Annotated in this window: 50 protein-coding genes and 5 pseudogenes (1 of these 55 running past the window's edge); 29 read left to right on the plus strand and 26 right to left on the minus strand. The window is 70.6% G+C overall.

Features of this window, described 5'->3' with window-relative positions:
• The 6 genes from ACFWW8_RS26820 to ACFWW8_RS26845 all read right to left on the minus strand — a co-directional run.
• The coding region (locus ACFWW8_RS26820; RefSeq protein WP_386532059.1) for a glycoside hydrolase family 3 protein at positions 1–2,505 on the minus strand (2,505 nt) is incomplete at its 3' end.
• A 134-nt stretch (positions 2,506–2,639) separates the two neighbouring features.
• Positions 2,640–5,288, minus strand: coding sequence for a family 78 glycoside hydrolase catalytic domain (locus ACFWW8_RS26825; RefSeq protein WP_386532060.1), 2,649 nt, complete (start codon positions 5,286–5,288; stop codon positions 2,640–2,642).
• Complete coding sequence (locus tag ACFWW8_RS26830; RefSeq protein ID WP_386532061.1) at positions 5,285–5,896, minus strand: carbohydrate ABC transporter permease; 612 nt, start codon at positions 5,894–5,896, stop codon at positions 5,285–5,287. The genes ACFWW8_RS26825 and ACFWW8_RS26830 overlap by 4 nt, the downstream gene beginning before the upstream one ends.
• Positions 5,897–5,911: 15 nt before the next feature.
• Entirely contained in the window at positions 5,912–6,088 is a 177-nt protein-coding gene (locus ACFWW8_RS26835) for a hypothetical protein (RefSeq protein ID WP_386532063.1), read from the minus strand.
• A gap of 108 nt (positions 6,089–6,196) precedes the next feature.
• Positions 6,197–7,081 (minus strand): carbohydrate ABC transporter permease, encoded by an 885-nt coding sequence (locus ACFWW8_RS26840; RefSeq protein WP_386532065.1) that lies wholly within the window; start codon positions 7,079–7,081, stop codon positions 6,197–6,199.
• 108 nt (positions 7,082–7,189) lie between these two features.
• Positions 7,190–8,506, minus strand: a complete 1,317-nt coding sequence (locus ACFWW8_RS26845; protein ID WP_386532067.1) for an ABC transporter substrate-binding protein — start codon at positions 8,504–8,506, stop codon at positions 7,190–7,192.
• 252 nt (positions 8,507–8,758) lie between these two features.
• Here ACFWW8_RS26845 and ACFWW8_RS26850 point away from each other — a divergent pair, with 252 nt between their 5' ends.
• Positions 8,759–9,802, plus strand: a complete 1,044-nt coding sequence (locus tag ACFWW8_RS26850) for a LacI family DNA-binding transcriptional regulator (RefSeq protein WP_386532069.1) — start codon at positions 8,759–8,761, stop codon at positions 9,800–9,802.
• A gap of 322 nt (positions 9,803–10,124) precedes the next feature.
• On the opposite strand, the gene ACFWW8_RS26855 is transcribed toward ACFWW8_RS26850, so the two are convergent.
• Positions 10,125–11,042 carry a LysR family transcriptional regulator gene (locus ACFWW8_RS26855; protein ID WP_386532071.1) on the minus strand — a complete coding sequence of 306 codons (918 nt, stop codon included), beginning with the start codon at positions 11,040–11,042 and terminating at the stop codon, positions 10,125–10,127.
• A gap of 127 nt (positions 11,043–11,169) precedes the next feature.
• Between ACFWW8_RS26855 and ACFWW8_RS26860 the strand changes: the two genes are divergently transcribed.
• From ACFWW8_RS26860 to ACFWW8_RS26920, 13 genes are all read left to right on the plus strand, one after another.
• Entirely contained in the window at positions 11,170–12,165 is a 996-nt protein-coding gene (locus ACFWW8_RS26860; protein WP_386532073.1) for a fumarylacetoacetate hydrolase family protein, read from the plus strand.
• On the plus strand, positions 12,165–13,127 hold the full coding sequence (locus tag ACFWW8_RS26865; RefSeq protein ID WP_386532075.1) for a cyclase family protein: 963 nt from the start codon (positions 12,165–12,167) through the stop codon (positions 13,125–13,127). Before ACFWW8_RS26860 ends, ACFWW8_RS26865 begins: the two co-directional genes overlap by 1 nt.
• A 34-nt stretch (positions 13,128–13,161) precedes the next feature.
• A complete protein-coding gene (locus tag ACFWW8_RS26870; RefSeq protein WP_386532077.1) occupies positions 13,162–14,292 on the plus strand; it encodes an FAD-dependent oxidoreductase in 1,131 nt (376 codons plus the stop codon).
• A gap of 23 nt (positions 14,293–14,315) precedes the next feature.
• Entirely contained in the window at positions 14,316–15,320 is a 1,005-nt protein-coding gene (locus tag ACFWW8_RS26875) for an amidohydrolase family protein (protein ID WP_386532205.1), read from the plus strand.
• 13 nt (positions 15,321–15,333) lie between these two features.
• The gene (locus tag ACFWW8_RS26880) at positions 15,334–16,272 is read left to right on the plus strand and encodes a VOC family protein (RefSeq protein WP_386532079.1); all 939 of its coding nucleotides are present in this window, start codon (positions 15,334–15,336) and stop codon (positions 16,270–16,272) included.
• A 158-nt stretch (positions 16,273–16,430) separates the two neighbouring features.
• Positions 16,431–17,402 carry a fumarylacetoacetate hydrolase family protein gene (locus ACFWW8_RS26885; RefSeq protein WP_386532081.1) on the plus strand — a complete coding sequence of 324 codons (972 nt, stop codon included), beginning with the start codon at positions 16,431–16,433 and terminating at the stop codon, positions 17,400–17,402.
• Positions 17,399–18,154, plus strand: coding sequence for an SDR family NAD(P)-dependent oxidoreductase (locus tag ACFWW8_RS26890; protein WP_386532083.1), 756 nt, complete (start codon positions 17,399–17,401; stop codon positions 18,152–18,154). The genes ACFWW8_RS26885 and ACFWW8_RS26890 overlap by 4 nt, the downstream gene beginning before the upstream one ends.
• Positions 18,154–18,837, plus strand: coding sequence for an SDR family NAD(P)-dependent oxidoreductase (locus ACFWW8_RS26895; RefSeq protein ID WP_386532207.1), 684 nt, complete (start codon positions 18,154–18,156; stop codon positions 18,835–18,837). The genes ACFWW8_RS26890 and ACFWW8_RS26895 overlap by 1 nt, the downstream gene beginning before the upstream one ends.
• Before the next feature lie 14 nt (positions 18,838–18,851).
• Positions 18,852–19,607, plus strand: coding sequence for a CoA transferase subunit A (locus tag ACFWW8_RS26900; RefSeq protein ID WP_386532085.1), 756 nt, complete (start codon positions 18,852–18,854; stop codon positions 19,605–19,607).
• The gene (locus ACFWW8_RS26905) at positions 19,607–20,248 is read left to right on the plus strand and encodes a 3-oxoacid CoA-transferase subunit B (protein ID WP_386532087.1); all 642 of its coding nucleotides are present in this window, start codon (positions 19,607–19,609) and stop codon (positions 20,246–20,248) included. The genes ACFWW8_RS26900 and ACFWW8_RS26905 overlap by 1 nt, the downstream gene beginning before the upstream one ends.
• Positions 20,249–20,368: 120 nt before the next feature.
• Positions 20,369–21,583, plus strand: a complete 1,215-nt coding sequence (locus ACFWW8_RS26910; RefSeq protein ID WP_386532089.1) for an FAD-dependent monooxygenase — start codon at positions 20,369–20,371, stop codon at positions 21,581–21,583.
• Between the two features lie 23 nt (positions 21,584–21,606).
• Positions 21,607–22,644: a cupin domain-containing protein gene (locus tag ACFWW8_RS26915; RefSeq protein ID WP_386532091.1), complete on the plus strand. Its 1,038-nt coding sequence runs from the start codon at positions 21,607–21,609 to the stop codon at positions 22,642–22,644.
• Between the two features lie 31 nt (positions 22,645–22,675).
• Positions 22,676–23,545, plus strand: coding sequence for a fumarylacetoacetate hydrolase family protein (locus ACFWW8_RS26920; protein WP_386532093.1), 870 nt, complete (start codon positions 22,676–22,678; stop codon positions 23,543–23,545).
• An 8-nt stretch (positions 23,546–23,553) separates the two neighbouring features.
• Here the strand turns inward: ACFWW8_RS26920 and ACFWW8_RS26925 are convergent.
• From ACFWW8_RS26925 to ACFWW8_RS26945, 5 genes and pseudogenes are all read right to left on the minus strand, one after another.
• Positions 23,554–23,723, minus strand: a pseudogene (locus ACFWW8_RS26925) (IS5/IS1182 family transposase); the annotation flags it as partial.
• A gap of 178 nt (positions 23,724–23,901) precedes the next feature.
• Entirely contained in the window at positions 23,902–24,060 is a 159-nt protein-coding gene (locus tag ACFWW8_RS26930) for a hypothetical protein (protein WP_386532095.1), read from the minus strand.
• Entirely contained in the window at positions 24,050–24,430 is a 381-nt protein-coding gene (locus tag ACFWW8_RS26935) for a recombinase family protein (RefSeq protein ID WP_386532210.1), read from the minus strand. Before ACFWW8_RS26935 ends, ACFWW8_RS26930 begins: the two co-directional genes overlap by 11 nt.
• A gap of 156 nt (positions 24,431–24,586) precedes the next feature.
• Positions 24,587–27,301: a M4 family metallopeptidase gene (locus tag ACFWW8_RS26940; protein ID WP_386532096.1), complete on the minus strand. Its 2,715-nt coding sequence runs from the start codon at positions 27,299–27,301 to the stop codon at positions 24,587–24,589.
• Between the two features lie 847 nt (positions 27,302–28,148).
• Positions 28,149–28,747 (minus strand): annotated as a pseudogene (locus tag ACFWW8_RS26945) (ISAzo13 family transposase); the annotation flags it as partial.
• Between the two features lie 70 nt (positions 28,748–28,817).
• On the opposite strand from ACFWW8_RS26945, the gene ACFWW8_RS26950 reads away from it, so the two are divergent.
• From ACFWW8_RS26950 to ACFWW8_RS26960, 3 genes are all read left to right on the plus strand, one after another.
• Positions 28,818–29,309 carry a hypothetical protein gene (locus ACFWW8_RS26950; protein ID WP_386532098.1) on the plus strand — a complete coding sequence of 164 codons (492 nt, stop codon included), beginning with the start codon at positions 28,818–28,820 and terminating at the stop codon, positions 29,307–29,309.
• Between the two features lie 446 nt (positions 29,310–29,755).
• On the plus strand, positions 29,756–30,106 hold the full coding sequence (locus tag ACFWW8_RS26955) for an SDR family NAD(P)-dependent oxidoreductase (RefSeq protein WP_386532213.1): 351 nt from the start codon (positions 29,756–29,758) through the stop codon (positions 30,104–30,106).
• Between the two features lie 77 nt (positions 30,107–30,183).
• A complete protein-coding gene (locus ACFWW8_RS26960; protein ID WP_386532099.1) occupies positions 30,184–30,648 on the plus strand; it encodes a hypothetical protein in 465 nt (154 codons plus the stop codon).
• A 56-nt stretch (positions 30,649–30,704) separates the two neighbouring features.
• Here ACFWW8_RS26960 and ACFWW8_RS26965 read toward each other — a convergent pair whose 3' ends face one another.
• From ACFWW8_RS26965 to ACFWW8_RS26985, 5 genes are all read right to left on the minus strand, one after another.
• Positions 30,705–31,220, minus strand: coding sequence for a GNAT family N-acetyltransferase (locus tag ACFWW8_RS26965; protein ID WP_386532101.1), 516 nt, complete (start codon positions 31,218–31,220; stop codon positions 30,705–30,707).
• Positions 31,221–31,736: 516 nt separating this feature from the next.
• The gene (locus ACFWW8_RS26970; protein ID WP_386532103.1) at positions 31,737–32,171 is read right to left on the minus strand and encodes a DUF6892 domain-containing protein; all 435 of its coding nucleotides are present in this window, start codon (positions 32,169–32,171) and stop codon (positions 31,737–31,739) included.
• Between the two features lie 316 nt (positions 32,172–32,487).
• Complete coding sequence (locus tag ACFWW8_RS26975; protein ID WP_386532105.1) at positions 32,488–32,784, minus strand: hypothetical protein; 297 nt, start codon at positions 32,782–32,784, stop codon at positions 32,488–32,490.
• Between the two features lie 237 nt (positions 32,785–33,021).
• The gene (locus ACFWW8_RS26980; protein WP_386532107.1) at positions 33,022–33,678 is read right to left on the minus strand and encodes a hypothetical protein; all 657 of its coding nucleotides are present in this window, start codon (positions 33,676–33,678) and stop codon (positions 33,022–33,024) included.
• Positions 33,679–34,184: 506 nt separating this feature from the next.
• On the minus strand, positions 34,185–34,793 hold the full coding sequence (locus tag ACFWW8_RS26985) for a TetR family transcriptional regulator (protein WP_386532109.1): 609 nt from the start codon (positions 34,791–34,793) through the stop codon (positions 34,185–34,187).
• Between the two features lie 115 nt (positions 34,794–34,908).
• Here ACFWW8_RS26985 and ACFWW8_RS26990 point away from each other — a divergent pair, with 115 nt between their 5' ends.
• Positions 34,909–35,766 (plus strand): class I SAM-dependent methyltransferase, encoded by an 858-nt coding sequence (locus ACFWW8_RS26990; protein WP_386532110.1) that lies wholly within the window; start codon positions 34,909–34,911, stop codon positions 35,764–35,766.
• 535 nt (positions 35,767–36,301) lie between these two features.
• Here the strand turns inward: ACFWW8_RS26990 and ACFWW8_RS26995 are convergent.
• Complete coding sequence (locus ACFWW8_RS26995) at positions 36,302–36,715, minus strand: Fic family protein (RefSeq protein ID WP_386532111.1); 414 nt, start codon at positions 36,713–36,715, stop codon at positions 36,302–36,304.
• Positions 36,716–37,450: 735 nt separating this feature from the next.
• Between ACFWW8_RS26995 and ACFWW8_RS27000 the strand changes: the two genes are divergently transcribed.
• Entirely contained in the window at positions 37,451–37,804 is a 354-nt protein-coding gene (locus tag ACFWW8_RS27000) for a PRC-barrel domain-containing protein (protein ID WP_386532113.1), read from the plus strand.
• A gap of 253 nt (positions 37,805–38,057) precedes the next feature.
• On the opposite strand, the gene ACFWW8_RS27005 is transcribed toward ACFWW8_RS27000, so the two are convergent.
• Together ACFWW8_RS27005 and ACFWW8_RS27010 are read right to left on the minus strand one after the other, a co-directional pair.
• A complete protein-coding gene (locus ACFWW8_RS27005; protein WP_386532115.1) occupies positions 38,058–38,228 on the minus strand; it encodes a hypothetical protein in 171 nt (56 codons plus the stop codon).
• Between the two features lie 683 nt (positions 38,229–38,911).
• Positions 38,912–39,280 carry a hypothetical protein gene (locus ACFWW8_RS27010; protein WP_386532117.1) on the minus strand — a complete coding sequence of 123 codons (369 nt, stop codon included), beginning with the start codon at positions 39,278–39,280 and terminating at the stop codon, positions 38,912–38,914.
• Between the two features lie 387 nt (positions 39,281–39,667).
• Between ACFWW8_RS27010 and ACFWW8_RS27015 the strand changes: the two genes are divergently transcribed.
• From ACFWW8_RS27015 to ACFWW8_RS27025, 3 genes are all read left to right on the plus strand, one after another.
• On the plus strand, positions 39,668–41,227 hold the full coding sequence (locus tag ACFWW8_RS27015) for a sigma-70 family RNA polymerase sigma factor (RefSeq protein WP_386532119.1): 1,560 nt from the start codon (positions 39,668–39,670) through the stop codon (positions 41,225–41,227).
• Positions 41,228–41,843: 616 nt separating this feature from the next.
• Positions 41,844–44,213: a non-reducing end alpha-L-arabinofuranosidase family hydrolase gene (locus ACFWW8_RS27020; protein WP_386532121.1), complete on the plus strand. Its 2,370-nt coding sequence runs from the start codon at positions 41,844–41,846 to the stop codon at positions 44,211–44,213.
• 42 nt (positions 44,214–44,255) lie between these two features.
• Complete coding sequence (locus tag ACFWW8_RS27025) at positions 44,256–46,883, plus strand: RICIN domain-containing protein (RefSeq protein ID WP_386532122.1); 2,628 nt, start codon at positions 44,256–44,258, stop codon at positions 46,881–46,883.
• Positions 46,884–47,028: 145 nt separating this feature from the next.
• Here ACFWW8_RS27025 and ACFWW8_RS27030 read toward each other — a convergent pair whose 3' ends face one another.
• Positions 47,029–47,331, minus strand: a complete 303-nt coding sequence (locus ACFWW8_RS27030; RefSeq protein WP_386532216.1) for a hypothetical protein — start codon at positions 47,329–47,331, stop codon at positions 47,029–47,031.
• 248 nt (positions 47,332–47,579) lie between these two features.
• Between ACFWW8_RS27030 and ACFWW8_RS27035 the strand changes: the two genes are divergently transcribed.
• A complete protein-coding gene (locus ACFWW8_RS27035) occupies positions 47,580–48,116 on the plus strand; it encodes a hypothetical protein (protein ID WP_386532123.1) in 537 nt (178 codons plus the stop codon).
• 5 nt (positions 48,117–48,121) lie between these two features.
• A pseudogene (locus ACFWW8_RS27040) lies at positions 48,122–48,310 on the plus strand (DEAD/DEAH box helicase family protein); the annotation flags it as partial.
• 185 nt (positions 48,311–48,495) lie between these two features.
• On the opposite strand, the gene ACFWW8_RS27045 reads toward ACFWW8_RS27040, so the two are convergent.
• Positions 48,496–49,098 carry a GNAT family N-acetyltransferase gene (locus tag ACFWW8_RS27045; RefSeq protein ID WP_386532125.1) on the minus strand — a complete coding sequence of 201 codons (603 nt, stop codon included), beginning with the start codon at positions 49,096–49,098 and terminating at the stop codon, positions 48,496–48,498.
• Between the two features lie 890 nt (positions 49,099–49,988).
• Positions 49,989–50,414 (minus strand): nuclear transport factor 2 family protein, encoded by a 426-nt coding sequence (locus ACFWW8_RS27050; RefSeq protein WP_386532127.1) that lies wholly within the window; start codon positions 50,412–50,414, stop codon positions 49,989–49,991.
• A gap of 109 nt (positions 50,415–50,523) precedes the next feature.
• Between ACFWW8_RS27050 and ACFWW8_RS27055 the strand changes: the two genes are divergently transcribed.
• Complete coding sequence (locus tag ACFWW8_RS27055; RefSeq protein ID WP_386532129.1) at positions 50,524–51,132, plus strand: TetR/AcrR family transcriptional regulator; 609 nt, start codon at positions 50,524–50,526, stop codon at positions 51,130–51,132.
• Positions 51,133–51,428: 296 nt separating this feature from the next.
• On the opposite strand, the gene ACFWW8_RS27060 is transcribed toward ACFWW8_RS27055, so the two are convergent.
• Positions 51,429–51,815 carry an STAS domain-containing protein gene (locus ACFWW8_RS27060; RefSeq protein WP_386532131.1) on the minus strand — a complete coding sequence of 129 codons (387 nt, stop codon included), beginning with the start codon at positions 51,813–51,815 and terminating at the stop codon, positions 51,429–51,431.
• A gap of 435 nt (positions 51,816–52,250) precedes the next feature.
• On the opposite strand from ACFWW8_RS27060, the gene ACFWW8_RS27065 reads away from it, so the two are divergent.
• The 4 genes and pseudogenes from ACFWW8_RS27065 (at position 52,251) to ACFWW8_RS27080 (ending at position 54,555) form a co-directional block, all read left to right on the plus strand.
• Positions 52,251–52,397, plus strand: a complete 147-nt coding sequence (locus ACFWW8_RS27065; RefSeq protein ID WP_386532132.1) for a hypothetical protein — start codon at positions 52,251–52,253, stop codon at positions 52,395–52,397.
• A 46-nt stretch (positions 52,398–52,443) separates the two neighbouring features.
• Positions 52,444–53,088, plus strand: coding sequence for a GNAT family N-acetyltransferase (locus ACFWW8_RS27070; protein WP_386532134.1), 645 nt, complete (start codon positions 52,444–52,446; stop codon positions 53,086–53,088).
• Positions 53,089–53,205: 117 nt separating this feature from the next.
• A pseudogene (locus ACFWW8_RS27075) lies at positions 53,206–53,298 on the plus strand (IS5/IS1182 family transposase); the annotation flags it as partial.
• An 897-nt stretch (positions 53,299–54,195) separates the two neighbouring features.
• Complete coding sequence (locus ACFWW8_RS27080; protein ID WP_386532136.1) at positions 54,196–54,555, plus strand: transglycosylase family protein; 360 nt, start codon at positions 54,196–54,198, stop codon at positions 54,553–54,555.
• A gap of 1,616 nt (positions 54,556–56,171) precedes the next feature.
• Here the strand turns inward: ACFWW8_RS27080 and ACFWW8_RS27085 are convergent.
• Together ACFWW8_RS27085 and ACFWW8_RS27090 are read right to left on the minus strand one after the other, a co-directional pair.
• Positions 56,172–56,375, minus strand: a complete 204-nt coding sequence (locus ACFWW8_RS27085; protein WP_386532138.1) for a cold-shock protein — start codon at positions 56,373–56,375, stop codon at positions 56,172–56,174.
• A gap of 256 nt (positions 56,376–56,631) precedes the next feature.
• Positions 56,632–56,786 (minus strand): annotated as a pseudogene (locus ACFWW8_RS27090) (MerR family transcriptional regulator); its annotated part runs 142 nt beyond the window's last position; the annotation flags it as partial.

Genomic DNA, 56,786 nt, shown 5'->3' on the forward strand with positions numbered 1-56,786 from the left:
TTCATCCTCGGTGGCCTGCAGGCCGTCGGCGCGCTGATCACCATGGTCGCGTCCGGTGAGGTTCCTCGACGAGCTGCCCACCGCGAAGCCGTAGGTGCCGGGTGTGAGGGCCCAGGTCCCCGAGTCCCACACGGTCAGGTCCTGATCCGGGACGGTGAAGGTGAGGCACGTGGACTCCCCCGCCTTCAAGGTGATCTTGCGGAATGCCACGAGGCGGCGCGGCTCGGCTTGTGCGGCCTCGGGGAGGGTGGCGTACGTCTGGACGACCTCGGTGCCCTTCCGCGAGCCGGTGTTCGTGAGGGTGACCGAGACGGTGGTGCTCGTCCCGCGCTCGTCGCGAGCGATGGCCGGGGAGCCGTACGCGAAGGACGTGTACGAGAGGCCGTGGCCGAAGGGGAACAGCGGCTGCTGTCCCTCGGCGTCGTAGTAGCGGTAGCCGACCGCGATTCCCTCGTCGTAGGAGACGGCGCCGCCGGTACCGGGATACGAGGCGGGCGCGGTACCCGGCCCTTGTGAGGGAGCCGCGGGGAACGTGATGGGCAGCCGGCCGGCGGGGTCGGTGTCGCCGAAGAGGATCTGGGCCAGCGCCGTGCCCGTGCCCCGGCCGCCGTACCAGGTGTGCAGGACGGCCGCTACGTCGTCGAGCCAGGGCATGGCCACGGGGCCGTCGGTGTTGAGGACCACGATGGTGCGCGGGTTCGCGGCGGCGACAGCGCTGATCAGCTGGTTCTGGTCACCGGGCAGGTCGAGCTGGTGGTGGTCCATGTCCTCACCGGCGATCCGGTTGACGACGACGACGGCCGCGTCGGCGGCGCGCGCGGTCTCCACGGCGGCCGGAATCAGGGAGTCGGGCTGCCAGCCGAAGGTCAGACCGCATGTGCCGCTCTCCGCGGTGGCGTTGGTGTACTCCAGCTCCACGGTGACCGGGTGGCCGGCGGTCAGCTCGATGGCGCCCTGGAGGGGGTAGTCGTAGGTGCCGAGGAAGAAGCGGCGGCAGTGCCGGGTGCCCGAGACGACGGTGACGCCGTCGATCGTCAGCGTCGCGGTGCCGGCGGGGAGCAGCGAGAAGCGGTGCAGGCCGTCGGCGGTGGGCATCAGCGTGCCGGTCCACGTCGCGGACCAGATCTGGGGAAGGCTCTCGTCCGGCGTGACGGCGAAGTCGATCGTCGCGTCGGTCCTGCTCAGCACGGGGGTGCCGGAGGCGTCGGGACCGGCGTAGTAGGTGCCGTCCAGTCCTGCGGCGCCGTCAGCGGTGCGCAGGAAGGTCCGCGGAACGACGGAGAGCGGAAGGTCTCCGAGGGTGCCCTGGGCGTGCGTGACGAGAACGTCCTCCTGGCCGGCGCGGGCGCGGATGGCCTGGAGGGGGGTGGTCCAGGCGCCGGGGTCGACGTAGGTGGACCCGCTGACGCCGGTGAAGGCGTCGGTGTCGGCCGGGCCGATGACGGCGAGGGAGGTCAGTGCGGTTGGCAGGGGCAGGGCCGAGCGGCGGTTGGTCAGCAGAACGGTGCTTGAGACCGCGGCCTCGACGGCGAGAGCTCGGTGCGATGCGGTGCTGACGTCGGCGGCCGGTTCCGGCACGGGGTGGTCGAAGAGGCCGGTGGCGAAGAGGGTGAGGAGGATACGGCGAGCGGCGTCGTCGAGCCGGGTTGCGGGGATCGAGCCGTCCGTCAGGCCGCCGGCGGGGATCTTCACGCCGACCGGTCCGAGGCCCGCGAGGTCGATGCCCGCCCGGACCGCGGCGATCTGGTCGTCGCCCGCCCAGAAGTCGGGCACGGTGTAACCGCGCAGCCCGATGTCGTCCTTGAGGTCCGAGAGCAGTGCGGAACTCTGCGTCGCGAACGTGCCGTTGATCTTCGGGTAGGCCAGCATGACCGACGTGTACGGGACCGCCGCCACGACGTGGCGGAACGGGGTCTGGTAGATCTCGTACAGGGCCCGCTCGGGGACGTGGGTGTCGGTGGAGAGCCGCGCGGCCTCCTGGGTGTACGCCGCGAAGTGCTTGACGGTCGCGGCCACGTGGCAGCTCTGCATCCCGGCCGTGAGGGCCGCTCCCAAACGCCCCGCGAGCAGCGGGTCTTCTCCGAGGGTCTCGGCCTGGCGTCCGAAGTGCCAGGTCCGGGCGAGGTCGACCGTGGGTCCCAGCAGGTTGTTGTAGCCCTTGGCGTGGCCTTCCTCGCCGATGGCCTCCCCGATCCGGCCGACCAGTTCTTCGTCGAAGGTGGCGGCTTGGGCGACCGGCACGGGGAAGGCGGTCACGTTCTGTTCGCCCCGCAGGCCCGCGGATGCGTCGACCATGGTCAGGACCGGGATGCCCAGCTCCTTCAGGGAGGCGAAGTCGGCGCGTACGAGCGACTCCTTCTGGTCGGTGGTCATACGCGCGAGCAGGGCATCCGCACGGTCCTCGGCGGAAGGACGCGAGGTGGTGGGGACCTCGGGAACGGGCTCGGCCGTGTGGGCGGTATCTGTCGTGACCGCTGAGGCGGAGTCGGGCGTGCGGCTGTTCATGGCGGGTCTCCGAACCGGATGTGCGGGCCGTCGTGGGCGGTGAAGGGGGGCCGGCCGTGTGTCAGGGCACGGCCGGCCCCGGCTGGGGTGGGGCCTCTGGCCCCGGGGCGGGGGCGATCAGGAACGCGATGTCCTCATGCCGCCTTCGGACCGGCGACCGCAGTGCTGAGCGTGTGCTCGCCAGGGCCCAGAGCATGCGGCGAGCGGCCGGGAAGTTCCACGGTTCCGGTACAGCCCGCGGGCACGGTGACCTGCACGGTCATCGTGTCGTCGTCGGCCTGCTCCCAGAACAGGGCGGCGGTGCCGTAGGGGGTCTGATGGCGAGTCCGGGCCCAGGTGATGTCGCCCCCGGGACGCGGGCGGAAGACGAGTGCGCGGGAGCCGGGTGCGACGGGGACGATGCCGCCGACCACGCGGTGCAGCCAGTCGGCGACGGCTCCCAGGGCATAGTGGTTGAAGGAGGTCATGCCGCCCGGGTTGAGGCTGCCGTCGGCCCGCAGGCTGTCCCAGCGTTCCCATATCGTCGTGGCGCCTTGGGTCACCGGGTACAGCCACGAAGGACACTCGGTCTGCCGCAGCAGCCGATAGGCGACGTCGAGATGGCCGGTATCGGTGAGGGCGTCGCAGATCAGCGGCGTTCCCACGAAACCGGTCGCGATGCGGGCACCGGCGTCGATGACGAGCCGAGCCAGCCGGTCGCCGGCGGCCGAGCGCTGTGCGGGTGCGAGCAGGTCGAAGACCAGCCCCAGTGCGTAGGCGGTGGGAGTGTCGCTGGTCATGCTCCCGGAGGGCAGCACGTACGCGCGCCGGAAGGCGCACACCACGTCGTCGGCCAGCTCGGTGTATCTCTCGGCGTCGGTTGCGTTGCCGAGTTCCGCCGCGGCCCGGGCCAAGTGGCGGGCGGAATGGGCGAAGTACGCCGTGGCGACCAAGTACCGGTCGGTGAGCCCGGCGGCGGGGTCTTCCGGTGGCGCCGCGGGATCGAGCCAGTCGCCGAGCTGGAAGCCGGTGTCCCACAGGCGACTCGGGCCGGCCAGCCGCTCCTGCAGGTCGACCCACGCCTTGCCCATGGGGTAGTGACGGCCGAGGAGTTGAAGGTCTCCGAAGCGCTGGTAGAGCACCCAGGGCGTGAGGGTGGCGACGTCGCCCCAGGCGGCTCCCGGCTGGATCGGCGTCCACATGGGTTCGCCTGGGATGACGGGTACGTACCAGGGAACCGTTCCGTCGGGCAGCTGTTCCAGGCGGACGTCGGTGAGCCAGGAGTCGAGCATGCCGGCGCAGTCGTAGAGGAAGCTCGCGGTGGGGGCGAAGACCTGGATGTCACCGGTCCAGCCGAGGCGTTCGTCGCGCTGTGGGCAGTCGGTGGGGATGTCGACGAAGTTGCCGCGCATGCTCCACACGACGTTCTCGTGCAGCCGGTTGACCAGTGGGTCGCTGCACTCGAACCAGCCGGTGCGCCGCATGTCGGTGTGGTAGACCCGGGCGGTCACGGCCTCCGCACTCAGTTGGCCAGGCCAGCCCGCGACTTCTGCGTAGCGGAATCCGTGCAGGGTGAAGCGTGGCTCCCAGGTGTAGGGCCCGTCGCCGGACAGGACGAGGGTGTCGATGGAGACCGCCTCACGCAGTGGGCGCGTGGCCGGCTCCCCGTCCTGCAGCACTTCGGCGTGGCGCAGGGTGATGGTGGTGCCGGCCGGTCCGTCGGCGGTGATCCGGAGGCGGCCGACGAGGTTCTGGCCGAAATCGAGAAGGTAACGGCCTTCTTCGGTACGGGTGATGGTGACCGGCGCGATTGCCTGGGTTCGGCGTACCGGCGGGCCTTCGGGTGCGACCAGGGTGCGGGGGTCTCGCAGCCCGACGCGGACCGGCTCCCAGGAGCCGGTGTCGGCCGCGGACGGCGTCGACCAGGTGGGGTCGTCGAGTCGGGCGTCGAAGGCCTCCCCCTCGTACAGACCGCTGGTCAGGATCGGTCCGGGGGCGGCGCTCCAGGAGGCGTCCGTGGCGATGACGGTGGTGGTGCCGTCGTCGTGGGTGATTTCCAGCTGGGCGATGAGGGACTGGTCGGTGCCGTAGATGTTGCGGGTGCCTCCGTCGAAGCCGTAGCGGCCCCGGTACCAGCCGTCGGCGAGCCAGGCGCCGATGGTGTTGCTGCCCTCGGCGAGGTGGTCGGTGACGTCGTAGGTGCGGTAGCGCAGTCGTTTCGGGTAGACGGTCCAGCCCGGGGCTAGTGCGTCGTCGCCGACGCGGCGGCCGTTGATCTCGGCCTCGTACAGTCCGTGCGCGGTGACGTAGAGACGGGCCCGGCCGACGGCCCGCTCGACGCGGAAGTCCTTGCGGACGCGTGCCGGGCGCCGCTCGCCGTCGTGGTCCTCCGGCCAGGCGGCACCGACGGGGACGGCCCGCCAGTCGGCGGGATCGAGCAGACCCGCCTCGACGGTGGCGGGTTCGCTCCACGGTGACGGCCGGTCCGCGTCACCGGTCCAGACCCGGACGCGGACGGCCACACGCTCACGTGAAGCGAGGTGGTCGCCGGGCCACGAGACGAGGACCGTCTCGCCGCTGTCGATGCGGGCGGTGCGGTGGAGGTCGCCGCCGCGGTCGAGTTCGAGTTCGTACGCGTCCTGCGGTCCGGTGCCCGCCGGCAGCTCCCAGGTCAGGCGCGGTGCGGCGACGCCGATGCCGAGGCCGTCCGGCAGGTGCTCGAACGACACCGGGCCGGGCTGAGTCGAGGGCGCGGGAAGGCTTTCCGCGGGCGGGCGGGCGAGGTGGGCGGTGTCTGCCCTCATCCCTTCACCGCTCCGCCGGTCAGGCCCTTCATCACCTTCTGGTTGAGGAAGAGGTAGATCGCCAGGGTGCCGAAGACGTTGATGCAGATCGCCGCGAAGAGGGGACCGTACTGGGTCGCGCCGAAGTCGGCGGTGAAGTTGAGCAGGCCTACCTGGACGGTCCGGAGGTCCTGGCTGTTGGTGAAGGTCAGTGCGATCAGCAGGTCGTTCCAGATGAAGAAGAACTGGACGAGGGCGACGGTGAGGACCGCGTTGCGGACCACGGGCAGGCTGATGGTCCAGAAGGCGCGCAGGATGCCGGCTCCGTCGATGGTGGCGGCCTCGAACAGCTCCCGGGGCACGGCCTTGTAGTAGGTGGCCATCATGAACACCGTGAGCGGCAGTCCGGTGCCCGTGTAGGTGAGGATCAGCGGCCACAGGGTGCCCGAGAGACCGGTCTGGAAGTAGATGGTGAACAGGGGCAGGAGGATCATCTGCGGGGGCACCATCATGCCCACCAGGAAGACCACCAGGGTGAGGCTCCGCCCCTTCCACACCATGATCTGCAAGGCGAAGCCGGCAGCGGTGCCCAGGAGCAGGATGAGGGCCAGGGAAGGGACGACCGCCATCAGACTGTTCTGGACCTAGAGGCCGATGTTGCCGGTCGTCCACGCCTCCGTGTAGTTCCCCCACTCCCAGGTGGTCGGCAGGCTCCAGCTCGGGTTGTTCAGGTAGTCGGCGTTGGACTTGACCGATGTGAGGAACATCCACACGAGGGGATACGTCTCGACGACCAGGAGCAGGGCGACGACGACGCGCATCAGCCAGGGTCGGGCTCTCCCGCGGCGGCGCGGCGGTCGGCCGGCTGCCAGGATGCTGCGGCGGTGCCCACGCGGAGTGGACTTCCGGGGTGTGTCAACGGCCATGGGTCAGCCCTTCGTGAGGTCGCGCCGCGTGAGGCGGAAGACGACCAGCGACACCAGCAGGCTCACCACGGTCAGCAGGAGCGCGATGGTGCTGCCGTAGCCGTATTCGCCGTAGGTGAAGGACGTCTGGAACATGTACAGGGTCAGTGGGGTCGTGGCGCTGCCCGGGCCACCGTTGGTGAGGGCGACGACGGCGTCGAAGATCTTCAGGGTGCCGTTGACGCTGAAGATCAGGGACGACATCAGGACCGGGAAGGACAGCGGCAGCACGATGTGGCGTACGAGTCGCAGGCCCGAAGCCCCGTCCAGGCGTGCGGACTCCAGTACCTCGTCGGGTATGTCCACGAGGCCGGCGAACAGCAGCACCGCATAGAAGCCCATGGAACGCCAGATCTCCATCACGATCAGCACCCAGAAGGCGCTCCCGCCGCTCGCGAACCAGTCGACCGATTCCAGGCCGAGCGCGCCCAGGAGGGAGTTGACCGGTCCGGGCTGCGGGGCGACCTGGAACAGGTTCTGGAAGAGCAGGCCCACGGCGACGGTGGGCAGCACGACGGGGAAGAAGACCAGGGTGCGCACGAGCGCCGACGCCCGCTTGAGGTAGAAGACGTACAGCAGGGCGAGCAGGTAACCAGCGAGCACCTGACCGATCGTGACGACGAAGGCGAACTTGAGGGTGAACCACAAGGCCTCGTGGACAGCCGGGTCGGTCAGCAGGCGCTCGAAGTTGGCCAGTCCGTTGCCGGTGAAGCCGTCAATGGAGTTGCCCTTGGTGAAGGAGTATCCCAGTGACCACACCATCGGGACCAGCATGATGAGGGAGTAGACGAGCAGGGCGGGGCCCAAGAGGATCAGGATGGCCCTGCGGTCACCGAGTACACGGTGCATGGGTGGTGTCCAGTTCGTCGAGGTGGTGGGCGCGGGCGGCGGGGCTCGGAAGCCCGGGCGATGGCGCCGCGGGGCTTCCGAGCCGGTCGGGGCCGCTCGCCGCCCGGCTTACTGGCCGTTCAGGGAGTCCTGGACGGTCTGCATGAACTGCTGCGGGCTCATGCTTCCGTTGACCAGCGACGCCGCGTTGGAGGTGCTCACAGTGGTGGCCTTGGTCCCGAACAGCGCCTCGAACCAGAGGACGTTCTGCTTCGAGTCGCCGATGGTCTTGCGGATCTGCGCGGTGACCGCATTGGCGTCCTGGACGGGCGTGTTCGTCTTGAAGCCCGAGATCGTTCCCGCGTCCTTGAGCGCCGTGCTGCCGTAGTTCTTGGCGATGCAGGCCACCCAGTCCCCCGTCTTGTCGTCGAAGGACTTCGCGCCCAGGGTGATGCCGAGGCCCACGTTGGACGGGTACTGGTCCGCGGATCCCGCGCCGCCCGCGACCGTGGGGAACGGCATGAAGCCGATGTTCTCGACGCCGACCGTGTTGACCTTCGGGTCGGCGATGTTCGCCAGCGCCCAACTGCCCATGTAGAACATGGCGGCCTTGCCGGAGAGGAACTGGTTCATGGCCACGTCGTAGCTGATGGAGCCGACGCCCTCGCCGAAGTACCCCTTCCTGCCGAGGTCGGCGACCTCTTGGGCCGCCTTGACGTACGCGGGGTCGGTGAGCTTGGCCTTTCCGCTCCGGACGTCCTGGAGTGCGTCCGGGCCCAGGCTGCGGTAGAGGTAGCCGCTCAGCACCCGGGTCAGCGGCCACCCTTCCTTGCCCGCCGCGGAGAACGGCTGCACGCCGGCGGTCTTCATCTTCTCCGCGCTCGCGGTCAGCTCGTCCCAGGTGGTGGGCACCGCGACGCCGCGCTCCTGGAAGATCTTCTTGTTGTAGAAGATCCCCTCGATGTTGTACTCGTACGGCAGCACGTTGACCTTGCCGTCGTAGAGCGCCTTGATCGTGGAGACGGCGGCCGGCTGGAGCTGGTCGTACACGCCGAGAAGGGACAGTTCTCCCTCCAGGTCCGCGACCTTGCCGGAGGTGTCCAGCTGGTTGGTGAGCGCGGGAGAGTTGCCCGCGGCGAACTGGACCGGAAGCGCGTCCTGTCCCGCGAGCAGCTGCAGCTTCTGGTCGAGACCGCTCTGCGGCACGTTCTCCACCTTGAGCGGCCGCGCCTTGTTCTCCGCGGCGCACGCCTCCTTGGAGAGGGCGGTCAGCACGTTCTTGACGGTGGTGTTCTCCGTGGCGCTCAGGTAGCTGAACTCCTCGGGCGCGGACGCGGCGCTGCCGCCGGATCCTCCGCAGGCGGTGACGAGCAGGGCGACCGAGGCGGTGCCGGCCGTGAAGGCGGTCCGGCGCGCTCGGCGTGCACGGCGCGGGTTGTTGGACACAGAGGTCTCCCTGTCATCGGTACGGAGAGGTGGGTGGTGAGGAGAAGGACCGTCGGCAGTGGCAACGGGCGGCCCTCGGCGAGGAAGTGTGTAGAACGTTCTCCACTCGGGTGGCTCAAACATTGCGCCCCTCCCTCACGATGAGTCAAGACACGGATCTGTAACTCCTGCGAAATCAGCGCTTGGCGTTGACGTACTGTGCCGTTAGCGATGTAGACCGTTACATCACATGGCAAGATCGGAGTGATGGTCATGGACGCGACACCGAAGCCCACGAGGCGGGTGACGATCACCGATGTCGCACGGCACGCCGGCGTGTCCACTGCCGCGGTCTCGAAAGTGCTGCGCAACGCGTACGGCTCGAGTCCGGCGATGCGGGAGAAGGTCCACGCGGCCATGGCCGAGCTGGAGTACCGGCCCCACACCGCGGCACGCGGCATGAGGGGCCGCACCTACACCGTCGGAGTGCTGCTGGACAACATCCGCAACGCGTTCTTCGCCGACATCCTCGACGGAATCCACGACGAGCTGCAGGACGGCGCGTACACCGTGATGATCGGCGCGGCGGGCTTCGGTGCCGAGGCCCAGACCCGGACCGTTCGCGCCATGGTGGACCGCCAGATGGACGGCCTCGTCCTCATCGCCCCGGGCTGCCCGCGGCCGGAGGTCCTGGCCACGGCCGCGACGACGCCGACCGTCGTCATCGGCCACCACGACACCGCGGACGCGCACGACTCGGTGGTGGACGCCGACGGCATCGGAGCGGGCCTGGTCGTGGACCATCTCGCCGAGCTGGGCCACCGGGACATCGCGCTGGTCTCTGCGTCCGGAACCAAGGCCGGCGCCTGGCGGCGGACCCCGGAGGCCGTACTGACCAGCGGATACCTGACGGCCATGGATCACCACGGTTTGGGGGTACACGCCCGTGTTCAGCATGCCGCCTACTCCGACGAGGGCGGCTTCGAGGCGGGCATGGCCCTGCTGACAGCGGAACGCCCGCCGACCGCCATCATGGCGGGCGCCGACGTCGCGGCGCTCGGCATCTACCGGGCCGCGCACGAACTCGGCCTGCGCATCCCGCAGGACCTTTCGCTGGTCGGCTACAACAACACCGCTCTCGCCGCCCTGGCTCCCGTACAACTCACCAGCGTCGACCAGGCGGGACACACCATGGGGTCCACCGCGGCACGCATGCTCATCGACCGCGTGGAGGGCCGCCGGGACCGGGCCATGCAGACCACCATGACACCGCGCCTGGTCGTACGCGGCAGCACTACGGCACCGCGAGCCCGTTAGGCCGAGGTCCGGGCCGAGGCCGAGCCCGACACCTCCCGGCCGTTCCGTCGGCGGGGAAGGCGGCATGACGCGCCAGGCAGTGCGAGGGGGCATGGTGCTGAAGTCCGGAACGCAGGGCCGAGGAAGCGGGAGGGCGAGGTTGGCCCTGGCGCCCGGGCGGCGGAGGTGACATCGGCGCGTGCGCTCGATGTACACGACTATGGGCGGCCTGAAAGGCTTTGCCCACCCTCTGCGCGATTCATTCTCCCGATGGGGATCATCCGTCGCATGGATAGCCGCTCCCGGGCGGGCGCCGACAGGCCGGCCGTGCGGCACCCGCGCTTCACGCCCCGGGCGCGTCTCCCATCCGCCGTCCGACCCGCGCGGCCGTCTCGCGCAGCCAGATGTGGGCGGCGTCGTGGGTGTGCACGGGATGCCACCACAGCGCCTGGCGCAGCGGCACCGCCTCGTAGGGCGGCTCCATGACGCGCACGGCCGTGAACGACGCGAGGAGCTCGGCCAGACGGGCTTGGACCAGGGCGATCCTGCGGGTGCCCGCCACCAGGAGCGGGAGGAGCTGGAAGCTGTCGACGGAGACCTCGACCCGCGGCTCGATGCCGAGCATGCCCAGTTGCCGCACCGCGGGAGCGTCGTACGTCCGCCGGTAGGCGACCCACGGCAGGCGGGCCAGGTCCTGGCGGGTGAGGTGCTCTTCGACGCTCGGATGGTCCTCCGACACGATGAAGACCCAGCGGTCGTCGTAGAGATCGGTGGCCGGGAATTCGCTGATGACCCCGTGTGGCATCAGTACGCCGTCGGTGGCGCTGAGCAGGCTGGCCGTGTCGTCCACGACGGTGATCGGCGTCTGGGTGAAGCGCAGCCGGACGCCGGGGGCCTCCTCGTGTACGACGCGGGCGAACTCGGCCCCGAAGACGGCGACGGCGTAGTCGGACGCCACGAGGCTGAACTCCCGGCTCTCCCTGGCGGGATCGAAGCTCGCCTGACTGGAGAAGAGCCGTTCCAGCACGTCGTACGCGGTGGAGGTGCGGTCCAGGAGCACCTGCCCGAGGGCGGTGAGCTCGTAGTGGCCGCCGACACGGGCGAGCAGGTCATCGTCGAAGTGGCGGCGCAACCGCCCCAGGGCGGCGCTCATGGCCGGCTGACTGAGCCCGACGCGCTGCCCGGCCCGCGTGACGTTGCGCTCCTCCAGCAGAGCGCGCAGAGCCACCACGAGGTTGAGGTCCAGACGGGCCAGATTCACGGCATTTCCCCTTGCTGTTCGGGCGCCGACCAGGAGGTATCCATGAGCCGGATGACAGTCATCCGAACAATCGATTTCCCTGATCAAGTCGGCAGGTCCAGATTAGTCCCATCGCCATCAGGAGGACATGTCCGTGAAACCTGGATCCCCGTCCGCGCTCTTCGCCGGACCTTTCGCCCTCGCGACGCTTTCGGTCCCGGAGGGGCCCGCCTTCCCCGCCCTGGTCACCCCGGACGCTCAGGTGCTCGACCTGCGCCTCGCCCTGGGCGATGCGCAGGTGACCGCCGTGAGTCTGCTGGAGGACTGGCGGGCAACGCTGCCGAGGCTCCGTGCCCTCGCCGAGGAGGACCGCACCGATCGCAGGCCTCTTTCGGAGCACCGGGTGCACGCGCCCGTCGAGCCTCGACAGGTGTTCCAGTCGGGCGCCAACTACCGGCAGCACGTGATCGACCTGCACGTGGCACACCGGGCCGCGGATGACGACCGCTCCGAGGAGGAACGGCGCGCGGAGGCGGCAGAGATCATGGACCGCAGGGCATCGGAGGATCTTCCCTACGTCTTCATCGGTCTGCCGAGCTCCATCACCGGCCCGTACGACGACGTCACCCTCCCCGCCTGGGCCGAGAAGCCCGACTGGGAGCTGGAACTGGCGGCCGTCATCGGTCGTCCCGCCTACCGGGTCTCCGTGGAGGAGGCGATGGCATGCGTCGCCGGCTACACGATCGCCAACGACCTGACCGACCGGGCGACCGTATTCCGCCGGGACATGCCGCAGATCGGCACCGACTGGCTGCGCAGCAAGAACGCGCCGGGCTTCACCCCTCTGGGGCCCTGGATCGTGCCCGCCGCGTCGATCGCGGACCCCGATGACCTGCGGCTGACGTTGAAGCTCAACGGTGACACCATGCAGGACGAGTCCACGAAGGACATGATCTTCAGCGTGGCCCGTGTGGTCTCCTACGTATCGCAGACCGCCCGCCTCCTCCCCGGCGACCTGGTACTCACCGGCTCCCCTGCGGGCAACGGCATGCACTGGGGCCGGCTGCTGCGCGACGGCGACGTCATGGACGGCGCCATCACGGGCCTCGGTGCACAGCGCACCCGCTGCGTCGCGGAGGCGTGATGGGCCTGGACCGCCGCGACCCCGAAGGTTCGATCGCCCGCACCGCCGAGGTTTGCTCCAACTGGGGCCGCTGGGGCGCGGACGACGTACTCGGCACGCTGAACTTCCTCGACGAGGCCAAGCGCCGCGAGGGCGCCGCGCTCGTCCGGCGCGGTGTGAGCTTCTCCCTCTCCCAGCGCTTCGACATCAACGGCCCGCAGAAGGGCTGGCGTCGGCGCACCAATCCGGTGCACACCATGCTGGACACCGGGACGGACGCGGCCTTGGGCAACCAGGGCCTCCCGCACGGCATCGGCGGCGCCGACGACGTGATCGCCATGCCGCTGCAGTGCTCGACCCAGTGGGACGGCCTCGGACATATCTTCGACCACGGCAAGGCGTGGAACGGACGCCCCGCCGAGAAGGTCGTCACCTCCGAGGGCGATCTGGTCACCGGGATCGAGCACATGGCTCACCAGATCGCCGGCCGGGGGGTGCTCCTGGACGTGGGCCGCGCCGTCGGCCGCGACGGCGAACTGCCCGACGGGTTCGCGATCACGGAGGACCATCTGACGGCCACCGCGGAAGCCCAGGGCGTAGCCGTGGGGCGTGGGGACCTGGTTCTGGTGCGCACCGGGCAGCTCGCCCGGGTACGCCGCGAGGGCTGGGGCGAGTACGCGGGCGGCCCGGCCCCCGGCCTGTCCTTCACCAGTGCCGGCTGGCTCCATGGCAGCGAGATCGCCGCGATCGCCACGGACACCTGGGGATTCGAGGTGCGCCCCAACGAGTTCGAGCACGCCTTCCAGCCCCTGCACCAGGTGGCCATCCCGCACATCGGTCTGCTGATCGGCGAGATGTGGGACCTCGACTCCCTGGCCGAGGACTGCGCGGCCGACGGCGTGTACGCGTTCTGGCTCACCGCCGCTCCCCTGCCCATCACCGGTGCGGTCGGGTCCCCGATCAATCCGATAGCCGTCAAGTAGTCCGACAACTCATCCGAGGAACAAGGGAGTTCCCATGACCGAAACCCGCACGGTCCTCGTCGTGGGCGGCGGCGCGGCCGGCAACGCCGTGACGATCCTGCTGCGCCGCGCCGGCTTCTCGGTGGACCTGGTCGAGGCCAAGGACGACTGGAACGCCACCGCCGGATCCGGCATCACCCTCCAGGGCAACGCCCTGCGCGTACTGCGCGAACTGGGTGTCTGGGACCAGGTGAGGACGTCCGGCTTCGGCTTCGGTTCCGTCGGCATCACCGCGCCCGACGGAAGCGTCCTGCACGTCCACCGTGATCTGCGCACGGGTGGCGACGATCTGCCCGCCACGCTCGGCATGCAGCGACCCGAGCTCCAGCGGATCCTGATCGATGCCGTCCGAGCGAGCGGAGCCCGGGTCCGCCTGGGCACCCGGGCCGAGATCCTCGACCAGGACGCGGAGGGCGTCTCCGTCCGTCTCACCGACGGCACGGAGGGGCGCTACGACCTGGTGATCGCGGCCGACGGTCTCGGTTCCGCCACCCGCGCGGCGATCGGCGTCACCGCGAAGCCCGAACCCACCGGCATGGCCATCTGGCGCGTCACCGCGCCGCGCCCCGCTGACGTGACCCGCACCGATCTCGCCTACGGCGGACCGGCCTACATCTCCGGCTACTGCCCCACCGGCGACACGACCCTGTACGCGTACGTCGTCGAGGCGAACCGGGACCGGGCATTGATTCCGCCGGAGTCGTACGCGGACGAGATGCGCCGGCTGGCCTCCGCCTACGGCGGCTCCTGGCCGCAGATCGCCGAGAGCATCACGGACCCCGGACAAGTCAACTACACCTGGTTCGACCAGATGCTGGTCGAGGGTGCGTGGCACCGCGGCCGGGTCGTCCTCATCGGCGACGCCGCCCACTGCTGCCCGCCCACACTCGCACAGGGTGCCGCGCTGTCCCTCGAAGACGCGTGGGTGCTCGCGGAGATGCTGGCCGGGGCCGATGACTGGGACGACGCTCTGCTGCAGGCGTTCCACGAGCGGCGGATCGCCCGTGTCCGTCCCGTCGTGGAGGCGTCCGTGCAGATCGGGCAGTGGCAGCTCGACGGGGTGCGCGACGCGGACGTTCCCGGCCTGATGGGCCGCACCATGACGATGCTGCGGGAGCTGCCGTGAGCCGCGTGCCCAGGCCGGAGCCGCTGACCGCGCCCACCGTCGACGTACACGCCCATGTGCTGCTGCCGGAGGTCGAGGCCCTCGTGGGCGGCCTGCCGGGACTGGCGGAGGCAAGGGCCCTCGATGCCCGGCGCAACGGCGCCGCGGCGCTCGCGGTCAGCGGGCCCATGGTCCGTGAGCGCATCCCCCGGCTGACCGACCCCGCCGTACGCCTCGCCGCCATGGACGCGCAAGGCGTGGACGTACAGCTGGTCAGCCCGTCCCCCTCCCACTACCACTACTGGGCGGACGAGGCCACGGCCGAGAAGGTGTACCGGCTCGCCAACGAGGCGACCGCCACCCACTGCGCGGCCGCACCCGACCGGCTGCGCGGACTCGGGCTCGTCCCCCTCCAGCACCCGGAACAGGCAGTACGGGCCCTCGACCACGCCGCGGAACACGGACTGGCCGGGGTGGAGATCTCCAGCCACGCGCCGGGCCGCGACCTGTCCGACCCCGCCTACGAGCCCTTCTGGGCGCGGGCCGCGGAGACGGGCGCGATCGTCTTCCTGCACCCCTTCGGCTGCACCCTCGACGAGCGCCTGAACCGGTGGTACCTGTCCAACACCGTCGGCCAGCCCACCGAGAACGCCGTCGCGCTCTCCCACCTCATCTTCTCCGGCGTGCTGGACCGCCACCCCGGCCTGAAGCTGATCGCGGCCCACGGCGGCGGATACCTGCCCACCCACATCGGACGCTCCGACCACGCCTGGTCGGCCCGCTCCGACGCGAGCGCGGGCTGCCTGCACCCTCCCAGCAGCTACCTCAAGCGGCTCTACTTCGATTCGTTGGTCCATGACCCCGACGTCCTGCGGGCGTTGGTGCGGGTCGTCGGGTCCGGGCGGGTCCTGCTCGGATCCGACTTCCCCTTCGACATGGGCACCGAGCACCCGGTCGCCGCCCTCAGGGCCGCGCGCCTGCCCGAGACCGAATTCGACGCCGTCCGCGGCGGCAACGCGGCCGCCCTGCTGAACCTCGCCCTCGTCTGAGGAGGTACCCACCATGAACGCACGTCTGCTCACCCACCTGCGGCACGTCGACCTGGCCGTGCCGGACTACGAAAAGCAGCTCGACTTCTACGCCGGCGTCTGGGGCCTGACCAAGGTCGCCGAGGATTCCGGCATCTCCTTCCTGGCCGCCGAGGGCTCCCCGGAGCAGTACGTGGTACGGCTGCGCAAGGCCGAGGAGAAGCGGCTCGACCTCGTCTCCTACGGCGCCGCCGCCCCCGCCGACGTGGACACCCTCGCCGAGCGGCTCCTGGCCGGAGGCGTCCAGCCGATCTCACGGCCCGGGACCGTGGACACGCCCGGCGGCGGCTACGGCTTCCGCTTCTTCGACGTCGACGGGCGCACCATCGAGGTCTCCGCCGACGTCGAGGTGCGCCAGCACCGCAAGATCGAGGAGAAGGAGGCCATCCCGGTCAAGCTCTCCCACGTCGTCCTGAACTCCCCCGACCTCGATCGCACCCGCGCGTGGTACGAGCGCCACCTCGGCTTCCGTCTCTCCGACACCCTCAGCTCGCCCCACATGGGCGAGGTCATGCACTTCATGCGGATCAGCAACCAGCACCATTCCATGGCGCTGGCCAAGGGCCCGCACACCTCCCTGCACCACATCTCGTTCGAGATGCGGGGCATCGACGAGTACATGCGCGGCTCCGGCCGCGTGATCAGGGCGGGCCACCGAAAGATCTGGGGCCCCGGCCGCCACATGGCCGGCGACAACACCTTCACGTACTTCCTCGACCCGCACGGCAACACCGTCGAGTACACGACGGAGCTGGAGCTGCTCGACGAGGACAGCTGGCATCCGCACGTCTACGACTTCTCCGATCCGGACGTCACCGACCAGTGGGGCACCGCCAACGCCATGAACGAGATCGTCGCCAAGGAGTCGTTCAACGACCCCGACCGCGGTGTCTTCGTCGCCCCGCCGGTCTGATCCACCCGACTCCGGGGACGCGGTGGCCCTGTCACCTGCCCTGACACACAGTTCCGCGTCCCCGGCCCCACGGCCGACGAGCCCTCACCGCGGCTCCCGCGCCGACATCGGCCGGAGCAGCCGTACCCCTGGCCGACCACTCCTACCGGGAGCCGCACATGCGCTTCGCCTCCTACGAGCACCACCATTCCCGGCACGTCGGCGTCGTGGAAGCGGACGGCACGCTCTTCCCCCTGCCCGGCGTCTCCTCGCTCACGACCCTGCTGGAACAGACCGGCGGTCTCCCCGGGCTCCTCGACGCAGGGGCAGCCGCACTCGACGTACCGCCCGGCCCGCACGTCTCGCAGGTGCGGCTGCTGCCTCCCGTGCAGCCCACGGCCGTACGGGACTTCGTCACCTTCGAGGAGCACGTCGAGGGGGTCCGGCGTGCCGTGGAGGGGAGGGCCGGCGTGCCTGAGCAGTGGTACGCCGCACCGACCTTCTACTTCACCAACCCGCACGCGATCTACGGGCCGCTCGACGGCATACCCGTGCCGCCCGGCGCGGCCGTGCTCGACTTCGAACTCGAAGTGGCCGCCGTCATCGGCCGTGAGGGCCGCGACCTCACCCCGGCACAGGCCCGCGACCACATCGTCGGCTACAGCGTCTTCAACGACTGGTCCGCCCGCGACCTCCAGTCCGCCGAGATGAAGATCGGCCTCGGCCCCTGCAAGGGCAAGGACACCGCCACCACCCTGGGCCCCTACCTGGTCACCGCCGACGAGCTGGACCAGCACCGGGACACCGAGGGCTTCCTGCGCCTGGCCCTGAGAGCCGAGATCAACGGCGTGACCGTCGGCGAGGACCTGCTGTCCAACATGAGCTGGACCTTCGAGGAGATGACCGCCTACGCCTCGCGCGGCACGGTCGTGCGCCCCGGCGACGTCCTCGGCTCGGGCACCTGCGGCAACGGCGGCTGCCTCGCCGAACTCTGGGGCCTGCGCGGCGAGCAGGACCCGCCGCCACTGGTGCCCGGCGACACCGTCACCCTCACGGTCGAGGGCATCGGTTCGCTCACCAACTCCATCGTTCCCGGGACCGAGCCCGTACCCCTGCCCGCGGGCCGCCGGCGCAACCGGGAGCGGCCGTGAGCACCCCGGCACCCCAGAGGCTGCGGGGCAAGGTCGTGGTGGTCACGGGCGCCGCTCGCGGCCAAGGCGCGGCCGAGGCAGAAGCACTCACCCGCGAGGGCGCCCACGTCATCGCCACCGACGTGGTCACCGGCAGCGGTTGCCGACACCTCGACGTCAGCAGCGAGGAGGACTGGGCGGGCCTGGCCGCCGAACTGCGCGAGACCTACGGCCAGGTAGACGGCCTGGTCAACAACGCCGGCCTCACCTGGCGCGCCCGCCTCGGCGACGTACGCGCCGAGGACATGGCCCGCGTCCACGCCGTCAACGTCACCGGGCCGCTCCTCGGCATCCAACACCTCGCTCCGCTCATGCCTCCCGGTTCCTCCATCGTCAACGTCGGCTCGTCGGCGGCCGTCACCGCGCACTACCCGGTGGCCTACACGACCGGCAAATGGGCGCTGCGCGGCCTGTCGAAGATCGCCGCCCTCGAACTCGGCCCGCGTGGCATTCGCGTCAACACGATCCACCCCGGTTACATCGAGACCGAGATGACCGCGTCCGCCGCCCCGGCCTTCCGCGAGGCCACCATCCGTGAAACCCCGTTGGGACGCACGGGCACCGTCGGTGAGATGGCGCCACTGGTCGTCTTCCTGCTCTCCGACGACTCGTCGTTCATCAGCGGAGCCGAGATCCCGGTCGACGGGGGTCTCACCGCTCACGGTGGCGTGAAGTCCGTCTCGGACGCCCTGCGCTCGGAGGGTGGGACGTGATGCGCCTGGAAGGCAAGGTCGCCCTGGTCTCCGGTACGGCTCAGGGCCATGGCAGGGCGGCCGCCCTCAGATTCGCAGCCGAGGGCGCACTCGTCGTCGCGGGCGACCCGATCCACCAGGACGCCCTCGATACCCAGCGCCTGATCGCCCGAGCAGGAGGCACGGCGCTCGCCCCCGCCCCCCTGGACGTCACCGACGAGGGATCCGTCCGTTCCTGGGTCGACGAAGCCGTGGGGGCGTTCGGCGGCATCGACATCGTCTACGTGACCACGGGCAGCGTCCGCTTCGGCGACCTCGGCAGCCGGCCGTACGACAACGTCGCTCGCACCATGGGCGTGCAGCTGAACTCGGTGTGGCCTACGGTCCGAGCCACGTGGCCGCACTTGGTACGCAGCCGCGGCTGCGTACTGACGGTCTGCCCGACCACCGGTCCCACGGCGTCCCCACTTCCTCCACGCGCCGCTCGCTCGGCGTCCAGGGGTTCGCTGGTGGCGCTGACGCAGCAGCTTGCGACGGAAGGCGCTCCGTACGGGGTTCGTGCCAACTGTGTCAGCTCCGGCCGGCCCGAGGACGCCGTCAGCGCCGCGTTGTTCCTCGTGTCCGACGAGGCCGCCGACATCACCGGGGCCAACGTCGTCGTGGACGGCGCCTGGTCCTGCTTCCTGCCCGGTGTCACCCCCTGAAAGGAGCACACACCGTGGACAAAGTCATGGAAGGCGCCGCCGAGGCGGTGGCCGACATCCAGCCGGGCGCCTCACTGGCCGTGGGCGGTTTCGGTCTCAGTGGTGTACCCGAGTTCCTGATCCGCGCCCTTCTCGCCCAGGGCGCGGACGACCTGCGGGTCGTCTCCAACAACTGCGGGGTCGACGGACGCGGGCTCGGAGTCCTGCTCTCCGCCGGACGCATCGCCCGCGTCACCGGCTCGTACGTCGGCGAGAACAAGGAGTTCGCCCGTCAATACCTCGCCGGTGAGCTGGAAGTGGAGCTCGTCCCGCAAGGAACGCTCGCCGAACGCCTGCGTGCCGGGGGCGCCGGCATCCCCGCCTTCTACACCCCGGCCGGCGTGGGCACCCAGGTCGCCTCCGGCGGACTGCCCTGGCGCCACGCTCCCGACGGCTCGGTCGCCGTCGCGTCACCTGCCAAGGAGACCCGGGAGTTCGCCGGCCGCCGGCACGTGCTGGAGCACGGCATCACCACCGACTACGCCCTCGTACGGGCCTGGCGGGGGGACCGGCACGGAAACCTCGTCTTCCGCAAATCCGCGGCCAACTTCAACCCACTTGCCGCCATGGCCGGCCGCGTCACGATCGCCGAGGTCGAAGAACTCGCGGAACCGGGCGATCTCAGCCCCGAGGAAGTGCACCTCCCTGGCATCTACGTCCGCAGGGTCGTGGAACTCTCCCCGCCGCAGGCGACGGACAAGCCCATCGAGAAGAGGACGGTGCGTCCCTGATGCCCTGGACCCGCAACCACATGGCGGCCCGGGCCGCCGCCGAACTCGCCGACGGCTCCTACGTCAACCTCGGCATCGGGCTGCCCACCCTCATCCCCGGCCTGCTCCCGCCCGGCGTCCACGTGGTCCTCCACTCCGAAAACGGCATCCTCGGCACGGGCCCCTACCCCGTCGCGGACGAGGTCGACCCCGACCTGATCAACGCCGGAAAGGAGACCGTCACCGTACTGCCCGGCGCCTCGTTCTTCGACTCCGCCCTGTCCTTCGGCATGATCCGCGGCGGCCACATCGACACGGCGGTCCTGGGCGCGATGCAGGTGTCGCAGCACGGCGACCTCGCGAACTGGATGGTCCCCGGCAAGATGGTCAAGGGCATGGGTGGAGCCATGGACCTCGTACACGGCGCCGGCCGCGTCATCGTCCTCATGGAACACACCGCCAAGGACGGCAGCCCCAAGATCGTCGAAGACTGCTCCCTGCCCCTCACGGGCGAGCAGTGCGTTCACCGCATCATCACCGACCTCGGCGTCCTCGACGTCACCGAGGACGGCTTGGCTCTCGTGGAGACGGCTCCGGGCGTCACCGTCGCCGACATCGCCGCCCGGACCGACGCACCGGTCCGCACGAACCGTTGGCCGTGACGCCCAGGTGAACTCACGCCGCACTAGTGCGTACACCAATGATCGGCGTTCGACCTACCTGGCGTGACGGTTTCCGCCCTCCCCTCTCCTACGTTCCGCTCCGATCCCCAAGGAGGCCTCATGTGTGCACTCCCCACTCCACTCCGCATCGCCGTCGTCGGCGGCGGCATCGGCGGGCTGGCCGCCGCGCTGGCGGCTGCCCGCGCCGGCCACCACGTCACGGTGCTCGAACGATCCGCCCGGTTCGGCGAGATCGGAGCCGGCTTGCAGCTCGCGCCCAACGCGTCCGCCGCACTGGAACAGCTCGGAGTCCTCCCGGCGGTCCAGCGCAACGCCGTCGCCCCGCCGCGACTGGTGATGATGGACGCTCTGAGCGGTGACGAGGTGACCTCCGTCGACCTGCGCAGCGCGGCGTACACCGAACGCTTCACGCACCCGTACCTGGTCACCCATCGCACCGACCTGCACTCCGCGCTCCTGGACGCCTGCCGGGACCACCCCGCCGTCACGCTCCGCACCGGTCACACCGTCACCCATGCCGAGCAGGACGGCGCGGGAGTACACCTGCACTTCGCCGACACCACGGCGCAGCACACCGCCGACGCGGTCGTGGCCGCCGACGGCCTGCACTCGCGCCTGCGCCAGGCCCTGGTCGACGACGGCGAACCGGTCTGCTCGCGCTACGTGGCCTACCGCGGGGCCCTGTCCGCCCACAGCATGACGGGCAGGATGTCGCAGTACGCCGCGTCGGAAGCGGTGATGGTCTGGGCAGGGCCCCGTATGCACCTGGTGCAGTACCCCGTCCGGCGTGGCGAGCTGTACAACCAGGTCGCCGTGTTCGAGAGCGACCACTACACGCCCGACTCGGACGCCTGGGGCACCGAGGCCGAGCTCGAAGAACGCTTCGCCGGGGCCTGCCAGGCGGTCCGCGACGCGCTCCCGCTGGTGGCACGCGACCGCCGCTGGCCCCTGTACGACCGCCTGCCCATCGACACATGGGTGCACGGCCGCATCGTGCTGCTCGGCGACGCCGCCCACCCCATGCTCCAGTACCTGGCCCAAGGTGCCTGCCAGGCACTGGAGGATGCCGTTGCCCTCGGGGAAGCGCTCGGCCGGTTCGCCGACCCGGCCGACGCGTTCGCCGCGTACGCCGGGCAGCGCCGCCAACGGGCGGCGCTCGTCCAGACGAACGCCCGGCGCTTCGGCGAGATCTGCCACCTGGAGGGAATGGGAGCCACCCTCCGCAACGCCCTCTTCTCGACCCGTTCCTCCGAGGACTTCGACGACATGTCCTGGGTGTGGACGCCGACCCCTGCCTCCGTTCCCGCCCCGTAACCCCGCCACCGCGAGAGGACACCATGAACGACGAACTCGCCTACAAGGCGCTGGAGGGTTCGGGAGCCGCACCGCTGTGGCGCTTCCACGGCAATCTGTTCCCCGCCGAACCGAAGAGCCGTGCCGTTCCCCACCGTTGGAGCTGGCAGGAACTGCGGCCCCAGCTGCTGCACTTCTCCCGGACCCTCTCCCTGGAGGACGCCGAACGACGCGTGCTCATGCTGGTGAACCCCGGTCTGAGCGATCCCCCGGCCACCGTCAACACCCTCTATGCCGGCCTGCAGATCATCCTTCCCGGAGAGACCGCGCAGGCGCACCGGCACACGTCGAACGCGTTTCGCTTCATCCTGGAGGGCAGCGGCGCGTGGACCACCGTCAACGGCGAGCGCGTCTTCATGTCCCCGGGCGACCTGCTGCTCACCCCCGGGTGGCACTGGCACGACCACACCCATGAGGGCGACGCGCCGATGATCTGGCTCGACGCGCTCGACTACCCGCTCGTCAACGCCCTGGAAGCCGGCTTCTACGAGAAGTACCCCCGGCGGCTCCAGCCCGTCACCCGGCCCGACGACGCGGGCAGCAAGCAATTCCTGCACGGCCGGCTGACCCCCACCTGGCTCACCCCTGACGGACCCCACTCCCCCGTCACCCGCTACACCTGGACAGAGACCCAGCGGGCCCTGGAGGCCGTCGCCGACACCGCAGAGGGCAGCGAGGCCGACGGCATCGTCCTCGAATACACCAACCCGTGGACCGGCGGTCCGGTCATGCCCACGATCGGCTGCCGCGTCCAGCGGCTGCGCCCGGGCTTCCGGGGCACCGGGCGCCGGCATACCGCCTCCACCATCTTCAGCGTCGTACGCGGTGAAGGCGCCACGATCGTGGACGGGAAGCGGCTGGAGTGGTCCGAGAACGACACCTTCGCCGTGCCCGGTTGGACGTCCTACCGGCACCTCAACAGCTCGTCCTCGAACGACGCCGTGCTGTTCTCCTACAGCGATGAGCCCGTCATGCGCTCCCTGGGTCTCTACCGCACGGAAGACGCCGACCCCGGCGCCTGATCCGCACATCCGACACTTCATCAAGGAGACCATGGTGCGCCTGGCCCTGTTCAACAAAGGACGTATCGGGCTCCTCGACGGGGACGACCTCGTCGACGTGACCGAACTGCTCGCCGGCTCCGGAACCTTCGGGCCGGCCGGAGCACTCCACCACCACATCGAGACCGCAGACTTGCACGGCCCAGCAGAACTGGACCTCGCCGGCCGTACGCGGTTCCCGCTCGCCGAGACCGTCCTGGAAGCTCCGCTGCCCCGCCCTGGAAAGATCATCGGCGCACCGGTCAACTACCTCGACCACAAGGCCGAGATGGAATACACCACCTCGGTCGCCGACCTCGGTGTCTTCCTGAAGGCCAATTCATCGGTCATCGGACCCGGCCAGGACATCCTCCTGCCCTACTCCGACAAGCGCACGGACCAGGAGGGCGAACTCGGCGTCGTCATCGGCCGCACTGCCGCGCACGTCAGCCCGGACGAGGCCTTGGACTACGTCTTCGGCTACACGTGCCTACTGGACATCACCGTCCGCTCCGGCGAAGACCGCTCCACCCGCAAGTCGTTCGACACGTTCACCCCCATCGGCCCCTGGATCGTGACCGCGGACGAGATCCCGGACCCGGACTCCCTCGACCTCCGCTGCGACGTGGGCGGTGCCCGCCGGCAGCGGACCAACACGGCCCACCTGATCTACGGCATCCGGGACCTGATCGCCTACACCTCCTCCGTCATGACCCTCCACCCCGGCGACGTGATCGCCACGGGCACCCCCGCCGGAGTCGGCCCGCTGAGCCACGGAGACCGCGTGGTCGTGGAGATCGAGCGGATCGGCCGCCTGGAGGTGGGCGTCGACGGCTCCCGTGCCACCCCGTACGAGGAACGTCCCGGACGCAGGGACCACTGACCGAGCGGTCACACGTGCAGGTCGGCTCGTATCTCGTAGCGGATCCGGAGCCGTTTGAACGGGTGGAGCCAGGCGAAGGTCCGCTCGACGACCCAACTGTTCTGCCGAGGCCGGAGCCGTGGACGGTGCCGCGGCGGCCGATCTCGGGTGTGATCCCGCAAGCCCCGATCATGCGCCGGCCCCTCCGTGCAGGTGCTCACCCACACCTCTCAGCCGGCGGTCGCGCTCGGTCGTGGGCCCGCGCCGAACAACGGCCCGTCCCTCACGGCCACGTCCATGCGCAGCCGTTTGCAGCGCAGAGGGTGGCGCCAGACGCCTCTGCCGGTCGACGACCGAATCGGCGTTGATCTCGGCGATCAGCCTGTGGGCCGATGACGGGGCCCGCGGGCCTTCAGCTCGGGCACGCACGTGGAGAGGGTCGTCCGGGAGACGTCCAACTGCTTGGCGAGCGAGGTGACCGTGGCCTCCGGGTCGGCGGGCATCGCGCGGGCGTGCCGGATCTGCTCAGCGTTCACCGCCGGCGGGCGGCCGATCTGCTGGCCGCGGGCGCGCGGCGGCCGGGCCCTCGTGGGTGCCCTGGATGATCAGCTCGCGGATGAACTCCGCGAGGGTGGCAAAGACGTGGAATACGAGCCTGCCGCCGGGGGTGGTGGTGCCAGTGACGCGTGCAGGGAGTGGAAAGCCCACCCCGCGCTTGTCCAGACCGGCCACGATGGAGATGAGGTCCTGGATGGAGCGGCCGAGCCGGTGGGGGGAGAGCACCACGAGGGTGTCGCCCGGCCGGGCGTAGTCGAGCGCCTTCCGCAGCTCGGGCCGCTCGGCATTCTTCCCGGACCGCTTGTCCGCGAAGATCCGCGCGCACCCGGCGCCCTCCGAGCCGAGGATCTGCCGGTCGAGGAGCGGCCCTTGGTGGAGACGCGGCCGTAGCCGACGAGGACGCCGGTCAGGTCCGCCGCGGGTGCCGGGTGCCGGGCTCGTCTACGAGCCCGGCACCGGCCCCGTGACCGGCGGTCGCTCAGCCGGATAGGGGTGGGCGGAGGGTCAGCAGGTGCCGGCGGGGCGGTTGCGGGCCACCAGGTCGGTACGTCCTGCGGTGGAGTCGAGCCAGACCACCCGGGTGCCCTGGTCGGCTGCCGCCATGACCTGGCTTCCGCGGTTGCAGGAGAGGCGCTTGGGGGTTCCGCCGGTAAGGGGGAGCTGCCAGAGCTTGGGCAGTACCGCGTTGGACCAGCCCCCGGCGGGATTGGCGTCCCAGACGTTGAAGGTGACCGACCGGTCGGAGGCGGTGAGTTCCATGTTCGCCGGGGCGTGCGGCGTGTCCCTCCGCAGCACGTCGGTCGTTCCGGAGCCGTTCAGCGCCCCCGAACGGATCGCGCTGCGCTTCGTCCGGTCCCCGGGGTTCTCGACCCAGAGCAGTCTGCCCCCCGCGAGCAGCGTGGAGGAAGTCCAGATCCCGCTGCCGCCGTTCGGGTCGCCCGTCACGTACTGCGCGGTGACCTTGCCGTCTGCGAGCGAGTAGACGGTGGGCGCGGAAACCTCGCCCGCGCCGGCCGTCCAGGTTTCGGTCCCGCCGAGCAGCCCGTCCTTCAGGGTGAGGCCGGTCATGTCGTGACCGTCGGGCAGCGGGAGCTTCCCGGCCGGTGCGCCGTCGCGGAAGAGGAGCACCTGGCCCTGGCCGGTGGTGGGGTCGCTGACCCGGAAGGCCACGTCGGAGCCCGAGATCTGGACGTCGGCGGGCCACTGGGCCGGGGAGCGGAAGAGGCTGCGGATCGGGCCCCCGGACAGGGAGCGGGTCAGCACCTCGAACCCCCATACGCCCTGGGTGTCGGTGCCCTGTGCCACCCAGGCGGCGGACTTGCCGTCGGTGGCCGACCAGCCGTGTGCCCGCTGGTCCTGCGGGCTGAGCCTGGTGGGGGCGGCGGCGCTGGTGGTGGAGCCGGTGTACAGGGGGGTGCCCTGGCCCTTCTTGGCCGGGTCGGTGTTGCCCATCACCCAGCGGCCGTCGGCGACGGCCGGCCTGCCGGGGCTGGCGGCGCCCCGGAGCAGCAGGTGACTGTCCACGCCGAGCTTCTGCTGCCAGCCGGCCCGGATCCCGTGCGCGTCGAACGCCGCTGTCACCGAACGGAGTTGGGCGCGGGTGAGCTTCATCGCCTTGCCCGCGGCGAGCACCGCGTTGCGCCCGTCGACGAAGTCGTCCAGCGGGGTGAGGTAGTCGGCGAGCGCCCGGTAGATCAGCCGGTCGGCGACGAGGGGGTCCAGTGTGCGCCGGATGTCCCACAGTGCGCCGCCGAAGATGGTGGAGTTCGGGTGCACCCCGCCGCTGTCGACGTCGTTCCCGGCGCCGAGGTAGTCGTTCAGGGTGGTCCGGCGGTCGTCCAGGCGGCGCTGCGCGCAGGCCTCCGGTGTACCGGTGAGGCACAGGGTCTCGCCCAGCAGCGCGGCCTTCGGGTCGTCCATCGCGATGCCCCGGGCGGTCACCTCGATGGCGTTGCCGAAGTAGTCGGCCAGTGCCTCGTTCATCGAGCCGGGCTGACCGGCGCCCACCAGGCCGGCGGTGTGGTGGATGACGCCGTGGGTCATCTCGTGGCCCGCTATGTCGAGGGGGACGGAGAACGGCCGGTAGGTGCCGCCGCCGACTCCGTAGATCATCTTCCGGCCGTCCCAGAGCGCGTTGTTCATGGGCGTGCCGTCGTCGCTCGCGTTGGCCACCGAGATGATCGCGGAACCCTTGCCGTCCAGCCCGTTCCGGCCGAGCCGGTCGCGGTAGAAGTCGTACACGGCGCCGGCGTTGAGGTGCGCGTCGGTGGCGCCGCTGCTGCCCGTGGCGGCCGGGAAGTCCGGGCCCGGGGAGCGGGCCGGGAGGACGTCGGCGGGGACGCCGCCTCCGAAGTCGTAGTAGCTGCGGCCCGCCGCGTCGTAGGTGGTGATGGTGGCCGGCCGGGTGAGGTCGGTGAGCTGGTAACTCCCGTCCGGCAGTCGGCCGATGTTCACGTTGACGGTGCGGCCGAGGGCATCCGGGGCGGTGCCTGCGGCAGGCTCGGCGCCCGGCGCGGTGCGGGCTGTGGCGGTGTCCGGGATGCGGGCGTCGTAGGAGAGGGCGATCGTGCCGTCGGTGGCGTCCACGTAGACCTCACGGGCCTGTGGTCCACCGGTGGCCGGGGCGGCGCCGCGCAGGGTGAAGTGCCGGGCCAGCCAGCCGGCGCCGCCGGGCAGGATCAGCTGGCCGTGGTCCTCGGCCCTGGCCCCGGCGCGGGCGCGCGGGTCACCGAGCGAACCGAGTGCCAGCTCGCGGAGCACGGCATCGGGGACGGTGGCGATGGTCGGTGCGGTGAGACCGGTGAAGTACTTGCCGCCGACCGACTCGACCCGCTGCTCGGCGCCGTCACCGGTGAGGTGGACGAGGTACTGCGCGCCGAATACGGGCATACCGTGGTGGCGCTGCTGGAACCTGACGGTGTGCCGGCCGCCCGTGCCGCGCTCGGACGCGATCTCGGTCAGCTGCGCGGTATCGATGCGGTACCGGTCCGGGTGGGCCGCGAGATGAGCCTTGGCGGCATCGGCCGGACTCCCCTGGGCCGGCTCGACGAGGCCGGTGACCAGCTGCGGGGCGGCGGTGTCCGTGCCTGCCACCAGAGCCGGGACGGGATCGGGTGCCGGGGCGGCGGCCTGGGCGAGGGGCGTCCCGGCCAGGGCCAGGGTCATGGCGGCTGTGATGCCGAGTCCGAGCGCTGTGGGTGTGCGGGAATGACGGTGCAATGGTCCTCCTGCGGTGTGCGGATCGGTGGAAGCGGCACGCGGGAAGCGTGACGAACAACCAGATGCGGGCTCGACCGCAGCCGTTCCGGCCGTCCGGAAAGTTGGGTGCAAGAGGCACGGAACGGAGACTGTTCGCGCACGGGCGAACTGTCCGCAAGGGCAGCGAAGGTGCGGGCGGGGTGGATTGAGCCCGTGCTGATCGCCGCAGGACCGCCGTGTAGCCGGCCCGCCACCACTGCCTGCCCGGGGGTCGCGGAGCGGGTCGGTTGGTTGCGGTGAAGACGGCGGTGAGGGGGGTGTACGCGGGGACCCCGGTGCGTTCGGTCGGGGTGCGGGCCGGCCGCTGAGGTAAACGACTTGAGGCCTGCCTGGGTGATGACGTCCGGCTGCTCAAGCGGACGCTCGGCTGGACCCACCCCCGCCAGGTCCTCGTCCCCGACGCCCGCAAATTCGACTCGCCAGGAAGGGTCGATGAAGACCGGGTAGAGGGGCAAGGAAGGCCCGGGCACGTTGCCCGAGTCGACCATCCGACGGATCGCGTCCTGCGCGCTGGCCGGCCCCCCGACGGCGCCCAGGCTGCGCTCTAACTGCGGAAGGATGCTCACGGTGCTGACAGCGTCAGCGAACGGGCGCCCAGGTTCTGCTGCGGCGCCGGCGACGCGCTCAGCTCGGCGATCTGGGCGCGGACCTGCGCGAGGGGGGCAAAGTCGCGGAGGGCGTCCCCCAGAGCGTGTCCCCCAGGAGCGGGTTCACCGCGACCCCGACGCTGGATGGGCCTCAAGGCTCCTTCGGGTAAAACCGCTGCCAACGAACCCGTATGTAGCGGCCCCTAAGGACTTGCAGATCATCAACACGTTGTTTTGATCTTGTTGTCCTCGCCCGTCTGTGCCCGGACCCGGGCCTGAAGGGCGGCGAGGGTCGTGGGTGGCGTTGTCGCGGGTGCGACAGCGATGCCGTGTGCCTCGAGCAGGCGCCGGTTCATCCACAGGGTGCGGTGCATGGCGGTGCGGCTGGTGCCGAACAGCACAGCGAGGGGCTCCGCGGGCAGGGCGGCCCGTAGGTGGAGGACGGTGGCCAGGACCTGGTCGGGGAAGGTCAGCCCGGGCGGGCGGCCGCGCCGGCTATCCCCGTCTGGGGCCAGGGTCTTGGTGAGGTCGTTCCGTTGCAGGCGGAGCATCCCGGTCAGTGCGGAATCGGAGAGCAGGGCCTCGTCCCACTCCGGCTCCGGCGTCTGTGGGGTCCGGGCCGCCGGGATCACGGGTGATGGCTGCGGGGGCAGGGCATAGTGCCGTCGCCGTGGAAGGCATGCCGGGTCAAGGGCAGGACGGCCATCTCCGCATCACTGATCGTGACTCCGGTCGGGTAGGTATGGGTGTCGAGTCCGGCCCTCACGCACAGTCCGGTGCGGGTGGTGGTCGCGGCGATGGACTGGACGGCCGCGCCGTGGCAGTTACGGGTACCCGGCTTCTCCCGGCCAGTGCCGACGAGTACGCTCCCGCCCGTGAACGATCTTCGGGTGGCAGCGTCCGTAGTCACGGGCGGACTGGTCTTCGGCACACTCGCCGTCATCGGTGGCTGGTGGGCCCTCAACGGTGGGCTCTACGGCTGCACCGCCGCGGACGCGGGACTGCAGGACCCGATGGCCGCCCAGATCCGGGCGCTCGGCACCCCGCAAGGAGCACAGCCCCAAGGAGAGTCCTACTCCGGCTGCGACGACGACGATGCCTTCGCGTACGTCGGCCGCGAGTACGCCGAGCCCGCCCACCGAGCGGACGTAGTCGCCTACTACCGGACGGCTGCCGACCAGAACGGCTGGCTGCCGGCACCCCCCGATCCGGATGATCCTGCCGGGCGCAACGACCCGGGTGGCGAGCGCACCGGCCTCTGCCTCATCAAGCGGATCGACGGTGCCACCGCCCATCTCGGCGTGTCCTGGGCGTTCGATGGTGGGCAGGGCTACACGGTGGAGGCCCGGGCGAGCAAGAGCGGCAACTCCTGGTGCCCTTGAGTACGGCCCCGAGCGCCGGCAGGGTCTGTCCACCGGGTGTGGCCCCCTCGTGCCGACTGCCAGGGCCGCCGTGATCGAAAGGAAGCCGGTCGGCCTTCCCTCCCGGGCGGACCGACCGGCTGACGACGGGAGGTCGCGCGGTCGAGCAGGCTGCGGTGCAGGAGCGGGCGGACGCCGCGGCCCGGAGCGAGAAGTACGGGCGGTGGCCGCCTGCTCGCGGAACGACACGGAATCAATGCGAGCGCCAGGACCTCGACGCCCACGCCCTCCTCGCCGCCTTCGAGCGCGACAGAAGCACCGCCATCAGTGAACGCCGACCTGACCGACCCCTCCGTCGTCCACACCATGGCCGACTCCGTCCGCGCCGAGATCGGCCCCGTCGGGATCCTCGTCAACAACGCCGGCTCCTATCCCCGCGTCCCCTGACAGGACACCGACGAAGCCGCCTGAACTACTCCCTCGACGTGAACCTCACCGCCCACTACCGCACCTGCCACGCCCTGACCCCCGGCATGATCGAACGGCGCTGCGGCCGGATCGTGAACATCGGCAGCGTCAACGCCCGCGCCGGTCGCACCCACCTCGTCGCCACTCAAGCCCGGGGAGAGCGCCCACGTCCTGCGGGGCGCCATCGGTGCCGGCGAACTCGGGATGGGGTAGTGGTCCATCGCGAGAAGGACGTCGCGGAATCCTCCGGCGCGGTGTGCCGGACATGGGGGGATTCGGTGCGCGGTGTCCCCGCGGTGCCTGCTGTCCACGGCTCTGACCAGGTACGCAGGTCCGAACAGGATGAGTAGGCGTACTCAGGTGGCGGGACCCTGCAGCTTCGAGACTGGCAACAGAACGAACGAAGCAGAACGGGACGGGGAACGAAATGGTGCGGCGCTGGTCGAAGCCCGAGATGTGGGTGCCCGGTGGATACCTGGCCCTGGTCGCCGCGATGCTGGTCCGGCTTGAGATGGCCTCCCAGGCCGGGCACGACACCATCTTCAGCACACTCGGGCCCATACTGGCCACGGCGCCGGTCAGCCTCCTGCTGCTGACCGCCTTCGGAGCCGCAAAGGCCGCCCTGGAGTCAGCCGAGGTGCCGCCCCCGACCGCGGAGCCCTCCTACGGCTCGCTGCCGCCCGCCGAGCCGCTCACGGAGTCCGTTCCGGAGCCGGGACGGTACCCCGCAGACTGGGTACCGGACCCGTCCGTGGCCGCCGAGCCCGACCTGTGGGCCGGACTCGGCATCTACGCCCCGCTCCTGATCGGCGCACTGATCAACGCCACGGCGATCTGGGCCCTGCTGCGCCATCTGGCCAAGGGGCGCGAAGCCAGGAGTGCGCTGGTCTAGGACGGATCGTTTGGATCACCGAGCCCGGCTGGATTCCACTTCGCTGCCTCGTCGCGTCAGATACTGCCGAAGGGTTCGGGGTAGGTGAATTCGCCTTGTACGGACGGATCGTAGGCGTGCAGGGGGCGGATCTGGAACATGTGCTCCCAGGCTGGTTCCTCGCCGACGATGCCAAAGTCGGTGCTCGGCTGGAAGCCGAACCGCCCGTAGAAGTCGGGGTCACCGAGGACAACGACCATCAAGGTGTCGAGGGCGTCGGCTGCGGCGAGAGTGGCGTGGACCAGGGCCGTTCCGACGCCGCGGCGGCGATGGTCGCATCGCACACCGAGCAGGCTGAGGTTGGGGACTCGGACGGCACCGATTCGGCCCCAGGTGCACAGAGCATGACCGATGATCGCGCCGTCCTCGCCCTCGGCCACCAGCGAGAGCGCTGGTATCCAGTTTTCACCCTTGTGCAGTGAGTCCCGCAGAATCACCTCCACAGGTTCCTCCTCGTGCGGCTTGTAGGAGGAGGCGATGGTCACCGCACGGACAGCGGCCAGGTCGGCGGGGATTTCTCGTCTGATCAGCACCTACGCAGTGTGACCCTCCGGCCGACCTGGCGTGTGTGCGGGGGCTGTCAGAGAGATGGCCTCATCTCGCGGACCAAGGAGGATGCCCGCGATGTGGAGTCCGGCGAGGTAGATGGTGGCGGTCTCCTCGCGGTCCCACGGGAGCGGGACGCCGAGCGCGTCCGTCAGTCGGTCCGCGGCCCACCCCGCGCCGACCGGGCCACGCAGCGCGGCGCGTACCGCACCTCCGGGTCGGCCGCCTCCGCCACCGCCCGCGACCACTCCCCCGGGCCCGCGTCGGCCGCCGGAACCAGCCCGGTCCCGGCCGCCCACCGCCACGCCGCCAGCGGCACCCGCAGGCGCCCCGCGGCTTGGCCCTCGCCTACACCTCACGCTCAGGGCGATGTCCATGGGCTGGAAGCCCTGGATGTGGACTCCTCGCCCTGCGCGGTGGCCATCGAGTACGCGGAGCAGCCACCATGAGATCAGGTCCAATGGGGGCATGGTGGTTGGCCAGGGCTGCTGGAGTAGCGGGGCTCAGTCGGTGTCGATGCCGCGCGCGGCAAAGACCTCCGCCGCGTCCGGCACGGCCAGGACGCCGTCCTCCACGAAGGTGACCTCCCGCAGGTTGGGCAGCAGGGCGAGGTCGTCGAGCGAGCGGACGTCGAACAGATCGTCCTCGCCATCCCAGGCGGGGGCGCAGTGCCGGAAGACTTCCGCCCCGGCGTCGAAGCACAGCTCCTCGACACCGGCGAGCAGCTCGTCCGGGATCTCCAGAGCCTCGAAATGGGCCCGGGACTCCGGCAGCACCTCCGCATGCAGGCCGTTCTCCAGGACGTGGGACGCGGGGTCGCCGATCCCCCGCTCGGCCAGCCGCGCGGGCAGGTCGTAGACCGGGAGGAGCGGCTCGGGTCCGTACATGAGCTCCTCGATGACGAGCAGCTTGAGGTTGAAGTCGCGAAAGTGGCTCATGGGAGATGAGTACCAGAGGTACGCCCCTGGTCGGAGCCCGGCCCCCGGCCGGTTACAGCGCCCCGTCGGCACCCGTGCACACCCGAACAACTATATTTCCCGGACTCGGGATTTACCCTGATGAGCCGCCTTCGTGACAGTGACGGACCTGCGTACATTCCGCTCCACGTCAGCGTGTACCGCCAAGGCACCACCGACGCGTCAGCAGCAGGCCGAACAGCTCGCCGCCCTCGCCGCGCTGGGCGGCCCGGGGGGCCTCGGCCAGGGCCGACGGCGGCGGCGCCATGAACAACAAGGGGGCCGTGGGCAGCCCCTATCAGGAAGCGAGGCCGCGGCGGGCGCGGAGCCAGCGGATGCCCTTCACGGCGTAGACGGCAGTCATGAGCACGAAACCGGTGACAGCGAGCCAGAACCAGGATTCCGACTCCGTGAGACTCAGCATCACGCCACTCATGAGAAGCAGGGAGGCGACGACATCCAGCAGTTCAAGACGTGCCTCGGAGCGCACCTCGGAGTTGGGACCGCGCAACCGGCGGACGATGGGAACGAGGCCAAGGGCTTGCAGGATCGCCAGACCGAGAACGATCCAGACCCCCCAGTCGGGTATGTCCACGGCGCGCACTGTACCGCCCGCCCCGACTGCGACAAAGACCGGACTCTCTTCCAGCTCCAAGGTCGGATTCGAGCCCCTCCCCCACTCGCTCTCGGCCTGAGTTCCCTGCCAGCTGGGGTTCATCGAGGTGGAGACGTCCGAGGAGTACGGAGCCGAGCAGTGTTCGGCGTGCGGCCCTCGGCCGTGCCGTCCGGCTGAGCGGTCCCGCCTCCCCTTCGCCGGGGGAAGCCCCCGACGTCAGGCGGTCGGCTGCGGGCGTCCGTGGGACAGGCCCGACCGCCGCAGGGCGCGCAGCATGGCCGGCAGGTCTCTGGGCTCGCCGCCCGAACCGCGGACGAGGGTCTCCAGCAGCTCCGGCGTCAGCTCGTACCGCTCGGCGCGGCGCACCAGTTCCGCGCGGCCCTCCCCGAGGACGGCCTCGCCGTCGAGCTCCCGCAGTAGCTCGTCCTCGTTGACGAAGCGGCTCAACCCGCAGTCGAGACCGTCGTCATCGAGGTCCGCCGGGTACGGAGCGCGTGCCCAGGACCCGTTCTCGGACCAGTACACGCACCCCAGCTCGTTCCCCGCGATCAGCTCACGGAGCTCGTCGTGAGGGAGCCAGGCCGGAGCGCCGGCCAGCATGTCGACCGGCGGCTCGTGCCACTTGACCCCGCTGGACTCGTCCTCACCGAAGAGCACGAACCGGTCTCCGCCCAGCGGCTTCAGCGTCCACCAGGTGCAGCCGCAGTCGTCGAGGTGCAGCCCACGGTCGTCGATCCAGCAGCCCGTGCGGTGGACCGGCGGCTTCTGCTCCGTTTCGGTCGTCGCCTTCAGCACGGCGACCGCGCTCCACCGGGCCCACAGGACCTCCGGCGCGGGCAGGTCCTGCGGCAGTCCGGGCCGGTGCACTGTCATTCCATCCCCCACGGTGGCGCGATCACGTTCCCGACGCACCCTAACCGTTCCCGGTGGGACCCCTACCGCCGTGCGGTGTCTGGGTGGCGCGACGTACTGCGTCGGTGATGGTCATCATGAGCCGGTAGGCCATCGCCGCAGCCCGCGCGGCTTCCCCCAGGGTCTTCGGAGACGGCACCAGCCCCCGCCTGACCCGGACCGGGACCGGGACGGGCGCGGGCGTGTAGGGGTGAGTTCGAGCACTCGGTGACGGGGATGGCGCCGGCGCACTGCCCGGGCCTGTTGCCCGTGACGCTGCCGACCGAAGCGGTGGCGGGGCCGCCGCTGTAGATGCCGCCACCAACGCACGGCCACACGCCCAGGATCGGACAGCAGGCCCCGGCCTGACCGGGTGTGGCCAGGGAGCGGGACACCTCCACGCGAGCGGAGGTCCCGCCTGTCGGACTCGGCACCCGGCAGTGGGCCGCCACGGGCCAGGCGTCGGCGCCTGGCCCTGGGCCCGGAGGCTACGCCGTCGGCGGCTGCCCGGCGCCGCCGAGCAGCATGGCCAGCAGCCGCCGCGTGGTCGCCTCCGCGTCTTCTCCCTGTCCGGGAACGCGTGTCATCAGCAGGTGGTGAATCGTGCCGACCAGCGCGAGCGCGATGGTGGCGGTATCGGCCCCGGCGGTCAGCCGGCCGCCGCGCTGCTCGGCCTGGAGGTAGGCGGTGAATGCATGCTGGATCGCATCGAAGGCGGGTGCGCCGGACTGGAACCCCTCCCGGGTGTGCAGCGCGGCTGCCGGTCGAGTCATCGCCAGCCCCACCACCGCCGGCGGCAGCGCCTCCAGCAGGTCGAGGACGACCTCCTGCAGGTTGCCGGCGATCGTGGCTTCGCCCACCTTTGCCTCCAGCGCCTCGGCCTGGCGGGCGCTGCGCGCGAACCGGTCCAGGAGCAGCTCGGCGACGAACTCGTCCAGGCCGGTGAAATGCGTGTGCAGGACGCCCTTGCCGCAGTCCGCCTCCGCGGTGATCGCGCGGCTGGTCAGAGCCGCCGCGCCATCGCGCTCCACCACCCGCTCCGCGGCCGTGAACAACCGCTCGCGCACATCCGGAATCGCCACTCCACGAGGTGACACAACCGCCCCTTCCCTCAACCCCATTGCAGGTATGGGCATCCGTCCATACTGTTTGGGCACTTGCCCATACTAGAGCCGGGGCGCCGTGCTGCGCCCAGGTGGGAGGGAGTCATCCATGGCTCATTTCGCCAACACCGCCCAGGCCGAGGCGTGGAACGGATACGAGGGCGAGCACTGGGCCCGCAGCCAGGACCGCTGGGATGCCGTCAACGAGGGCTTCAACCAGCCCCTCCTGGACGCCGCGGGCATCGCGGAGACCGATGGTGTGCTGGACGTCGGCTGCGGGGCCGGACGCACCACCCGCCTCGCGGCCCGGCGCGCCCGCCGCGGACAGGCACTGGGGCTGGACCTGTCCGGCCCGATGCTGACGAAGGCCCGCGAGAGCGCCGTACGGGAGCGGGTAAAGAACGTCGCCTTCCACCAAGGCGACGCGCAAGTCCACGCGTTCGACGCCGAGGGCTTCGATGCGGTCATCAGCCGGTACGGCATGACCTTCTTCGCCGACCCCGCCGCCGCGTTCGCCAACCTCCACCACGCACTGCGCCCCGGCGGCCGGCTGGCCTTCATCTGCGCGGCCGAAGCCGAGGCCAACCAGTGGCTCGAGGCGCTGGCCTCCCTGGAGGCCGTCGTGCCGCTCGGGGGCTTCGGCAAGGCCGGCGGCCCCGGCATGTTCTCCCTCACCGACCCCGACCGCATCCGCACCCTGGTCACCGCGGGCGGGTTCACCGATGTCGACGTACAGCGCATCGAGGTGCCGGGCAACTGGGGCGCCGACGCGCAGGGCGCCGCTGCGTTCCTACTGGGCTCCGGCCCGGGCCGGCACCTGCTCAGCCAGGCCACCCCGCAGCAGCAGACCCAGGCCCGCCGGACGCTGACCGACGTCCTCGGCCGTTACGAGTCGGACGGGGCGGTGTGGCTGCGCAGCAGCTCATGGATGGTCACCGCCGTACGCGGCGGGGCCGCGCTGAATTGACCGCCGCCCCGGCCGCTCTCGCAGCCACTCGCGAGGGTCCATGCGGGCGATTGCCTGGGGGCCGAGAGCGGCGCAGACACCGAGGGTGCGCAAGACGCTCCAGCGGAGCCTGAGAATCGGCAGCGTCGCGATCAATGATCGCAGGGCGGCGAGGCGCAGGGTGGTCAGGGCGGGCAGGGTGGTGGGCAGCGGTCCGAGGCTCCGGTACGTGTCCGCGCATGCGCGGGCAGCCGACCGGGTCGTCCTCCTGCACGGTGTCGACAGCACGGCTTGGAAAGCACGGCCGGGCTGGCGCCTTGGTCGGGTTGGCAGGGCGGCCAGACCCCCTGCTGCCGCCGGGCTGGTGGCCGTGGCCCCTCGCTGCTGCTTACGGTCGCAGCCCCTGCCCCGCCACCGCACTCGGCGCGGGCCGCGTTCCACCGCATCATTCAGACCGCTCGGGCGGAAGCCGGCGCCTGCCAGGGCTGATGGGGTGCATGGGGTGCGTGGGGTGCACTCCGCAGCGGACACCAAACCGGGATGACGTCGAGTTGGGTCATGACCGCCTCGCCTCGGAGAGGCGGCGCTGCGTCGCAGCGATCAGGACTCCGAGCAGCACCGCAAGATCGGCCGCTCCCTCGGTGTCATCGGCCCAGCGGGTGGCTTGTAGCGGCTGCACTTGGTCGAGGAGTACTCGTTCGCGGGCAAGGATGAAGGCCAGCGCCAGCATGGCTGCGCGGGCGTTGCCGTCCTCGAACGGATGGAAGAACAGGACATCAAGGTAGGTCCGGGCGGCGCGTGAGGGGGGAGGCAGGTCCGGTTGAGTGCTCTCGGACAGGCAGCGCTCGAACCGCGCCTGCGTATCGGGTGTGAGGTCGTAGCGCTCCCGTCCGCCCCTCGCAAAGGCCGGTCCCGTGCGGAAACCGACGGAGGCACGACGGTCGGTGTCCTTCGAGAAGAGGCAGGGCATGAAAGGACGTCGGGGATTGCGTCGCGTACCGGCGGCACAGTGCGGGCCCGGGGGGTTAGCCCCGCAACCCTGACGGGTCCGGTTTCCCTTGCGTCCTCCGGGACTTGCAGTGAGCGCACCCGTGGGTGCGCTTCTGCGGCCGGGCGGGGCGGGCGGGGCGACCGTGGCCGGGCTCGGCGGCAGGCTCACCCCGGTCGCGGCCCGCGGGACCGGGGCCGTGGAAGCTGCCACGGGCAACGTTCTGCCTGGTCAAGTCGGTGTTGTCTTCCGAGAGTGGGCGCTCGATCGCACTCAAGGTCACTCAAGGCAAGACAACGCAAGGTAAGTCGGTCGGCCGTTTGGCTCGTTCTGCTTGCCTGAGGGGAGTCTGGCATGGCGATCCGCCACGGCGAAGCGGCTGGGCGCCGTCGAGGCCAGGCAGGTACCGGTGAGTTCCAGTGTGGATGGGTGAGCCTCACCGAGGTAACCCGAGGAACTCCGAGGAATCCGGAGAAGGAGGACGGCCGGATGCCGTCGGTCGCCATACGTCCCCGCATCACCCATCGCTCACGCGCCGGGCCCGGACGCACGTCAGCGCCGCGGCGCGAGTTCCAGGTGTCGGCGGCCGACGCGGTATCTGGTTCTCGGGCCATTCGGGTGGCAGCTTCGGGCGGGTGGCGTAGCGCCGGGCTGTGCGGGGCCCCCGGCGGGAAGGGATCGCGGCGTCATGATCGACGAGCAGAAGGAGCGTTCCCCGTGGCCGAGAACATGTGGAGCTACAGCCCCAAGACCCACTACACCCCCGGCACGAGCCTGGTGGGCTTCAAGGTCCAGGCGTCGGACGGACACATCGGCAAGGTCGACGAGGCGACGGAGGAGGTCGGTTCCTCGTACATCGTGGTGGACACCGGTCCGTGGATCTTCGGCAAGGAGGTCCTGCTGCCCGCAGGTACGGTCGTGCGGGTCGATGTTGCGGAGAAGGAAGTCCAGGTCAACCTGACCAAGGACCAGATCAAGGACTCGCCCGAGTACGACAAGGACCAGCACCGCGGTAACGCCGCCTACCGCGCGCAGGTCGGCGAGTACTACGGGCGCCACATCGGCATCTGAGCATCGGCGGCCGGACACCGGTGGCGCAGTTTCGTCCAGCCAGCCGCCGGCGTGACGACGGCCCCGCCGCCGGGCGGGGGGACGGGGCCGTCACACGGAGACCGGCCCGGGGTGGGCAGGCCGGCTGGCACGTGTCGCCGTCTCAACGCCTGCGGCGGCGCGAGGTCGCGCTGCGGATGACCGGGCTGGCGGGCTCGGCACCCGTTGCCAGGGCCGTAGCCCCAGCGGATTTCCGCCCGGGTATCTGCTGGGCTCAGACGCCCCGGGGCGGCTTCCGCTTCGCAGCCTTCTTGGCCGGCGCCGCCGAGCTCCTCTTCGCGGCCACCTTCCTGGAGGTGACCTCCTTCGGGGCCGGGTCGTGGACGATGGCGTCGGCGGCGCCGGTACGGGCGCTCTCGGCGTCGGCGACGGACCTTTCCAGCATGGCCATCAGGCGACGACCTCGGCGGAGGCAGGCTCGGCCGCCGCAGGCCGCTCGCCGCCGGCCTTCGCGGCGGTGAGGCGCGGGCCAGGCGGAGCTGCGGTGGCCGGGAGTGGACCGAAGTCCGAGGCGGCGCCCCCACCCTCCGACCCGTACATATGGCGTACACATCGCGTACGACGAGGGCCCAGCGGCGGGGCGCGCGTGAGGGGTGGAGCCCGGCGGCGGCAGCATCGGCCGGACGTTGGCACGCCGCCGGACCCGGAGCCACTGTCGCCTACTCACGGGCCGAGCCACAGGGGAGGAGCATGGGGAAGGCGACCAGGAAGAACGTCCGGCGGTGCTCGCAATGCGCGGCCCCGCTCCCACCGGAGTCGAGGACATCCCGCCGGTACTGCGACGCAGCTTGCCGGACGGCGGCCTGGCGGCAGTGGAGGGCCGGCGGGCGCAGCCTGACGCGGGAGGCGAGGCCCTGCGCGCCCGGCCATTCCGGGTAATTCCGACCCTGTCGGAAGGCACCGCGGAACGGACACGGACGGGAACGTTCCCACCGCTCTGCCGTCCGTGTCACTGGCTCAAGACCCGCGAGGACTTCGGGGTCGGGCTCCGCCGTGCTGACGCTGCCCCTACAGACCCGCGCATCACCAGGCGCACGCCCCGGCGACTTACCCGGCCGGGCCAGTCGATCAAGTGTGGGGCTCGTGTCGGGTCGAGAGTGTGGCCATCGGCTCACTACGGGCCGACAGCTCTCCCGGCTGCCCGTCGGCGGCGGCTTCGTCGATCGCCTTCAGCAGGCGCATCGAGCGTTCCTGGTCCGCCTTGGCCCGCGCCGAGCCCGGCCGCCCCGGCGCGGGTTCGGCCGACGCGGGTTCGGCGGCCTGGGGGAGGTGCAGGGCGCCCGAGCGCCACGCACCTCCCAGCGCCACCATCCCGGCCAGCAGCATCAAGACGGTGCCCGCGACCTCGTACCCGGACCACTGCGCCCACCAGCCGGCCGCGGCCATCACGAGCCCCGCCGACACACTGCCACCGGCCCGGCGCTGCCTGCCCGTCATCACCATCCGTCTCCCCCTCTTCCTCGCGGTTCTTCCCCGGTCAGGCGCCGGGGGCCGTGCCCGCCTCACGGGCGGCGTGCCGCTGGACTTCCTCCGAGGGCCACGCCAGCGACCCATCGCCCGCTGTGCCATAGCCGCGTTCACTCCGACAGGTGTTTCCAGCTCGCCGCACTCTTCGAAGCTGTGAGAGGCGGCGCGGCGAGGATCGGACGGTCCCCGCCCGCGCGCCAGCAGGCACGGGGCGCCAGCAGGCATAGGGCGCCCACAGCCACGGGGACGGAGCCACCGGCAGGGGCCCGACCCCCGATCCGAGGCGCGGGCTTTGGTCGTACACCTTTGCGGACGTTAGGGTCTGACGCCTTGGTGAGGAAGGTGGGAATGAGGCTCATGGACGCAGATCATGCCGGGCTGATCGTCGCGGCGCAGGCCGGGGATGCCCGGGCGCGCGAAGAGCTGATCGCCGCCTACCTGCCGTTGGTCTACAACATCGTCCGACGGGCGCTGAGCGGACATGCCGACGTCGACGACGTCGTCCAGGAGACGCTGTTGCGCGTGGTGCGGGATCTGCCTGCGTTGCGCGCCCCCGACAGCTTCCGCTCCTGGCTGGTGTCGATATCGATCCGCCAGATCCACACCCATGGGCAGCGGCAGCGCGCCTTCGCCGGCCGGACCGCGGTCATCGACGAGGCACTCCACATACCGGATGCCGGCCCCGACCCCGAGGACGCGACGATCCTGCGTCTCCACGTGTCGGACGAGCGCCGTCAGATCGCCGAAGCCGGTCGGTGGCTCGACCCGGACCACCGGGTGCTGCTCTCGCTGTGGTGGCAGGAGCGCGCCGGACTGCTGAGCCGTGAGGACATCGCCGCCGCGACGGGCCTGACTGTCGCCCACGCCGGGGTGCGCCTGCAACGCATGCGCGAGCAGCTGGACCTGAGCCGGACGATCGTCGCCGCCCTGGCGGCCCACCCGCGGTGCCCGCAGCTGGGGGAGACCGTCGCCGGTTGGGACGGTCTGCGTACATCGGTGTGGCGGAAGCGGATAGCGCGGCACACCCGCGACTGCCCGGTCTGCACGGCGCCGACGACGAACCGGGTCCCTGTCGAGGTGCTGCTCCTCAGCCTCGCGCCCCTGACCGTCCCTGCCGGACTCATCGCCACGCTGACCGCCAAAGGCCTGCTGTCGGGTTCGGCTGCGATCGCCGCGGCGCCGGCCATGGTCCCCGTTGCCGCCGGCACGGCGACGATGGGAAGCAGTGCGCACGGCGCGGTGGCCGGAAAGCTCCACGCGGTGACCGCTCATCCCTTGGTGAGCCTGGCCGCCGGCGCGGTGCTCATCACCGGGGCCGCCACCTACGCAACCTGGCCGGAACCGGAGCCCCGGTCGCCCGGCGCCAGTGCCGCTCCCACGGCCGGCCATCCCGGGCCGGTCCCGTCGGGCACCCCCACGTCGGCCGTACCGCCGTCAGCCGTCACGCCGTCGGCGAGTCCGTCCGCCGTCGCAGGAGGCACTGTTCCGCTGGGCGCACAATCACTGGAGTCCGTGGACCGACCCGATCTCTACCTGACGTATGGCGGCGACTTCGCGGCGCTGGGCCCGGTCTCCGCGTCCAGCAGCGCGCAAGCACGGCAACGCGTCACGTTCACGGTGGTCCGGGGACTGGCCGACACGGGATGCGTCACCTTCCGCGCGGCCGACGGCCGTTACCTGCGGCACCACTACCTGCGGTTGCGGCTGAGCACCGACGACGGCAGCGAGCTGTTCCGGAAGGACGCCACCTTCTGTCCGCGTCCCGGGGCGGTCGCAGGGTCGGTGACCCTGCACTCGCACAACTACCCCGGATCGGTCATCCGCCACCGCGATGGCGGCATCTGGCTCGACGGCTCCGACGGCAGCCGGGCCTTCGCCGGCCAGGCCTCCTTCATCGTCCGCAAGGCCTGGTCCTGAGAACCGGTCGCTCAGCATCGCGCACGGAGCCGCGAGCCGCGCCGTGACGGCCGACGAGCCCGCAGCCGGCTCCAGCACTGCGCAGTGCACGCCCCTGCGGTGGGCCGCCCGCGTGCCGCACCGGTGCGGGGTCGATCAGCCTGCGTCGACGGGCGCCTCGCCAAACCGGTCGGCCTGAAGGCTCGGGCACGGCGACTGCCGGCCGGTGCTTGTACGAACGGCACCGCGGAGCAGCGCGGCCTCCCCTCCCCCATGGACGACCAGCCCCAGGGGCTGGGCGTAACACTTCCTGCCTGCGAGATGCATCACGGGGAGATCTTCAGGATGGCGCGGCTTTTCTGTTACGCGGCCTCGCGTTCGGAAGCCTCCACTTCGTGGGGTTCTTCCCGCCGCTCACCATGCGAGCCGGTGTGAGAGGCCCCCGCAGCCATCGGCACATCCCCGGAAGGAAGCGCCCCATGACGCGACATACCCCTGAACGCCGCGCGCCCCGTACGCAGGAGCGGCACCTCGTCCTGCACCGCACCCAACCCGCCCCGGCGGCGGATCAGGCCGCATCGGCCAGTGCGCCCACGATCACGCCCCGCGAGGCGACCCGAGACCACCGAGGAGCAGCATGAAGGGCCTGCACCGGCACGGTCGGCGCCGGCGGACACTGACGATCGGACTGGCCGCCGCGGCGCTGGTGGGGGGTGTCGTGACGCTCCTCCCGAGCTCTGCCGGAGCCGCAACGCCCCTGGGCACGCAGGCGGCGCCCTCGGGCAGGTACTTCGGCACCGCTGTAGCCTCCGGCAGGCTCGGCGACGCGGGGTACGCCGCCATCCTGGACCGGGAATTCAATATGATCACCCCGGAGAACGAGATGAAGTGGGACGCCGTCGAACCGTCCCGCGGCACGTTCACCTTCGGCCCGTCCGACCAGATCGTCAACCATGCCGCGGTGCACGGCCAGCGCCTGCGCGGCCACACCGCGGTCTGGCACGCGCAGCTCCCCTCCTGGGTCAACTCCATCAGCGACGCGAACACGCTGCGCGGCGTGATGAACAACCACATCACCACCTTGATGACCCGCTACAAGGGCAAGATCCACTCCTGGGACGTGGTCAACGAGGCGTTCGCCGACGGGTCGACCCAGCACCGCAGCTCGGTGTTCCAGAACGTGCTGGGCAACGGCTTCATCGAGGAAGCGTTCCGCACCGCCCGGGCGGCCGACTCCTCCGCCAAGCTCTGCTACAACGACTACAACATCGAGAACTGGTCGGACGCCAAGACCCAGGGCGTCTACAGCATGGTCAAGGACTTCACGTCCCGTGGCGTGCCGATCGACTGCGTCGGGTTCCAGAGCCACTTCGGCGCCGGCGGCCCCCCGGCGAGCTTCCAGACCACCCTGGCCAACTTCGCCGCCCTGGGCGTCGACGTCCAGATCACCGAGCTGGACATCGCCCAGGCGTCGCCGACCCATTACGCCAACACGGTCAAGTCCTGCCTGTCCGTGGCCCGGTGCACCGGCATCACCGTCTGGGGCATCCGGGACAGCGACTCCTGGCGCAAGGGTGAGAACCCCCTGCTGTTCGACAACAACGGCAGCCCCAAGGCCGCCTACACCGCCGTCGTGAACGCCCTCAAGGCCGCCCCCGGCACCGGCAACGGCACCGGCACGATCAAGGGCGTCGCCTCCGGCCGCTGCATCGACATCAACGGCTCCACCACCGCCAACGGAACCCAGGCGCAGCTGTGGGACTGCCACGGACGGACCAACCAGCGCTGGACCCACACCTCCGGCAAACAGCTGACGGTCTACGGCAAGAAATGCCTGGCCGCCAAGGACAAGGGCACCGGCAACGGCACCGCGGTGGTCATCGAGGACTGCAACGGCGGCGCCGGCCAGCAGTGGAACATCAACACCGACGGCACGATCTCCGGCGTCCAGTCAGGCCTGTGCCTCGACGCCGTCGGCGCGGCCACCGCCAACGGCACCAAAATCCAGCTGCACTCCTGCTGGTCCGGCGGCAACCAGAAGTGGACCGGCTCGTCCGGGACGCCGACCCCGACCACGCCCGCGCCAACGGGCGCGTGTGCTCTTCCGTCGACCTACCGGTGGACGTCGACGGGTGCGCTGGCGCAGCCGGCGAACGGGTGGGCCTCGCTGAAGGACTTCACCCACGTGACGTACAACGGCAAACACCTGGTCTACGGGTCGCACTTCTCTGGATCCTCGTACGGCTCCATGATGGCGGGGCCCTTCACCAACTGGTCGGACATGGCGTCGGCCCGCCAGAGCGGGATGAGCCAGGCCGCGGTGGCTCCCACGTTGTTCTACTTCGCGCCCAAGAAGATCTGGGTGCTGGCGTACCAGTGGGGGGCGTGGCCCTTCATCTACCGCACGTCGAGCGACCCGGCCAACCCCGAGGGCTGGTCCGCGCCGCAGCCGCTGTTCACCGGCAGCATCCCCCGCACCGACTCTCCCACCGGCCCGATCGACCAGACACTGATCGCCGACGACAAGAACATGCACCTGTTCTTCGCCGGTGACAACGGCAAGATCTACCGGGCGAGCATGCCGATCGGAAACTTCCCCGGCAACTTCGGCTCCTCCTACACGACGGTCATGAGCGACTCCCCCGACAACCTGTTCGAGGCGCCGCAGGTCTACAAGGTCCAGGGCCAGAACCAGTACCTCATGATCGTCGAAGCCCGGGGCGCGAACCAGGCCCGCTACTTCCGCTCGTTCACGGCCTCCAGCCTCAACGGTCCGTGGACCCCGCAGGCCGCCACCGAGAGCAACCCCTTCGCCGGCAAGGCGAACAGCGGAGCCACCTGGACCAACGACATCAGCCACGGCGACCTGGTGCGCGACAACCCCGACCAGACCATGACCATCGACCCCTGCAACCTGCGCTTCCTCTACCAGGGCAAGGCGCCCGCGGCAGGCGGCCCCTACGACCGACTGCCCTACCGGCCGGGTCTCCTCACCCTGCAGCGCTGACCTGCCCCGATCCACAGCAACACGCAAGGAGAACAACCCCCCATGAAGAACCCCACGAACGGCGGGCGCCGCGGACGCCACCGCCGCCGCTGGACCGGGACCGGACTGCTGCTCGGTGTACCCGCCGTCCTCGTGCCGTACCTCCTGTACGTGCAGGACGACTCGCAGGCCGCGACGGTCGACGCCGGTGCCTACTACCGGCTGGTCTCCGTCCGCAGCGGCAAGGCGCTGGACGTCAACGCCTTCTCCACCGCCGACGGCACCCGCATCCAGCAGTGGACCGACCAGAACACCGCCAACCAGCAGTGGCAGCTGCGACCCACCGGGGACGGCTACCACGAGTTGGTGAACCGCAACAGCGGCAAGGTGCTGGGCATAGCCGGCGACTCGACCGCCCCGGCGGCCGCCGCCGAGCAGCAGACCGACGGCTCCGCCACCTCGCAGGAATGGCGGATCGACGACGTGAGCGGCTCCGACGCCGTCGTCCTCACCTCCCGCAGGAGCGGCCAGGTCCTGGACGTCTCCGGCAGCTCCACGGCCGACGGCGCGGAAGTCATCCAGTATCGCGGCCACGGCGGCACCAACCAGCAGTGGAAACTGGTCAGGACGACCGGGGCCAAGACGCCCGGATCCGGACCGTACGCGTGGCGAAATGCCCAGGTGGTGGGCGGCGGCTACGTCACCGGACTCGTGTTCAACCCCCGGGAGAAGGGTCTGCTGTACGCGCGCACCGACATGGGCGGCGCCTACCGCTGGGACACCGGGGCCGAGCAGTGGATCCCGCTGACCGACTGGATCGGCGAGAAGGACTGGAACCTGCTGGGCATCGACGCGCTGGCCACCGATCCGGTCGACCCCGGCCGGCTCTACCTCGCCACCGGCACCTACACCAACGACTGGGCGGGCAACGGCGCGATCCTCCGCTCCACGGACCGCGGCCGCACCTTCCAGCGCACCGACCTGCCCTTCAAGCTGGGCGGCAACGAGGACGGCCGCGGGGCGGGCGAACGGCTGGCGGTCAACCCCGCGGACAACGGCACCCTGCTGCTGGGCACGCGCAAGAACGGCCTGTGGCGCAGCACCGACCACGGCGCGACCTGGAGCCAGGTCCCCTCGTTCCCCGTCAAGGACGGGGCGGGCAGCGGCGCGGGCATCTCCTTCGTGACGTACGGCCCGGCCGGCAGCAAGACGGTCTACGTCGGCGTCGCCGACAGGACCACCTCCCTCTACCGCTCCACCGACGGCGGCAGCACGTGGCAGGCCGTCCCCGGACAGCCCACCGGACAGATGCCGCAGCACGGCGTGCTCTCCGGCGACGGCTCGCTGTACCTGACGTACACCAACGCCCTCGGCCCGAACGGCGTGACGGGGGGCTCGGTCTGGAAGCACACGCCGACCGGCGGAACGTGGAAGAACGTTTCCCCCTCCCAGGGCACCTACGGGTTCTCCGGTCTGGCTGTCGACCCGCGCAAGCCCTCCACGGTGATGGTCACGACCCTCGACCGCTGGTGGCCGGAGGACGAGATCTACCGGACCACCGACGGCGGCACGACATGGAAGGCCCTGGCCGACAAGTCGGTGCGGGATGCCTCCGCCGCACCGTACGTGGGCACCGGCACCGGGCACTGGATGACCGCCCTGGCCATCGACCCCTTCGACTCCGGCCACGTGCTGTACGGCACCGGCAGCGGCATCCTGCGCAGCAAGGACGCCAACGCCTCCGACAGCGGCGGCACCAGCCACTGGAGCGTGGGCACCCGCGGGCTGGAAGAGACCGCCGTGCTGGACGCGATCGCCCCGCCCGGCGGAGCCCACGTCGTCACGGCCCTGGGCGACCTGGGCGGATTCCGCCACGACTCCCTGACCGAGGTGCCCTCCGGGCGGCTGACGAACCCGATGATGGCCAACAGCACATCCATCGACTTCGCACAGTCCAACCCCTCGATGATGGTCCGCGTCGGACGGGGCGGCGCGCAGGACGGTGCCTACTCCGCCGACGGCGGCCGCAGCTGGAAGGGCTTCGCGTCCGAACCGGTGGCCGGCGCCGACAGCGGCCGGGTGGCGCTCTCCGCCGACGGCTCGGCCATCGTCTGGACGCAGACCGGCCAGGCCCCGTACCGCTCGACCGACAAGGGAGCGAGCTGGTCGAAGGTCAACGGCCTGGGCACCAACGCCGTCGTCGTCGCCGACCGCTCCTCGGCCGGGACGTTCTACTCCCTGGCCGGCGGCACGCTGTACGCCAGCACGGACGGCGGGGCGACCTTCAGCGCCCGGGCAGCTAACCTGCCCGCCGACGGCCGGCTCGATGCGGTCCCCGGAGCCCCGGGCGACCTGTGGATCGCCGGCGGCGGCCAGGGGCTGCTGCACTCCACCGACGGCGGCCGCACCTTCACCCGGCTCGCCCCGGTGAAGTCGGCCTCAGCCATCGGTTTCGGCAAGGCCGCACCGGGCGCCTCCTACCAGGCGCTGTACCTGATCGGCACCGTCAAGGACGTCACCGGCGTCTTCCGCTCCACCGACAAGGGCGCCACCTGGCTCCGCGTCAACGACGACGCCCACCAGTGGGGCGGCATCGGCGGCACCGGCGTCATCACCGGCGACCCCGACGCCTTCGGCCGCGTGTACGTCGGAACCAACGGCCGCGGCCTGCAGTACGGCGATCCCTCCTGACCCGACAACCGGGCGGGGCCGCCGGCGCAACCGCCTGCGGCCCCGCCACCGCCGCCGCCAGGCCGAGGGACCTGGGGCGGCGTTTCTGCCGGATCGGTGTCTTGCCTCAAACTGTCGAGCCGGCTGCGCCGGACCTGCCCGGAGGTCAGCTGGACCGGGATGCGATCTGGAGACGGGCAGGACCCCAGACTTCCTCGAACTCCTCGGAAGTGAGTTGTTCGGGGTCATGGCCTTCCCATTCCGAGACGGGCACCTTGGCGGTGATCCCGAACCTGCTGCCGTACTCGTCGAGGCGGCCTGCCTCGTAGGCCCGCTGCCACTCGGCAAGGGAGGCGGCCGCGATCGGAGTCAGCTCGGGCCCTTCGAGTTCGACCTGCCGGCTCACGCAACCTTCGGCGTCGACCTCGAAGTAGAACCAGGTGTCTTCCTCGTCCCAGTAGCAGCGCATCCATGTGGTCACCAGGCCATATTGCCGGGCCCAGTGCACCGCACCACTCACAAAACGGCCGGCCCTCGAGTCCATCCCTGCTGCAGCCAGGGGAGGTGTCGACTAACCACGGACGGACCAGCCGAGAAGCTCTCGTCGTAACGCTCTACTGCGGCCGCCCAGGCGGTTCGCGACCGGGCCGGGGCACAGGCTGCGGCGGTACAGGCCGCCGACCGTCCGCCCAGCGGGATGCCGCCAAGCGGAACAAGATGACGGCCAGGGAGCAGGACCGTGCGAGCGCGGCCCGTCGCTTCCGGGAGCGTCTGCCGTCGCTGCCGTCGCTGCTGGCGCTGCTGGAAGACGGCGGGACCCTCAAAGAGGCTCTGGCCTCGCTGGACCTGACGGCGTCCTGGCTTGATCGGGTCCGCCGCCTCGTGCCCGAGGCCGATGCCCAGATCAACGAGGCCTACGGGGCGGGCGCCGCCCGGCGTGCCGGACGGCGGGCCACCCGGCGTGCCGTCCGGACGGGCCCGGAGCAGCGGGCCATGCAGCTGGTGGTGGCGGCCGTCGCGACCGGCGCACCGTTCGCCGCCGCCTGCGCCGTAGGCGGCGCGAGCGGGTGCTGGGTGGCGCGGGAGTACCAGCGCAATGACGCCTTCCGGATGGCACTGACCGCAGCGGCGGCCCCGCACGGGACGCACGGCCTGCACGCCTGGCTTGCCCAGCAAAACGACGGCAACAAGATCGGCGTCGTCAGTCCCCGGCCGCCACAGAGCCTCCCGCTCACCCCGAAGGACACCCCGTGACCGGAATGCTGACGCCCCGTCCGCATCAGCGTGAAGCCGCCGCGGCCGCGCTCGCGCACCTGACGCACGGGGCGCGGGCGACGGTGGTCGCCGCGTGCGGGACGGGCAAGACGCTGATGGCCGCGCTGGTGGCCGAAGGGCTCAAGGCCCGGCGGGTCCTGGTCGTGGTCCCCACCATCGACCTGCTCGCCCAGACGGCCCGCGGCTGGTCGCTTGGCGGAAGGCAGGACGCGGCGCGGCGGCGGCGTGACGCTGCCCGCGGGCGGTCGCTGATCCGGCCGGGCACCAAAGGGACGACGGCTCCACAGGGCAATCCGCACCAGGGGGCTCGGCGTCAGCCGTCGACACGGAGCCGTCCGCAGGGCCGATACGGGGTGTGTCAGAGCCGTTTCGTGGTGAACAGGTTGGTTCCGTACACCGCGTCCACTTCCTTCCGCTCGGTTTCAGTGAATCCGACCTTGGCGAGCACACGGCGAGAAGCGGTGTTCCAGTCCCAGACCGTGGCCCACAGACGTTCGTACCCAGATGATCTCGCCCATTCCAGAACCGCCAACGATGCCTCGGTCGCGTATCCCTGACGCCAAACTCGGCGTAGCAGCTCGAATGCCAGTTCAGGTTCCCCTGCCGATCCTCGCTCGCTGTCGACCAGCCCGCAGTAACCGATGACGTCACGAGATGCCTTCCGCTCGACCGCCAGCAACCCGTTCGACCACAGCTGGTTGGTGCGGATCGAACCCTCGAGCTCCGCAACCGTGGGGTGTCCGTCCGCGTCGATTCGGCGGTGCGGCGGCACTCGTGGATCACGTTCGGTCCACAGCTCATGCTGGACGACGGCCTCGGCTACCCGCCAAGGTCTGAGCAGCAGGCGACTTGTCTCGAGTACAACCGCACTGCCCGGAGCCGCGCCAACTGTCATGGCAGCAACCATGGCACGGGTGAACGCGCTGTCGTGCCACGGGGTGCGCTCGGTCCTCCGGATCATGGGCGCTCGATAGGCGGGACAACCGAGATCAATCCCTGAGCATCGGCTTGGACGTGCCCGTTCGGCTATACCCGGTGGGCCGCGTTGCCCCATACACCGACACCAGGCTCGGTTCCTCATGCCTGTCCGACTCCTCGCCGGGGGCCGGGCAGGCATGCGCTGCCCATCGAGCCGCCTTCGGATCGCCTCGTTCGAATCCTGACCTGAGAAGACTCTCCATCCGAGGTTCAGACACGGACACTCACCGACAGCTGAAGGACCCGGGACGGACGGGTCGACAGAACGGGGGGCCGCGGGCCCGGTGCGGGGTGGCCCTGACACCTGACGTCGGCACCACCGTCCGGGGTGTAGCCACCGTCAGGCCCGGCGGTGACGGACCCGCGGTGACGAAAAGCAGTCAGGCGCCAGGACCCGGGACCCGCCCCGGGAACTCGGGGGCAGATCCCCGGGACGGTGTTGGCTCCCCACCCCTTTCAACGAACCGCCCCCGCCCGCGGACACGCACCCGCCCAGGCGCTGCGCCGGGACGGGAGCCGGCGACCGGGTTCGGTCAGGAGGTGATGTCGAATCAGGATCCTGGTGTTCAGGTCCGCCAACAGGACGGGCAGCAGACCGGCGACCGCAGGCAGGCTCGTGCCCTGACGGTGCCGGTTCGTCGCGGCGGCCTGGTCCCGGACTCGTGGGACGTCGGCGGGTGGCGCGGACGGCACGAGACCGGGGTGGCCGGAGAGGATCAGCGAGGGGCGGCAGAGCGCGGCCCGGAGCACAGGTACGTGCGGGACGACTGGCGGGCCGCCTGGGCCGGAATATCGCCGAGGTGAGCAGAGCGTGCGGCAAGCGTCCACGGACGTGTCTCGGGGAGCTACGGCGCGCTCAGGTCCAACGATCCGTTACGGGAGAGGGCGCTCCGGGATCTGCTCGATCGCGGTCGCCTGGGACCAGACTGCCTGCCACTGGCCGTCTGCGTTCTCATAGGTGTCGGTGTGCCAGTAGCTCGCGCGGGGTACTGGGCGGTGCTTGAAGATCACCTCCAGCGTTGCCTGGTAGCGGATGACGGCGGCGTTCCCGTGAATGCGGACGTCGATGGGGCCGGGTTCCCATTCCACGTAGTCGATGTCTCCGGTTGCGATCGCCTGGAGGTACGCATCTTTGGACATCACGTGGCCGACGGGGGTGACGAGCTGGAAGTCGGGTGCGTGCAGCTCGGAAGCGGCACGGATGTCGCCGGCGACGAGCGCTCGGAGTCTGGCCCGCTCGACGTCGCGGATCTGCTCGGCGATCGCACCACCGACCGGGACGGCTGCCGTCTGCGTCATGGCGTTTCACTCCTGAGAGGTTGTGAGGCCAGCGAGGGGGTGGAGACCCGGGATGACCAGCCTAATTGGACATATTGACGCTGGGAGTCCATTGCGTCAGGATTGCAGCATGACAGACGACCGAACGGAACACATCCTTGATGCCGCACTGACCGCGTTCTGCCAGTACGGCTACGGCAAGACGACCATGCAGGACGTGGCCCGTGCCGCCGGGATGTCCCGGGCTGCTCTGTACCTGCATTTCCCCAGCAAGGAAGATCTCTTCCGGGCAGGGTCCCGCCGGGCACACTCCCGAGCGCTCGGCGAAGTGGACACAGCCCTCACCCAGCAGGGCGACGTCCTGTCCCGAATCGATGCCGCGATGGGCGCTTACTTCGGAGGACTCCTGGCGCAGATCTCGTCGAGCGTGCACGGCGGAGAAGTCCTCGATGCGAGTCTCGACGTCGCCGGCGACATCGCCGGCGAGGCCCACGCGGCTCTGGTCGTCCGCCTCGCCTCCGCGCTGCACACCGCCGCGGCAGCGGGAGAAGTGCAGTTCTCGACCACCGAGGCGACCGCCGAGGACATCGTGCTTCTCCTCCTCGCGGTCACGGACGGACTGAAGAAGACGAGCGCGGACCCGCAGGCACGGCAGCAACGCAAGGCGTTGTTCCTCCGCCTGATGCAGGCGGGAATCGCACCCCCGCGCCAGCCGCTCGCTGAAGGCAACGCCCCGTGATGACGTCCCAGTACTGCCCACGCCCGTACCCGAAAACCCCAGGAGGCCAGCAGCGCGCCCACCATCAGGGGGCTTGCCCGCTGCGAAGCGGGAGGGTCATCGGCGGCCCCTTCTCCTCGGCTGTCGCGACGGCCTCCGTTCACCAGCCACGCCGCGCCTCCGGGTTGCGCCAAGGTGTCCGCATCGGCCAGCTCCGTCGAGCCTGGCACGCCGTCCGTCCCTTCGACGTCGGCGCATAGGCACACTTCCGGGTCGGCCCGCGGATCCGGAGCGCGTCGACGGCCTGGCCGCCGTGGTCAACGCCACGGTCCGTGGCCGCCGCCCGCTCGCGGTGCCTTTGGGGCAGTGGGGGTGATGTCGAAGGTCTTGTCCGCGCCGGTGATCTCCAGCAGGCGGGCGACCTGCGTGCACGGGGCGGCCAGGCGCAGACCGCGGCCGGACCAGCGCGCCACGAGCATGGCGCGGATCAGGACGTTCAACCCGGAGGAGTCACAGAAATCGACACGGCTCAGGTCCACGACGACGTCGGCCGGACCGCCGGTGCGGGCCAGGGCACCGAGGAGTGCCGTGCGCAGGGCGGGCGCCTGGTCGACATCGAGTTCACCGGTGGGGCGGACCACGATCATCTCCGCGCGTATCTCGGTCTCCACCGACTGCGGCCCGGCGGTCGCATCCGTTGCCATGCTGAATCTCCTCTATGCCGGACAAGGTCTGGCGACCGTACTTGAGGATCTTCCTCGGCGGCCACGCCCCGGGGTTCCGCCCGTAGGTGACGCAGGCCCGGCCCGCTCGCAGCGTTCGCGGCCGGGTACCGGTGGCGCCGTCAGCGGGTACGCCCCACGCCCCTGGCCGGTGCGGCCTGTGCCGGTGAGCAGGGACGGCGGCCTCCGCCGGGGCCGGCTGGCCGGGGGCAGCGGCGGCCGGGGTGGTGGAAGGGGAGCGGGCCGCCGCCGGGGAGACCCTCACGCGGGACGCGGGCCCGGCCGGGGCGAAGGGCGGTTTAAACGTGGCGGAACCCTCCGCGAGCTTGCCGCTGCCGTGCCGGTGGTCGCGTTCCGGCGGATGGCATCGGCGGTGCGCACTCGGCCTTCACCGCCGCCGGCTCCGAGGAGTCGGGCGTGGTGCGGATGCGCTACGGCCTCGGTCAGTGGCAGGCCGAGCAGGCGCAGCGTCCGGAGGACGATCCCACCGGCGCACCCATTCACACTGGTACTTCCGACCAGTTCAACGTCGAACTCGGACGCGTGGAGGGCGGCGGCAGCTGAGTGCAAAGCCCTTGTGAGAGCGCTCCCAAGTGGGCAGGATGAGGCGATGAGCCAGGCAGTGCACGTACGTTCCTATCGACCCGGCGACAGTGAGGCCCTTGCGGAGATCTGCATCCGCACCGCGGACAACGGCGGTGACTCCCGGCATCTGTACCCCGATCCGGAGCTGATGCCGGCACTGTTCGCGGCGCCCTACGCGTACCTCGAACCCGAGCTGACGTTCGTCCTGGACGACGGGTCCGGCCAGGCGGTCGGCTACATCCTGGGGACTGCGGACACCCGGCAGTTCGTGGACGCGTTCCGCAAGGCCTGGCTCCCGCTGATCACGGAGCGCTTCCCCCGCCCGGACGGAACGCCGGACACCTTCGTCGAGGAGATGACCGCGCTTCTCTACCGCCCCGAACGCATGATCCTTCCCGAGCTGGACGGACATCCGGCGCACCTACACATCGACCTGCTACCGCCCTGGCAGCGCAAGGGGTACGGGAGGGAACTGATGGGCACCTTCCTGGACGCGCTCCACTCCAAGGGGGTCCCGGCCGTCCATCTGTCGATGCTCGTGGCGAACACACCGGCCAGGGCCTTCTACGACCGCCTCGGATTCCATGAGATCGAGGTCCCCGATCCGGGACCACTCGCCTATCTGGGACGTTCCACCGAGAGGTACAGCGACAACCCGCTGGGCAGATAGTCAGATGCGAGCCCGGGCGAGGGCCGTTGCCCTGCAGCGTGGACGGTGCGTCCGGCCCGTCGCAACTGCTCGGCGAAACTGCGAACGCCACCTCGGCGTCGACGTCGAGGTCCCACCCGCCGCGACCCGGGCCACAAGGGCCTCAAGGACATCCCGCGGCGCTGGGTCATCGAGCGGACCTTCGGCTGGCACATGAACCACCGCCGCCTCGGCTACCAACCACCCCACCCACGCGCCGTGCCAGCCACATACCAACGACCAGCGAAACTGCGCAGCACCCAACGAACCCGCACAACCACGTCCAGACTCGGAAACACCGCAGCTCAGACGGAGCAAGCCTCCCAACACCGCGCAGGCTCAGTAGGCCACCCAGCCGCAAACCCGCTCAACCAACCTGCACAACACCAGGCCAGGAACACAACGACTGAGCAGATTCACCGCCCGGCGACAACCGTTGGCCACACTCCCATCGTCGGTCTCATGCTTTTCACTCATAGGCTCTTTCCCTCACGGCGCAGAGTAGGTTTCCGCCATGGACATAGGGGACGCACCTGGGTGGGTGGGAGCAGGTCTGGGGCTGGCGGCCTTCGGAGTCAGCCTCCTGTCGCTGCGGTACAGCAGGCGCTCCGCGAACGCGGCCAGTGAAGCGGTGCTGGACGCCCGCCGATCGGCCACCGCGGCAGAGCTGTCGGTCACTGAGGCGCGCCGTTCTGGAACGGCGGCCGGGCGCTCGGCGGCTGTGGCAGAGGAGTCCCTGGCGGATCAGCGTCGGGAGGCGGAGGAACGCCGCGCCGCTGAGGCCGAAGCGAACCGCCCCGGGCCAGGCTGCGCATTGAGCACCGTACGCGGGCGGTCTGGGAGCTGATCAACTACGGCGATGCAGATCACCAGTCGCGGAGCCCACGAGTGCCTGCCGGTGCCCAGCCCGCCTTGGGACGGGCTGTATCCCGGCTGGCACGGGCGCCGTACGGGTGATGTCGCCCGTTCGCCTGCTGAGATGAGCCGGGGTCAGCTTGGAAGCGTGGTGTGCTGCCTGCACGGCCCGTCGGCCGTAGGCGGGACCGGCCGGGCCCCGGGGCTGGTCTGCCGGACAGCGAAGGAGGACTGATGTCTCGTTTCCAGGACAGCCAGCGAACCGGAAGCACCATCTTGGCACTGCTCTGCGCAGTGCTCCTGAGCCAAGCCGCACTACTGACCGGTTCCAGCGCCCATGCGGCTGCCCCCTCCACGAAACCTCGTGTCGACTGGGATGCGATCGCCCGATGCGAGTCGGGTGGCAACTGGCGTGCCAACACAGGCAATGGGCACTACGGCGGTCTGCAGTTCACCCAGCCGACCTGGAGGGCGGCGGGTGGTCGCCGGTACGCCGCCCGGGCCGACTTGGCCACGAAGCCGGAGCAGATCGCGACGGCCAGAAGGCTGGCCGCGGTGCAGGGTATGGGGGCTTGGACCTGCGCCCGCCGGTAGCAGGCGGGTGGGCCTGTCAGCGGAGTTGGGCGTGAAGCCCGGTTTTCGTGCGCGAGACAGGCTGCTGCGGAATCTTTCTCCCCGCGGCCTGGCTGAACTGGCTGCCCCACTGGATCTCGTCGTGAGGTAGGCCTCCCCGGAGGATGAGCGGAGGCCTACCTGTACAGGGCTGTGCGCTGCGGCTGGTTAGGTAGTGGCGCTGGGCGCGCCGGACCCAGGAGCTGGTTGTCAGTCTCATCTCACACACCCGTCGACGTGGCAGCCGCCGCGCTCCCGGCCCTCGCCTCCCTCACCTGCTTCCAGCAACTCGTCCGACAGATCACCCTCACCCGCCCACCACTCCAGACCAAGCCACGCCACCGCACCCGCCCCACTCCCCCACGACGCCCCACAGGCCAAAGACCGGCATAACCGGACCCCGCCTCCGCAAAGCCGAACACGGCAGAACACGTGACGCGGGACGGACGAACCTGCAGAAACCAGCGGAAGCCGAGTAGGGCACCTCACGATGTCCGGCAACGCCCGTCCGGGAACTGCGTGACCTCGGCCGCGCGCAACCGCAGAAGCTGCGCCGCTTCTCGCACAATCCTGGCCATGCCTCCAGGGTCCTCCCGCCCGGCCGTGTCCGTTCACTGGATTAAAGGTGGCCGTGCCCACGGGCGACGCAGGCAGGCCATATGGACGGCGCCCGGGAGCACGTGGACGGCCAGGGGCCGCAGGTGATCTCCGCCGACGTGGAGGCCGAACGCGCCGAGGCGCTCCGTTTTGACGCCGAACGTGTCTCGCAGGCGTGTGGGACGTTGAGACGGCGACGCATGCACCAGCCTGGACCTGCCCCCCACGTCGGGCCCGTGCCGTCCGCGGCTCCGATTCCCGCCCGGCATCGGAGCCGCGTCCAAACCTCCCGGTTGCCCGTGCCGTCAAAGGTCCTGGTTCGCCCTCGGGACCAGGACTTCATGCTGCCGGGGCGCCGTTGGCCCGTCGCGTACCCACAGGAGGGCCGACGCTCAACCGGGGCCGCCAACGGCCGGGGCGGCCGGGCGGCAGGGTCCCGGTCGTCATGCCGGACGGTTCCCGCCCCCACGCCCCGTCACCGCCAGTGGCCCGCCCCCTGGGCGGGCGCGGCGACGCGCTCAGCATGAACTCGCTGAAAGTGGCAGAAGAACTTCCTGCCCTGAACGCCCCCTGAACGAACGAGGCCCCCAGCACGGTCGTGCCAGGGACCGCTCTGCCGGAGACGGCCGGCAGGGGTCAGCGCGTCTCGGTGCTGGTGCCCTCCGGCCCGTTGGTAGCCCGCTCGTGAGTTTCAGCGTCGGCCATGTTCAGCACCTGCGCCTGTTACCCCGATGGCCGGCTCAAAAGAGCTGCGCACCCGGGCCGCGTCCACGTCTTCCAGAACGCCAACGCCCCTGCGCGTTGCCTTCGCCGCGTGCGCGGGTCGGCCGAACGCGGGATGAGGGCCGCGCGCAGGTGCGCGGCCCTCATCGCATGCGTGTCAATCTCCCGCGGGCGCGCCGGACAGGTTTCCACCATGCGGCTCGGCTCGGTCCTACAGGCTCCCCGGGGAGGGCAGGGCCGTTGCAGTGCTTGCGGGTCCGGTCATGCCGCGGGTCCGGTCATGCCAGGCTGATGTTCTCGGCCTGGGGGCCCTTCTGGCCCTGAGCGACGTCGAACGTCACGGTCTGGCCTTCCTGGAGCTCACGGAAGCCCGAGGAGTTGATCGCGGAGTAGTGGGCGAAGACGTCCGGGCCACCGCCGTCCTGGGCGATGAAGCCGAAGCCCTTCTCCGCGTTGAACCACTTCACAGTTCCCGTAGCCATATCCATGCCTTCCAGCCGACGAACGCCTCCCGCAACGCGCGGAAGGCGGAGGTGACCGTCCTGGTTCCTGCGGCACAGCACAGCAAAACACCCACGCCGAAAGCGTGGGCAAAAGGGAACTTCCGAACCACGACAGCTTGGACCGACGCTACACGCCAGTACACCCCATCACCACGTGAAACGACCCATACGCCGCACTCAACGGCGTACGCGCAGGGGACCCCCAGGTGCCCGACGGGCGCGTACCGCCCCAGGCCGCGGCCGGCGAGACCACCGGACCGACGGCACGACGGTGTCCGGCATTGATGCGCTGGCCCTGTTCGATCCGGCAGGCCGCCTCGAGCGGGGTCCCGAGGCCGAGGAGTTCGCGGGCGCGAGCGCGGGCCTCGATCCGTAGCTGATGGCGGCAGT

This window comes from Streptomyces sp. NPDC058701 (assembly GCF_042715295.1).
Taxonomy (GTDB): domain Bacteria; phylum Actinomycetota; class Actinomycetes; order Streptomycetales; family Streptomycetaceae; genus Streptomyces.

What these genes read in the sequence shown, in the direction of transcription:
- ACFWW8_RS27015 (WP_386532119.1), top strand. Translation starts at nt 39,668, where the DNA reads ATGGACGCAGATCATGCCGGGCTGATCGTCGCGGCGCAGGCCGGGGAT.
- ACFWW8_RS26915 (WP_386532091.1), top strand. Translation starts at nt 21,607, where the DNA reads ATGAACGACGAACTCGCCTACAAGGCGCTGGAGGGTTCGGGAGCCGCA.
- ACFWW8_RS26835 (WP_386532063.1), bottom strand. Translation starts at nt 6,088, where the DNA reads ATGCGCGTCGTCGTCGCCCTGCTCCTGGTCGTCGAGACGTATCCCCTC.
- ACFWW8_RS26960 (WP_386532099.1), top strand. Translation starts at nt 30,184, where the DNA reads ATGGTGCGGCGCTGGTCGAAGCCCGAGATGTGGGTGCCCGGTGGATAC.
- ACFWW8_RS27020 (WP_386532121.1), top strand. Translation starts at nt 41,844, where the DNA reads ATGAAGGGCCTGCACCGGCACGGTCGGCGCCGGCGGACACTGACGATC.
- ACFWW8_RS27070 (WP_386532134.1), top strand. Translation starts at nt 52,444, where the DNA reads ATGAGCCAGGCAGTGCACGTACGTTCCTATCGACCCGGCGACAGTGAG.
- ACFWW8_RS26825 (WP_386532060.1), bottom strand. Translation starts at nt 5,288, where the DNA reads ATGAGGGCAGACACCGCCCACCTCGCCCGCCCGCCCGCGGAAAGCCTT.
- ACFWW8_RS26910 (WP_386532089.1), top strand. Translation starts at nt 20,369, where the DNA reads ATGTGTGCACTCCCCACTCCACTCCGCATCGCCGTCGTCGGCGGCGGC.
- ACFWW8_RS27050 (WP_386532127.1), bottom strand. Translation starts at nt 50,414, where the DNA reads ATGACGCAGACGGCAGCCGTCCCGGTCGGTGGTGCGATCGCCGAGCAG.
- ACFWW8_RS26860 (WP_386532073.1), top strand. Translation starts at nt 11,170, where the DNA reads ATGTCCGTGAAACCTGGATCCCCGTCCGCGCTCTTCGCCGGACCTTTC.
- ACFWW8_RS27010 (WP_386532117.1), bottom strand. Translation starts at nt 39,280, where the DNA reads ATGACGGGCAGGCAGCGCCGGGCCGGTGGCAGTGTGTCGGCGGGGCTC.
- ACFWW8_RS26990 (WP_386532110.1), top strand. Translation starts at nt 34,909, where the DNA reads ATGGCTCATTTCGCCAACACCGCCCAGGCCGAGGCGTGGAACGGATAC.
- ACFWW8_RS26995 (WP_386532111.1), bottom strand. Translation starts at nt 36,715, where the DNA reads ATGCCCTGCCTCTTCTCGAAGGACACCGACCGTCGTGCCTCCGTCGGT.
- ACFWW8_RS26980 (WP_386532107.1), bottom strand. Translation starts at nt 33,678, where the DNA reads ATGACAGTGCACCGGCCCGGACTGCCGCAGGACCTGCCCGCGCCGGAG.
- ACFWW8_RS26850 (WP_386532069.1), top strand. Translation starts at nt 8,759, where the DNA reads ATGGACGCGACACCGAAGCCCACGAGGCGGGTGACGATCACCGATGTC.
- ACFWW8_RS27045 (WP_386532125.1), bottom strand. Translation starts at nt 49,098, where the DNA reads ATGATCCGGAGGACCGAGCGCACCCCGTGGCACGACAGCGCGTTCACC.
- ACFWW8_RS26870 (WP_386532077.1), top strand. Translation starts at nt 13,162, where the DNA reads ATGACCGAAACCCGCACGGTCCTCGTCGTGGGCGGCGGCGCGGCCGGC.
- ACFWW8_RS27035 (WP_386532123.1), top strand. Translation starts at nt 47,580, where the DNA reads ATGACGGCCAGGGAGCAGGACCGTGCGAGCGCGGCCCGTCGCTTCCGG.
- ACFWW8_RS27085 (WP_386532138.1), bottom strand. Translation starts at nt 56,375, where the DNA reads ATGGCTACGGGAACTGTGAAGTGGTTCAACGCGGAGAAGGGCTTCGGC.
- ACFWW8_RS27025 (WP_386532122.1), top strand. Translation starts at nt 44,256, where the DNA reads ATGAAGAACCCCACGAACGGCGGGCGCCGCGGACGCCACCGCCGCCGC.
- ACFWW8_RS26920 (WP_386532093.1), top strand. Translation starts at nt 22,676, where the DNA reads ATGGTGCGCCTGGCCCTGTTCAACAAAGGACGTATCGGGCTCCTCGAC.
- ACFWW8_RS26895 (WP_386532207.1), top strand. Translation starts at nt 18,154, where the DNA reads ATGCGCCTGGAAGGCAAGGTCGCCCTGGTCTCCGGTACGGCTCAGGGC.
- ACFWW8_RS27030 (WP_386532216.1), bottom strand. Translation starts at nt 47,331, where the DNA reads ATGCGCTGCTACTGGGACGAGGAAGACACCTGGTTCTACTTCGAGGTC.
- ACFWW8_RS27055 (WP_386532129.1), top strand. Translation starts at nt 50,524, where the DNA reads ATGACAGACGACCGAACGGAACACATCCTTGATGCCGCACTGACCGCG.
- ACFWW8_RS27005 (WP_386532115.1), bottom strand. Translation starts at nt 38,228, where the DNA reads ATGCTGGAAAGGTCCGTCGCCGACGCCGAGAGCGCCCGTACCGGCGCC.
- ACFWW8_RS26880 (WP_386532079.1), top strand. Translation starts at nt 15,334, where the DNA reads ATGAACGCACGTCTGCTCACCCACCTGCGGCACGTCGACCTGGCCGTG.
- ACFWW8_RS26865 (WP_386532075.1), top strand. Translation starts at nt 12,165, where the DNA reads ATGGGCCTGGACCGCCGCGACCCCGAAGGTTCGATCGCCCGCACCGCC.
- ACFWW8_RS27060 (WP_386532131.1), bottom strand. Translation starts at nt 51,815, where the DNA reads ATGGCAACGGATGCGACCGCCGGGCCGCAGTCGGTGGAGACCGAGATA.
- ACFWW8_RS26885 (WP_386532081.1), top strand. Translation starts at nt 16,431, where the DNA reads ATGCGCTTCGCCTCCTACGAGCACCACCATTCCCGGCACGTCGGCGTC.
- ACFWW8_RS26905 (WP_386532087.1), top strand. Translation starts at nt 19,607, where the DNA reads ATGCCCTGGACCCGCAACCACATGGCGGCCCGGGCCGCCGCCGAACTC.
- ACFWW8_RS26840 (WP_386532065.1), bottom strand. Translation starts at nt 7,081, where the DNA reads ATGCACCGTGTACTCGGTGACCGCAGGGCCATCCTGATCCTCTTGGGC.
- ACFWW8_RS26970 (WP_386532103.1), bottom strand. Translation starts at nt 32,171, where the DNA reads ATGAGCCACTTTCGCGACTTCAACCTCAAGCTGCTCGTCATCGAGGAG.
- ACFWW8_RS26830 (WP_386532061.1), bottom strand. Translation starts at nt 5,896, where the DNA reads ATGGCGGTCGTCCCTTCCCTGGCCCTCATCCTGCTCCTGGGCACCGCT.
- ACFWW8_RS27080 (WP_386532136.1), top strand. Translation starts at nt 54,196, where the DNA reads ATGTCTCGTTTCCAGGACAGCCAGCGAACCGGAAGCACCATCTTGGCA.